This window comes from Paraburkholderia sp. RAU2J (assembly GCF_003634845.1).
GTDB classification, from domain to species: Bacteria; Pseudomonadota; Gammaproteobacteria; order Burkholderiales; family Burkholderiaceae; genus Paraburkholderia; species Paraburkholderia fynbosensis.
Genome location: NZ_RBXG01000002.1, coordinates 974,863 through 1,032,533, shown reverse-complemented (window position 1 = coordinate 1,032,533; position 57,671 = coordinate 974,863). Strand labels below are relative to the sequence as shown.

Genomic DNA, 57,671 nt, shown 5'->3' with positions numbered 1-57,671 from the left:
GACGCCCTGGTGCAACTGGCCAGCATCGCGGGGCTGTCGAGCGGAGTCGAAGCCAGCGTCGAGATTCCGGCGTTGGCGATCGAGCGGCTGCGCGAGGCGCTGGACAACCTGAGCGGCTACGACGAATCCTGGCTGCTCGCCCTCGAACCCAGCCGCGCGCTCTTCGATGAAATAGGCCGCCGGCATCGTTCGTTGCATTAGCGGAGGTTGCGCAGTGCCTGTAGATCCCGCGCTGTCGCTCGCTTCACTAGTACCGCGGTAAGAGCGCTGTGGGCACGCATAGGTGGGCAACACGCGCTGGTCGGTGCAATGGCTCGGTCTGGCCGCGGGTTACGCCTTGACCCAATCGCCGACAGCCGCGTTGGGAGCCTCGACCGAGTCTGACCCAGCGCCGTAAACGACAAAACGCCATCCCGCAAACCGGATGGCGTTTTTTATTGCTCGCCGCCTTATCGATCGGGCGGCGCCTTCATCAGCTTCGGCGCAACTTAGTTGCCGAAGTAGACCGAGTGACGGTCGGTGTTGCTCACCGGACGGCCGGCTTGCGAAGTGCCAGCCATCGGCGCGCCGTAGCCGCTGTTCGCAGCTTGAGCCGTACCGTTTTGTGCATCGACGCGCGCTTGCGCAGCCTGGATGCTTGCCGGGTAAGTGAAGTTGTCGTTCGCCGGGTTGTAGCCGGCCTTTTCGAGTTGCACCAGTTCAGCGCGAACCTGAGCGCGGGTCACCGGCTGATTCGATTGGGCGAACGATGCGACAGGAGCAACCAGAGCGGCGGCGACGACAACTGCAGAGATCAGGGTCTTCATGATTAAACCTCCATAACTTGTTGTGTAGTGCGCTTTGGGTTTGTTCTCCTGCAGCGCTTGAATACAAGTTTAGGAGGGCTGATACCTAGGGTAAATACCTAATTCAACGAAACTCTATTATCGTTTTTGCAATAGTGTTGAAATGAACAATCGTCATGCGAAATGGTTCAGCGAATTCCGGCAACAATATAATGTTGCCGGAATTCGAACAACGACGCGACCGCTGCCCCCCGACGACGGCGCGGCAGGTCGCGATTCGAACGATCAGCTCCAGTTCGCGTGGAAGCTGCCCGGCTTGTCGGTGCGCTCGAACGTATGCGCACCGAAGAAGTCGCGCTGCGCCTGCACGAGGTTCGCCGGCAGGCGTTCCGAGCGATAGGCGTCGAAGTACGCCACCGCCGACGCGAAAGCCGGCACCGGCACACCCGCATTGATAGCGGCCACCACGACCTCGCGCAACGCCGACTGATAGTTCTTCGCGATGTCGCGGAAGTACGGATCGAGCAGCAGATTCGCGATCGCTTTGTCCTTCGAATAGGCGTCCGTGATCTTCTGCAGGAAACGGGCACGGATGATGCAGCCGGCGCGGAAAATCTTCGCGATCGTGCCGAAATCGAGGTCCCACTTATACTCTTCCGATGCGGCGCGCAGTTGCGCGAAGCCCTGCGCGTACGAAATCACCTTGCTCAAGTACAGCGCGCGGCGCACCGCTTCGATGAACGCGTCGCGCTTGCCACCTTCGAGCGGCTTCGTCTGCGGCCCCTCCAGCACCTTGCTCGCGGCCACGCGCTGATCCTTCAGCGACGACAGCACGCGCGCGAACACGGCTTCGGTGATCAGCGGCAGCGGCGCGCCGAGGTCGAGCGCGTTCTGGCTGGTCCACTTGCCGGTGCCCTTCTGCGCGGCGCGGTCGAGAATCACGTCGACCAGATCCTTGCCGGTTTCCTCGTCCTTCTTGCTAAAGATCTTCGAGGTAATTTCGATCAGATAGCTGTCGAGCTCGCCCTGATTCCACTCGGTGTAGACCTTGCCCAGCTCTTCGTTCGACAAGCCGACGACCTGCTTGAGCACCGCATAACTTTCGGCAATCAGCTGCATGTCGCCGTATTCGATACCGTTGTGCACCATCTTCACGAAGTGGCCCGCGCCGTCCGGACCCATGTACGCGACGCACGGCTCGCCATCCGGCGCCTTCGCGGCGATCTCGGTGAGGATCGGGGCGACCAGGTCGTACGCTTCGCGCTGACCGCCCGGCATGATCGACGGGCCTTTCAGCGCGCCTTCCTCACCGCCGGACACGCCGGTGCCGATGAAATGCAGACCGGCTTTCGCGAGTTCCTGATTGCGGCGGATGGTATCGGTGAAATGCGTATTGCCGCCGTCGATCAGAATGTCGCCCTTGTCGAGCAGCGGCTTGAGTGAGGCAATGGTGGCGTCGGTGCCCTCGCCAGCCTTGACCATCAGCAGAATACGGCGCGGCTTTTCCAGCGACTCCACGAAGTCTTCCAGCGTGAAGGCCGGCACCAGCTTCTTGTCCGGATATTCGGCGATGAGTTCGTCGGTTTTCTCGCGGCTACGGTTGTACACCGACACCGCGTGGCCGCGGCTCTCGATGTTGAGCGCCAGATTGCGGCCCATGACCGCCAGCCCCACCACGCCGATTGCCTGTTTGCCCATGTGAATTCTCCAGAGTCCAAAAATGTCGTGAGGCCGCGCCGGAAGGAAGGTCGGCGCGGCGTCGAGGGTGAAAGGATAAAAGAAATGCGCACTTGCCGCTCGTTGGCGGGCGACAGGCGGTGTTTTCCACTGCATGCGGCCGGCCCCGCGCCGCTTCATGATTCGCTTCGTGGCAGCCCTTCATGACGCCTCGATGCGCGCCGCCACGTCGCGGAGACTCATGAAGCAGGCCGGTTTCCGCCCGCGAAATAACCGTTTGCCGGAGTCGCGCCATGGCCGAATCCGACGTTCGTCAGACCTGCGCCGCGCCCGGGCGTTTCCTGAACACCAGGCTGAAATTGTTGGCGGGCATCGCGATCGGCTCGTCGCACACGAGCCCCACCGACGCACCCAGCGCAATCACCGTTTCCATGTCGCGCACGCCCCACTCGGGGTCGCGGCTGCGCAATTGCTGATCGAACGCGTCGTTGCTCGGCGCCGTATGCGCACCCCCGCGTTTGTACGGACCATACAGATACAGTACACCGCCATCGACGAGACGACGGCTCGCGCCCGCGAACAACGCCTCGGCCGCGCTCCACGGCGAGATGTGAATCATGTTGATGCAGACCACCGCGTCGAGCGCAGCATCCACGCCCCAGTCCGGCTGGTGCACGTCCAGAGCGAGCGGCGCGCGCACGTTGCGCAGACCCTCGTGCGCGATCCACGCGGCAATCGACGCGCGCGCGTCGGCGTCGGCGTCGCTCGGCTGCCAGTCCAGCCCGGGTAGCGCGCCGGCGAAGCACATCGCGTGCTGGCCTGTGCCACTCGCGATTTCGAGCACGCGGCCGGTGGCCGGCAGCGCGTCGCGCAGCACGGCGAGGATCGGTTCGCGATTGCGCTCCGCGGAAGGCGAACGTTGCCGCAGCGCCGGGTGGGAATCAGTCATGATTGGCTTGTGTGTCAATAGAGGGTCGTGCGCACGCGTTCGGCGAACTCGCGGTCGTAGGTGGCGGCGTCGAAGCCGGCGCCGTTCAGGCGCCGATGAATCTCGCCCGCGCTCGGCAGCTGCGAGCGTTCGACGTGCCGCGCCGGGTCCCACAGTTGCGAACGCACGAGCGCCTTCGAGCAGTGAAAATATACCGAGTCGACGTCGATCAGCAGCACGGTGCGCGGCAGTTTACCTTCGACGGCGAAACTGGCCAGCCATTCGGGGTCGCTCGTAATCCGTCCGCGGCCATTCACGCGCAAACTTTCGCCGACGCCGGGGACGATGAACAGCAACGCCAGCCGCGGCTCGACGATGATATTGCGCAGACTGTCGAGGCGATTGTTGCCGATGCGGTCCGGCAACGCGAGCGTGCGTTCGTCGACGACCCGCACGAAGCCCGGCGCGTCGCCGCGCGGCGAACAGTCGAGGCCGTCCGGGCCGGCCGTGGCCAGCACGGCGAACGGCGCAACTTCGATGAACGCGCGATAGTCTTCATTGACGTACGCGATCTCCTTGCGCAGCGCGCGCTCGTGCGGCTGGCCGTAGAGGGCTTCGAGCTGTTCGATCGTGGTCAACATCTGCGTTTCCTTTCGAGTTGCGTTTGTCATTCGAGCAACACGCGCGCGGCAGAAGCGAAGCGGCTTGTGGGGGCATCCCATGCGTGAATCACCCTGCACGCCGCCGATCCTCGAACGCCCCGGCTCAATCCAGCGCCAGCCGGCCGGCCAACGCGCTCAGCGTATCCCCGCAAGGCGCGGCGAGCTTCAACGACAGCAACGGATCGGCGCGCGTGCGCCCCAGATTGATCGCGGCGATCGGCTTGCCCTGCCTTTGCGCCCACACGCAGAAGCGATAACCGGAATACACCATCAGCGACGAGCCGGCCACCAGCACCGCGTCCGCCGCATCGAGCGCATGCGAGGCCGCTTCGACGCGCTCCTTCGGCACGCTTTCGCCGAAGAACACCACGGCCGGCTTCAGCAGACCACCACAGTTCGGGCACGCCGGAATGCGGAAGCCGCCGAGATCGTGCCATTCGAGATGCGCGTCGCCATCGGCGGCGGTTTCGGCGGTCACGTCCAGCAGCGCGGGATTGTTCGCTTCCAGCGTCTGCTGGATCGACGCGCGCGCATGCTGCGTCCCGCAATCGAGACACGTCACGCCGTCGATGCCGCCATGCAGTTCGATCACCGCGCTGCTGCCCGCGCGCTGATGCAGGCCGTCGACATTCTGCGTCACCAGCGTCGGCACGCGGCCGGCCGCTTCGAGCCTGGCCAGCGCCGTATGCGCGGCGTTCGGCTGCGCCCGCGCGACCACCGGCCAGCCGACCATGCTGCGCGCCCAGTAGCGCTGACGCATCGCGAGCGTGCCGAGGAACTCCGGCAGCGTGATCGGCGGCGAGCGCTTCCAGTCGCCGTTGTCGTCGCGATAGCCGGGGATGCCCGAGTCGGTGCTGATGCCCGCGCCGGTCAGCACGAACAGGCGCGGATAACGCTGCATGAAGCGATGCAGGTCGTCGAGCGTGTGCGAGTCAGGCAAGGGTTCGAGAGACGCGGGCTGAAGATCGGTCATGACGGAGCACGGTGAAAGAGTGCGGCCTGGATGTGAAAGCTCGCATGCCGCTCAACGAGGCGGGCGCGGCCTGGTTGGCCGCGTCGGTGTCGCATGCCGCGCCTGCCACTCGGCGAGCGCGGTCCGATAGCACGCGAGCGCTTCGTCGTAGAGATCGAAAATACAGGGACTGCAGCCGCTATGACAACAGTCGTCGAGATCGGGCTGCGCAGGCGGCAACGGCTGCGGGTCGTCGTTGGGTGTGGCTCGGGGCACGGCGAATCGCGTTCCATGGAAGACAGGAAGCGCCCAGTATAAGTTGATCCCGCATAGCGCGCTGCCCCCGCGCGCGCACGCTCAGCCCCGGCCGACGAACGGCATCTTGCTCGCCATGATGGTCATGAACTGCACGTTCGCCGACAGCGGCAACTCAGCCATGTGCAGCACCGCGTCGGCGACGTGCCGCACGTCCATCAGCGGCTCGACGGCGATTTCGCCGTTGGCTTGCCGCACGCCGCGCGCCATCCGCGCGGCCATTTCGGTTTGCGCATTGCCGATGTCGATCTGCCCGCACACGATGTCGTACTGACGGCCATCGAGCGACACGGCTTTCGTGAGGCCGGTGATCGCGTGTTTGGTGGCCGTATAGCCCACGCTGTTCGGCCGCGGCGCATGCGCGGAAATCGAGCCGTTGTTGATGATGCGGCCGCCACGCGGGCTCTGCGTTTTCATCAGGCCGAAGGCGGCCCGCGTGCAGAGGAACACGCCGGTGAGATTGGTGTCGACGATGGAGCGCCATTCGTCGATATCGAGTTGATCGATATCGACGGGCGAGCCGTTGCGTCCCGCGTTGTTGAACAGCACGTCGAGCCGGCCGAAACGCTCGCGGATCTGATCGAACAGCGCCGCGACGCTGGCGGCATCCGTCACGTCGCAGGCGATGGCCAGCGCTTCGCCGTTCAGGTGTTGTGCTTCCCGCGCCACGGCATCGAGCGCCGCCTGGCGGCGCCCAGCCAGCACGACGTTATAACCGTGTTCGAGCAGCCTGAGCGCACATGCGCGTCCGATGCCGCTGCCTGCGCCAGTTACCAGCGCGATCTTTCTGACTTCTGTTTCCGTCACTGTGTGTCTCCTGTCGACCTCGATGCTCACAACCGCGCGCGCTCACGGCGGACACGCAAGCGCGCCTGCCCCGGCACCATACAGCAGCGGATTGCCAATCACAAACGCCCCACCATAGCCGCCTCGTCTTTCATCGTGCTTTCATTTGCAACCATTCCTGACACCCGCGCGCCACAACGCGCATCAATGGTATCTTTCGCGGCTACGCGTGATGCGCAGGATTCATGGCCTTCCCGGACGGAAGAAGGCAGACAGGAAGCACGCTTTGATGAACGAATTCTCCACGACGTCGCACGGCGCCCAGCCCGCGCCGCCGCGCCGCTGGCCGCTAACCGGCTATCCCGCGATGCTTACCGCGACCGCCGCATGGCACGTCATCGTGCTGGCCGGCTGGCTGCTGGCGCCCGCCGCGTGGCGCTGGTGGCTCACCGCGATCTTCGTGAACCACGCCATTTTCACGGTGACCGGCCTGCTGCCGCGCACTTCGCTGCTGGGTCCGAACTGGACGCGCCTGCCAGCCGGCGCGCGCAACGCGGACGCCATCGCGCTGACCATCGACGACGGCCCCGATCCCGTCGTCACACCGCAAGTGCTCGATCTGCTCGACACGTTCGGCGTGCGCGCCACGTTCTTCTGCATCGGCGCGAACGTGCAGCGCTATCCGGCGCTCGCCCGCGAGATCGTCGCGCGAGGCCATGCGCTCGAAAATCATTCGCAGGTACACGTGCACACCTTTTCCGTGACGTTGCCAGGCGCGCTCACGCGTGAGATCGACGCCGCGCAACGCACGCTCGAAGCGGTGTGCGGCGAGCGGCCGATGTTTTTCCGCGCCCCTGCGGGCTTGCGCAACATCTTTCTCGAACCCGTGCTGCGCCAGCTCGATTTGCGGCTGGCGGCATGGACGCGGCGCGGCTACGACACGCGCGAGCGCGATCCCGGCGTGGTCGCGCGACGGCTGCTCGACTCTCTCGCGGCGCGCGACATTCTGCTGCTGCACGACGGCAATGCCGCACTCACGAGCGAAGGCACGCCGCTGATTCTCGCGGTGCTTCCGAGGGTGATCGATGCGGCGCGGCAAAAACAGTTGCGCTTCGTTACGTTGAGAGAAGCGCGAATCGATGCGTGAAGCGGGCGGGTTGTGGAGCAACCCGCCCGCTTCACTCCCTTCACCCTCCAAAATCCGCCGCCATATCCTCATCCGTACGCGCCTGCAGTTCACCGCTGCGGCACGCCTTCAGAAACACGTCATAGTCGCGTTCCACCTGGTCCGCGTAGCTCATCGCGTAGTCGGTCAGCGCTTGCGCGAACTGATCGCCTCGGCCGATATACGCGCTCACCTCGATCGCCTGGCCGCTCGCCTTCGCATGCGCGCGCGCCATGATCCAGCCGCATAGTCGCGCATAGCCCTCCAGCAGATCGTTATCGAACAGGTCGAGATTCGCCGACAGCTTCATCTCGCGCAGTTGGCGAAAATAGAAATGCCGGCCGAGCGGACCCGTGGCCCAGCCCAGAAAGATGTCGCTCGTAGCCTGCAACATGCGCTGCCCCTGCACGACGCGCTCGCCCTCGTGCGCGAGCGGCCGTGACGTATGAAACCGCGCGATCGCCGACGGCCGCGCCTCTTTCATTTGCAGGAACAGCGGCCTGCCCATGTGATCGACCAGCAGCAGCGCGAGGCAACGCGTACCGACGCCGCCCACGCCCATTACCCTGAACACCATGTCCTGCACGGAGAAATGCTCCAGCAGCTCACGCCGGTCGTGCGGCATCGTCTTCAGGTACTCGCCCCACATGCGTTCGAGCAGCTTGCGCCAGTGGACGCCTCCGTACAGCTCGGTCTCTTCCTGCGTGAACAGCGTGTTCGTGCCGTGCACGTGAAAGAGCGCCGGTGGTGCGTCGCGAATCGTCCACTGATCGCCCGCGTGTAAAGCCATTTTTTCGAGCGCGCTTTCGTGTGTTCGCGCGGCCGCCTTTTCCATGCCGCGCCGTACGCTGCGCCGCCGCTCGGGTGACAGCGCGGTTTCCGCCATGCGGTCGAACGTAATGCGGTCGTACCAGAGTTCGAGCGCGCCCAATTGCGCGTACTGCGCCATACGATCGCGATACTCGCGCACGGCGCTCGTCACGAGGTTCTCGGCGGTGCCGCGGCTCAGCCGCATATGACGAGCGGCCACCACGAGACTCGCGCTCAGGCGTTTCAAGTCCCATTCGAACGGGCCGACCGACGCTTCGTCGAAGTCGTTCAGGTCGAATACAAGTTGCCGCTCGGGTGTGGCGAAGCCGCCGAAATTCATCAGATGGCCGTCGCCGCAGATCGGCATGGTCAGGCCGCTGTGGTGAACCTTGCTGAGATCGTGCGCCTGCAGCAGTGCGGCGCCGCGAAAAAACGCAAACGGCGATGCAGCCATGCGCCCATGGCGCAGCGACACGAGACTCCCGACCCGGCCTTCGCTGCTCTGCTTCAGCAGGTCGATCGGGTTGCGATGCAGTTCGCCTACCGTGCGATGGCTCGAACGTTTCGAATGCTCACGGGCGGCACGGCCACGGGCCTCCCGTTCAGCGATGGTGCTGGCTTTCATGCGCTTCTCCGTTTTGGGCGAGTCTTGACCGGCAGTTCCAGAGACTTCTTTGACTGGCACGACAAAGCAAAACATCAGGCGCGCGAGGCCTCGTCGAACGGAGCCCTTCGCGGGAAATCACCTTCGAACTTCGAACCGCGATCATAACGGCCTGCGCCGGTCATCGTGCGCCGCTCGAAAAAGGGCGACGATCATGGCGGCGCATGGAAGATCGCGTACGCCGATTTCGTCACCGCGATGATGGCGTTCTTCCTGCTGATGTGGCTGCTCGGCTCCACGTCGAAGTACGACAAGCAGGGTATCGAGGATTACTTCAACACACCGCTGTCGAGCCTGCTCGGCGGCAAGGAGGGCACGGCTGCGGCGCGGCCGAGCGTGGTGCAAGGCGGCGGCCGCGACATCGCCGATACGCGCCCCGCCGAGGGCAGAAAGAGTCAGACCGAACCGACCCCGCCGTCCGCCACGCCGAGCGTGACGCCGCCCGCCGATGCGGCCCGCTTGCAGCAGTTGCAGGCGAAGCTCACCGCGTTGATCGAGCAGAGCCCCGCATTGAAAGCACTCAAGGATCAGATCCGCATTTCGATCACGAACGAAGGGCTGCGCATCGAGATCGTCGATTCACAGAACCGGCCGATGTTCGCCTCCGGCAGTCCGAAGCTGCAGCCCTACGCCGTGACGATCCTCACGCAGATCGGCGCCGCTTTGAACGACGTCGACAACCGTATTTCGATTGCGGGCCATAGGGACGCGGTGCCGTACACGGCGGGGCCGGAAGGCTATTCGAACTGGGAGTTGTCGTCCGAACGCGCGAATGCCGCGCGCCGCGCGCTGGTGACGGGCGGCATGCATGGCGAGAAGCTGCTGCAGGTGCGCGGGCTCGCCGACGTATTGCCGCTCAATAGCTATGTCGCCGATGAGCCGACCAATCGGCGCATCAGTATTCTCGTGTTGAACAAGGCCGCGGAACTGGCGTTCTTCCACGATTGGGGGGCGAACCACGATCAACGAAACCTCGCCGGCGAGTTCCGCCATTCCTGACGTGGCCGGACACTTGCGGCCAATGAGCGGCTTACGTGGCACACCTTAAGATCTCGATATGGCGAAAGCGTCGGCAGCGCAGTGGCGCTTGACGTCCTTCGTCGAGACATCAGGCGCCGGTGCTTCACTGCGCAAGCTGCCAGCGCAAAACAGGATGCGTCGCGCCCACCGGCATCGCCCATACGCCGGTCGAACTGAAGTCATACGACACGAACGACGACGGCGTCGCCATCTGAGCGCTGGTCAGCCCGTTCGCAGCCGGAACTCCCGTGCCGTAGACGACGCCCACGGCCGCGTTCGTCGTGTCCTTGTTCCAGTACACGTCGTTCGCGATCGAGCCTGAGTTACTGCGCGCGATCCCGATCGGCTCGTAGAACGGCTGCGTGACCGCGCCCGTCGCGAACGACTGGCTGATCGTCCCCAGGTTGGTCACGACCAGCGCCGCGCCGCCGCACGGCGTGCCGACGGCGCCGCGGCAGTAGCCAAAGAGCGTCGTCGGACCAGTGGCATACGATTGGCTGATCGACCCGCTGTTGTAGCCGACGAGGCCGCCCGCGCCTGCATTGATATAACCAGACGACAGCATCGCCCCGGTGGCGTACGACTGGATGATCGCGCCGGAATTTGCGCCGGCAAGGCCTCCCAGCGTGCCGCCCGTGGTGGCGGTTACGCTGCTCGACGAGCGCAGCACGGTGCCGGAGTTGCCGCCGACGAGCCCGCCGGTGATCGTGAAATCGATACTCGAAGAATCGCTGCTCGCCAGCTTGCCCGATGTGTCGACGCGCACGACCGTCCCGTCGTTCATGCCCGCCAGAATCCCTACGTAACCGTACACGTTGGCGCCCAGTGTTCCGCTGCCGTTCACGCTCAGGTTGCGCACCACCGCACCGCTGCCGATCACGCCGAACAGGCCCATCAACTGCGGGTTGTTCGGGTCGCTGGGCAGCCATGGTTCTAGCGTCAGCGAACTGATTGCTTTCCCTTGCCCGTCGAACTGGCCGGAAAACGGCGTCCCGGCGTTGCCGATCGGGACATACGAGCCGTCGCTCGTCGAACTCGCGTCGATGTTCCTGCCAAGCGCGTAGTTTCCGGCGAGATCGCTGGCAACGTTCTTCAGGTCGGTCATCGAATTGACGAGGCTGTAGGCGGTGATTTGCGTAATGAGTCCGCTGTATGCAGGCGGTGTCCACGCTGCATTTGTCATTTGCGTGCCGGCGGTATAGGCGCCGTTCAGGTCGTAAAAGGCGCCGACGGCACCCGTGCTGGCCGACCAGTCGATGACGCCGTGGTTGGCGATGCCCCCGCCGTTGTCGATGCCTGAAGCGTCCGCGCGCAAGCTCAGGTTGCCCGCGCCTTGGTTCGCGATCGTCGCGCCCGTTGCGATGGAAACATTGCGGTAGGCCGCGAGCATGAGTGAAGCCGGACCGTGCCAGCGCATATCCGCGCCGACGTTCACGTCGCCGCTCGCGCCGTTGGCGCCCGTGGTGGTGACGTCGACCGAGGTGCCCGCGTTCAGGCTGCGCTGCAGCGAACGCGCGGCGGCGGCATCGATCGTGAAAGCCGGGGTGAAGAGATTCCATTTCCCCGCCTCGATCGCCACCTGGTTTCCGAATGCGAGCTTCGCCGCGTCCGTATCGACCGTTCCGCCGCTGCCGTCCGCGTTGGTTGCCGCGATCTTGCCGGACTGCCGGACGAGACCGCTGTCCGCGACGAGCCAGACGTGACCGTCGCGGGTGGCGGTCCCGCTCGCGCGAATGCGGGTGCCGCGGCCCGCGAGCGCGTAGACGTTCCCATCGGCGGCTTGCAGGCTGATCTGCGCGGCTTTGATACGCCCCTGATTGACGACGTCGCCCTGACTGCCCGTTTCCACGAACACCTGCATGCTGTTCGCCGAATCCTGCAGCAGCACCTGTTCGCCTGCGGCCATTTCCACCGTGCCCTTGGGCGCTTTGACGCTGCCGGCGTTGACGACTGTGCGTCGCGCGATGAGGAACACATCGCCGCCGCTGGAGCTGATTCTGCCCAGGTTGATCACGCTCGCATTCGACTTGCCCGACAGCGTCAACGCATTACCGCCATTCACGAAAGCGTCGTTGCACAGATCGAGCGTGGTCGCGACGAACCGTCCGCCCGTGCTGACGACACCCGACGGTCCCACGACGATCCCTTGCGGATTGATCAGATACACGCTGCCTGTCGCATTCAGGCTACCGAGAATCGCCGAAGGCGAGCCGGCCGTCACGCGATTGAGCGTCGCGCCGGAGCCGTTGTCGAACATGACGGTGTTGCGCTTGCCGATCGAGAAGCTGTTCCAGTCGATCACCCCGCGAGTCGAGCCGGGTTGCGTGACGAGCAATGCGGTGCCGTTGCCCGTCAACGTCCCAGCTCCAGCGACAAAATGGCCGCCTTGCGGCAGGACGCCAGCGGCGAGCGCACTCTGCGCGAAGGGCAATCCGGCGAGCGGGATACTGATGAGAAGCGCGATGCGCCGCATCGGCCGAATGGCAAACGGAGGTCTCATAGATCCTCCTTCCGCGTGAGGGCGGAACAGTCGCCATGACCCGCAAAGCCGACCGGGGTCGCGTGAATCGCGGCGTGCAGAGCATCAGAATAGCAGGCGCCGTCGCCACGGCCGCGACGTCGGCGGCGAAAATCTCATGGATTCGCGCCTTTTTGTAGGACATTTGCGACTGCGCCGCGAGTCGGCGAAAGCCGCAACGTATGGCTGGATTGCGCGCACGCGGCCCGCCGCCGCCTCGCAAATCAGCTGCCGATCGACACATACAGCAGCACCATGGGCGCTTTCGATCCGCCCGGCGTCGGCGCGCGCAGCGGCACGCCGTACGTGCAGCGAAAGTCGACGAACCGCGACCACTGGAAGCGCATGCCCGCGCCGACGCTGGAGAGCGTGCCGCTACTGGTTTCCGCAGGCTGATCGATGCGATTCCAGACGTGCCCGGCATCGAAAAAAACGAACGGCTGAACGACCGCGCTGCTCGTGCCGAACGGCAGTCCGGGCGCGCGCAATTCGGTCTGTACGTTCCAGCCGCGATCGCCGAGCGCGACGTACGGCGTGTACCCGCGCACGCTGGACTCGCCGCCGAGGCCCATTTCCTCGCTGGGCAACAGGGTGTTCGGCGTCCACTGGAATGCGCCGCTTGCGCTCAACGTGAAGCCGGCGCCGAGCGCGAACGTGCGCAGCGCCGCCAGTTGCAGATACATGTAGCGCGCGGTTGCGCCTTGCCGCGCGGCGTTGAACGCGGCGTCGCCGTTCTCGCTTGCCAGTGCGCCCGGACTGCCGACGAGTGTCGCGGATGCGTGCGCGCTTCCCGCGTCGGTTGGCTTGCTGATGTCGTAAGTCAACAGGAACTGATGGATGTGGGTGTTCGAGTTGAACACCTGAAAACCGCCGAATTCCAGATCGTTGTTGCTGCGCTTGAAGTCGTAGCCGAACTGGATCTGCTGCGCCATATCAATCGTGCCAGGCAAACGCCAATCGTAGCGCGCGCTCATCTGCGCGGAGATGCCGGTCTGTCCATAACTGTCGGGCAGTCGCGGCGTGCTTTGCGCGTAGACCCCGAACAGTTCGATGCTGTCGCCCCACGGCAGTGGTGCGACGTAGTTCAGCGCATGCGCCATGAAGCGCGCGCGGTTCGGGCGCCCTTCGATATCCGGATTGCCGCTGAAGAAATCGTTGCTGGCGGTGAACTGATACGCGATCTGCTGATCGAGTCCGAACAGGTTGCCATAGCCGATGCCCGCGAAGAAGCGATCGCGCCCGAGGTCGGGCACGCCGGCATTGTCGTAACCCGCGTTCACGCGCAGCGGCAGGCGGTCTTCGGTCTCCAGGATGACGTCGGTCGAGTTCGCCGCATCGCCGGGCGTGAAGACCGCGTCCACGCGCCGGTACGGGTTCGCGTTGAGCACGGCAAGCCCTGCCGACACCGCCGATTGCAGGATCGCCCCGCCGGGTTCGAGCGGCATTTCGCGCTCGAGCAGCGCATCGGAAAAGTAGCGGTTGCCGCGAGCGCGAACCTGGCCCAGCCGGAATTCGGCGACCGCGATATGCACGATGCCCGAGCTCACGTCCTGCTCGGGCACGTAGACGTCCACGAGCGGCTTGCCCGCCGCGCGATAGTGCTCGACAACCGCGCGGCGGATCTCGGCAAGACGTGCGAAGCTCAGCGGCCTGTCGAGGTCCGCGTCGAAGGTGTCGAGAAACGAGGCGTCGAGGACCGGCAGATCGATGGCTGCGATGCGCTGCGGCGCAGGCGACTGCGACTGCGACTGCGACTGCGCTGCCACATTGGTTCCAGCGGGCTCGAAGACCAGTCCTTCGAGCCTGCCAACGGCGATCTGCGCGGACTGCGCGCCGGCTTCCGGAGTCTGCTGGGGCGGCGCACTGCGCGGCGTCGGCGGGGCCGGCTGCGGCGCGAGATCCCGCCACGCCTGCGCCGACGCCGGCGAACACCGAACGGCGGCCGCGACGCCTAGCGCGATCAGCGTGAGATGCAGAGGCCCGAGCGCGCGTCGCGATACGCGCGCCGGTTCGGCGCCGGACGACCCCAGCCGGCTAGTGCGCAAGCTGCCAGCGCAGCACGGGGTGCGTCGCGCCGGTTGGCATCGCCCATACGCCGTTCGGGCCCATGTCGTAACCGGCGAAGCTCGCGGGGTCGCTCATCTGCGCGGTGGTGAGCCCGTTCGACGGCGGCAGTGTTCCGCCGCTCAGAGCCTGGCCCGTCGTTTCCTTGTTCCAGTACACGTCCGGCGCGAGCGTGCCGGAGCCGAACCCGATCACACCGTGCGTCGGCATCAGGCGTGTCTGAACCGCGCCGGTGGCGAACGACTGGCTGATCGTCCCATCGTTGATGCCAACCAGCCCGCCGCCGAAGCCCGTCGAATAGGTCGGACTGACGCTGCCCGTCGCATACGACTGCGTGATGGAGCCCAGGTTGTACCCTACGAGCCCGCCGTTCGCGTCAGAGCCCGATACGGAAGCACCGCTCCAGGAGCGTTCGATAGTGTTCTCGTTGCGTCCCACCAGGCCGCCGAACACGGTGCCTTCCTGGGTCGGCTCGGAGGCCACGCCCGTGGTGTGCGCCGCTGTGATCAAGCCCTGGTTGACGCCGGCCAGGATGCCGCTGCCGAGAACGCTCGTGCCGACCGACCCGTTCTCCACGCCCACATCGCGCAGCACGCCCGCCAGTCCGACCACGCCGAACAACCCAGCCGAGTAGTCGTGACCGAAATCGGCGATCTGGACGTTGGCGTTGAGCACGCTATGCCACATGCCGTCGAACTGGCCCGTGAACGGCGTCGTGTGGTTGCCGATCGGCGTGAGCGCCACGCCCGCGGCGTCGACGTCCTTGCCGAGCGCGTAGTTGCCCGCGAGATCCTGCGCAATGTTTCCAAGGTCGGTGACGTTGTTGATGAGCTTGTACGCGGTGATCTGTGTGATCTGGCCGCTGCCCGGCGCGCTGGTCCACGCCAGGTTGGCAAGCACCGTACCCGCGCTGTAGGTGCCGTTCATGTCGTAAAGCGCATCGACGATCCCGGTGCTGCGCGACCAGTCGATGACGCCGTGGTTGACCACTGCGCCGCCGTTATCGAGGCTCGCGGCATCGGCTCGCAAGGTCAGGTTGCCGCCGCCCCGATTGCCGATGGTCGCGCCCTGGCCGACCGTCAGCGTGCGATACGCGGCGAGCGTCAGCGACGCGCCTCCCTGCCAGGTGATCCCCGAATTCACGTTGAGTTCGCCGCTGTTGCCGTTTGCGCCCGTCGTTTGCACTCCGACTGACGTACCTCTGCCGAGGCTCGTGGAAAGGGCGCGCGCTGCGTTGTCGTCGACCGTGAAGCCCGCTGTCGACATGTTCCATTGCCCGGCCTTCACCAAGGTGCCGCCAGCGGGGAAGGTGACGGTGTCCGCACTCATGTCGACCGTGCCGCCGGCCGCCTCGATTGAGCCGCCGGGCCGTACCTCGCCATGTCCGGCGACCAGCCAGATGTGGCCGTCGCGCGTGGTGGTGCCGGTCGCACGAATGGCTTCGTGATTGCCGGCGAGCGCGTAGATGTTGCCGTCCATCGCTTGCAGGTTGACCTGAGCGGCCCGAATCACGCCGTTGTTCTGCAGCGTGCCGCCCGTGCCCGCCTGCACGAACACCTGCTTGCCCGACGCAGAATCCTGCAGCAACACCTGCTGCGCGACGGCCAGTTCGGCCGTGCCGTTCGGCGCGCTGACGGTGCCGCTATTGATCACCTCGCTGCGTGCGATGAGAAAGACGTCGCCGCCGCTGGACGCAATCTTGCCGAGATTGACGATGCCCGCATTGGCGTGTCCGGAGAACGTCAGCGGTCCGCCGGTCATGAAGGCGGCGCTGTCCACGTCGAGCGTCGAGGCGACAAAGCGTCCGTTGGTGGAGATCACGCCCTTCGGTCCGACAAGGACGCCTTGCGGATTGATCAGGTAGACGCTGCCGCTTGCGGTGAGCGTGCCGAGAATCGCCGACTGGGAGCCGCCCGTCACGCGATTGAGCGTGGCGCCCCCGGCGTTGGCGAATACGACATGGTTTTTGCCGCCGATCGAAAAACTGTCCCAGTTGATCACGCCGCGGCTGGAGGTCTGGTTGATCGTCAAGGTGGCACCGCTGCCGCCGATCGATCCGGTTCCGCAGGCGAAGTGCCCACCGGCCGGCAGCACGCCCGCCGCTCGCGCAGGCTGCGGTGTGACGCAGCACAGGACGGCGGCGGCAACGGGGAGCAACGCGGTGAGCGCGTTGCGGCGACGTACAGGTCCAGCATCTGATACCGGCGGAACATGGTTCATCAGGTCTCCTTGTCGCCTGTGGATCGTGTCGCTTGCCGCGCTGGACGTGCAAAGGGCGGGGTTTCAGCTTCCCGCTCGCGTGGGTCCAACCGGCTGCACGTCCACCGGATTATCTACGACGAATGGGGTCATCGTGGCCAGTGGTGCGATCCAGCAACGACGTTTTCGGCCTAAACATCTGCGGCATAGGACATGCATCGGCCTCCTTACGCGACCCTTGGGGAAAGCCCGCAGCCGTTGTGCGATCGCCGGCGTCGCGATTCGCGGGACGCTGCGCGGCATTTGCAGAGCCGATGTCGATGCAGGCCGTCATATCGCAGCAAGCATAAAGTTGTCCGCGGGATTGTCGATAGCACGATAGAGAGCGTGCCGCCCGCGCCGATCCGGCGCGCGGCAAAAAAAGCAGTCGCAAGAGACTGCTACGAAACAAGAGAGAGGGCCGATGACTGGTATCTATAACCCGCTGCTGGTCTGGCTGTCGCTGGTGGTGGCATTTCTCGCGTCCTATACGGCCGTGGAGCTGTCCGCTGGCCTGAATGCGCTCGCCAGCGCGAAACGGCGGCCGCTCTGGCTCGCTGGCGGCGCATTGTCGATGGGCCTCGGCATCTGGTCGATGCACTTCATCGGCATGCTCGCCTTCACGCTGCCGGTGGCGATCGGCTACGACCTCGGCATCACCGCCGCGTCGCTGATTCTCGCAATCGGCGTGTCGCTGATCGCGCTGGCCACCGCGAGCCGTGGCGCGCTGTCCCAGCGGCGCCTGTGCGCCGCCGGGACGATCATGGGCGCCGGCGTGGCCGCCATGCACTTCACCGGCATGCAGGCGATGCAGATGTCGCCGGCCATCGAATACACGCCGTGGCGAGTTGCGCTCTCGGTGGGCGTGGCGATTGCCGCGTCGATCACCGCGCTCTGGCTCGCGTTCACGCTGCGCACGTCGGGCGTGCAGAACCGCGTGGTCAAGCGGCTCGGCGCGGCCTTCACCATGGCGATCGCGATCACCGGCATGCATTATTTCGGCATGAGCGCGGCCAACTTCTCCGCCGGCAGCCTTTGCCTGTCCGGCGATAAGCTCGACGCGAACCGGCTCGCGCTGATCGTCAGCGCGACGTCGTTCATCGTGCTGGTCTGCACGCTCGCCTTGCTTGGCTTCCACACGGGCAGCCTGTCCGTGTCGCTGAAGCGCGCGAACCGGCAACTGCGCTATCTCGGGACGCACGACGCGCTGACGAATCTGCCGAACCGCCAGCAACTTTCGCTGCGCATCGCACGGGCGGTCGCCGGCTGCGCACGCGGTGAAGCATCGTTCGCCGTGCTCTTCATCGACCTCGACGGCTTCAAGGCGATCAACGACTCGCTCGGCCACGGCGTCGGCGACGACCTGTTGCAGGTGTGTGCCGAGCGTTTGCGCGAGGACTTGCGTCAGACGGACATGGTCGCGCGGCTCGGCGGGGACGAATTCGTGATCGTGGCCGAGGCGTCGTCCGCCGAGGCCACCGCCGCTGGCGTGCTGCGGCGGCTGAGCGAGGAGATCGTCGTCGACGGCTTGCCGCTGCGCGTGAGCGCGAGCATCGGCATCGCGCTCCATCCTCGCGACGGCGGCAATGCCGACGAACTGCTGCATTGCGCGGACGCCGCGATGTACGCCGCCAAACAAAGCGGGCGCAACACGTTCTGCGTGTTCGAGCCGCACATGAACCACACCGCGCTCAAGTCGCTGATCCTGCAACGCGACCTGCACCGGGCGTTGAGCGACGGTGAACTCAGCGTGTCGTTCCAGCCGAAGTTCCGCGTCGCATCACAATCGGTGACCGGTGTCGAAGCGCTGATCCGCTGGCGCCATCCCGAACTCGGCGAGATTGCTCCGCTCGAATTCATCCCGCTCGCGGAGCGCTCCGGCCTGATCGTCGACATTGGGGACTGGGTGCTGCGTGAGGTTTGCCGCAATATCGTGCTATGGGACGCGCAAGGGCTGCCTGCGATTTCCGTCGCCGTGAATCTCTCGCCGATCCAGTTCAACGTGCCGGACCTGGTGGCGCGCATCGATGCGCTGCTGGGCGCGGCCGGCGTCGATCCGTGCCGCCTGATGTTCGAGATCACGGAAACGGCGGCCATGCAGAACGTCGAGAAGGCGAGCCGTACGATCGAAACCTTGCAGTCACACGGCTACACCGTCGCTGTCGACGATTTTGGCACCGGCTATTCGAGCCTCGGCTATCTGCAGCGCTTCAGGTTCGACCAGATCAAGATCGACGGCTCGTTCATGCGCGACCTCGACGCCGGCGGCGAGCGCGGCGGCGCGTTGCTGTCGGCTGTCGTGGCGCTCGCGCGCGCGTTGCGGATCGAGGTCGTCGCGGAAGGTGTCGAGACGGAGTCGCAATTTCACGCGCTCAGCGAACTGGCCTGCGATCAGGTGCAAGGCTTCCTGTTGAGCCGGCCATTGCCCGCCTCGGAGTTTCTGACATTCCTGCGTGCTTCGGCGGACCGGATTGCCGCCGCCGGCAATGCCTGCGTCGCGCCGGCGGTATGAGGTGCGCGGCGCCTGGCAACGCAGCACCCCGTCAATTTTTTCCCGGTATTTTTTAGCGTGACTCCGAGCGATGCGGCCGCGCCGGGCGGGTTCTTCAACACCGCTGCAAAGCGTGTATAAAATCGCACGCATGCGCCCTATCCCTCATCAGCAGCGGGAGCCCGAGCTTCCGCTGCATACACCCAGCGTTTCGTCGGTGACGTTGGCCGCGGTGATCGCCGCGATCAGCTGGATCGCTCTCGTCGCGCAAGCCAACGTCACGATCGACCGCACGCTCGCCCGCGGGCTGACCGTGTTCGACGGCCTCGCCCGCATGAGCAGCTACCTCACCAATCTGACGGTGCTCGCGTGCGCGATCTGCTTCACCTGCGTGGCGTTGCGCAAGCATCGCGCGCCGCTCGTACGTTTTTTCCGGCAGCCCACTGTCGTGACGGCGGTGGTCGTGTACATGGTCTTCGTCGGGATTGCATATAACCTGCTGTTGCGCGGCTGGTGGTCGCCCGCGCCGCTCAGACGGCTGCTCACCGAATCGCTGCACAGTGTGCTGCCGATGCTCACCGCGCTCTACTGGGTGCTGTTCGTGCCGCGTTTTCATTTGCGGTGGCGCCACTGTCTGTTGTGGCTGATCTATCCGCTGACGTATCTGGGCGTCACGTTCTGGCGCGGCAGTCTGTCGGACTTCTATCCCTACCCTTTCATCAACGTCGACGAACTCGGCATCAGGCATGTGATGGTCAATGCCGCGCTGCTGTTCGGCGGCTTTCTGATGTTGATGGCGGTGTTCGTCGGCATCAATTCCCGGCGGCGACGCTGACCCTCATTCCCGCTGCCCCAATTTGTTTGCGGTGCGGGCGCGCTTTTTGCGCGCTGTTCGCTGGACGTAAGCTGCCTGCGGTGCGAGGCGGCCTACGCGACCCTTGTGTGTGACGTCGTTGCAATTGCAGCGCGCTCGCACGTAAATATGACAATGGGAGCACATTCGTATGGACACCAATTCAGCGGAAGGCGCAGTGAAGGAAGTCGCGGGCAAGGTTCAGGGCGCGGTCGGCGACGTGATCGGCGATGCCAGTACGGAACTGGCCGGCAAGGCTAAGGAACTCAGCGGCAAGGCGCAGCAACTTTGCGCGAGCACGACGAGTCTGGTGCGCGACACGACGGCCGAAAGCCCCTTTACCACCATTGCGGTGGTCGCGCTCGCCGGATTTGTCGCCGGTGCGATCTGGTCGCATGGCGCCGGGAATCGCGACTATCGCCGGTAGTCGGTAAGCACGGCTGGACTGGCGTGACGGCGATCTGCCTGTAAGGGGATCGCCTGATTCGTGTGGAGGCGCTGCTTTTGAATCGCCCCCTTTGAAGTGTATCTATGCGTCGCTTCTGGGAGTCGCGCGCGTTGGTCGCGAGCGTTGTCTTGCAGCCAGGTGCGTGGATTCGTGTGGCCCCTGAACTACCCGCCCTTCTTCTTGCGTCCGCTACCCATCTCCAGTTCCACCCAGGCCGGTGCGTGATCGCTTGCGTGCGGTTCGCCGCGCACCCAGCGGTCGACGCCCGCATCGCGCAAACGCGGAGCAAGATCCGCGCTCAACAACAGGTGGTCGATTCGCAAGCCCGAGTTGGTATCCCAATGACGGCGAAAATAATCCCAGAACGTGTAGACCCGTTCGTCGCCGAAGTGTGTGCGTAGCGCGTCGGTCCAGCCCTGCGCGAGCAGCCGCCGATAACGTTCGCGGCTCTCCGGTTGCAACAGCGCGTCCTTCAGCCATGAACGGGGGTTATAGATGTCCTCGTCGGTGGGCACGACGTTGAAGTCGCCCGCCAGCACCACCGGATGGCCGCTCTTGAACAGCTTCGCTGCATGCGTGATGAAGTGATCGAACCACGCGAGCTTGTAGTCGAACTTGGGGCCCGGTTGCGGATTGCCATTCGGCAGATACAGGCAAGCCACCAGCACGCCGCCAGCCGCCGCCTCCAGATAACGGCTGTGCGTGTCGTCCTCGAAGCCGGGCAGGCCGCGGCGGTTCTCGAGCGGCGCATCGCCCTTCGACAGAATCGCCACGCCGTTCCATGCGCTCTGTCCTTGCCAGATGGCACCGTAGCCCGCGTCGCGCAATTGCTCGACGGGAAACGCGCTGTCGACCGCCTTGAGTTCCTGCAGACACACGATGTCCGGCGCTTCACGCTCCAGCCATTGCAGCAGTGCAGGCAATCGCGAACGGATGCCGTTGATGTTGAACGTCGCAATTCGAAGCTTCGCCACGGTGTGTTCTCCCTGGGCCGGTCCTTCCCGTCACGCGCTTCGTTCTGCCGCGACGTCGCACCATTCGATCGCCCACGACCTCGCGCATGCAATGGCATCGGCTTCGTTGGCGAAGGAATCGATGTCGCCGGAATCATGCGACTGCACGTGCTCGCTTTTTTTCGGCACGCGCGTGATTTTCGCTCTCGCGTAGTAGGCGCCGTCTTCCGCATGGCGTGCGCGGCAGTCGATGTGGAAATGCCTGTAGTCGAACTGCATGAACTCTCCTGTCGACAGTCGCTGTGAATGAACTACCTCTGTTCAGCGGTAGCATCGGCTGTACCTGCACGGATGCAATAAGCGAAGCCGCGCGCAACGCCATCGCACCCGAAACATGCACCCTCAATTCGGCACGTTCACCGCCCCGCCCGCCGCCGTGATCGCGTTGCTTCCCGGGCTCACCGCAATCGCCGGCAAATTCGCCGCGCTCAGCGCGGGCGCTGCACCAGCCACGCCGCCACGCGGTATCGTGTGAATCACCTGCGATGGCGGCAGCGGCGTGCCGCTCTTCAGATGACTCCACATCAGATTGAGCGCTTGCAGATTGTAGTAATGCAGCGGCACGAAGCGCGTATCGAAACCGGCCACGCTGAGAAACGCGTCGAAGTGCTGAGCGTTCGTCACTTCGTAGAACGACAGCTTGCTCGCGCCGCCCTCGGTTAGCTGATTCATCCCGAAGTACGGCCGCGACGCGTGATTGATCGGCACCAGCGCATCCGCGCGGCCCTGCACGATAATCGTCGGCTTGCCGTGCAGATTCGCATTCACGCGAATGGCGTCGACACTGCCGCTCAGCGCGCCGCTGGTCCACAGAGCACGCAGACACGCGGCGCCCGCGTAGCTCGCATCGGCGGTCGCCAGCCGATGATCCGCCGCGCCGAATGCTCCCGCGTTATAGACGAGATTGATGCCATTGGTCGGCGGCACGCCGTTGCCGTTGCCGAACACCGTGAGCATCGGCGAGACCGCCGGCGTCACACCCGCTGCCCCAGCCGCGCTGGTCGTGCCGAAGCTGAAGTCGCAGAGGTTGTCGGCGACACTCGCGCGCGCGTACGCATTCGCATAGGTCACGGCGACGGCGGGCACGGCTTGCGAATCCCACATCGGCGCGTGCAGCAGATCCGAGTCGGTCTGGTAGCCGTTCTGGTGCAGCAGCGCGAGCGCGTTGACCGCCCGAGTCGTCACATCCGTTCCCGCGATGACACCAGCCACCGCGAGCGACGCACAGCGTGCGGTGCGGATCGCCGTGGTGGTCGTGGTCGGCAACGTGGTCAGATACGGCGCGCCGGCGGCGGCGGGCGCGAGCGCGGCGCACGGCTGCAACAGGTTGGCGAGCGTCATGTAGTCGGCAAGCGGCTTGCCGACTGCGCCGACCGGCACGCCGCCCTGCGCCACCGACACTTGCGTGCCAGCCCGCAAATTGATCTGCGGCTCGCCGACCACCACCGCGGTGATCAAGCCGGACGTGTCCTGCTCCGCTGCCGCGAGTGCCGCGGCGCCGCCATTGCTCACCGACGCCGCGATTGTCATGATGCTGCCGCTCGCATAACGCACCGTGCGTGTCGAGCCGTTCAGCGCGCCGTACGAATCGTTGAGCGCCCAGTATGCGAACTGGATCGCCTGCAAGGTGTTCTTGCCCCAGTCCTGCTCCGGATTCTGCTGCGAGTGCGCGTGCTTGAACGCGTAGCGATTCGGGAACGGCGTGTTGAACGACGCGAGCGCATTGCCGCTCAGGTTCGCGGTGAAGACACTCGCTTTGCCGGCGGCCGACGCATCCTGCAACGTGCCGTCGATCAGCGTGACGCGATTGGTCGACAGTTCGTGCGCGCCGTTGCCGCCGCCCTTGTCGGTGTACGCGACCGCGCAGCCGCGCTTGAGGCCCCACTCGCCGGCCGCGGAAATCGCGCCGTACACGCCGCGCGAACCCGACGACGTCGCCGTGACGATGCACGGCTGATCCGGATTGAAGCTCGCCGGAATCTGCACCAGCATGCTGACGTTCTGCGCGCCGCTGCCGTCGTCGGCGAAGGCAAGGTACTCCTTGCCCGCGATCTTGCCTTCGCCCAGCGTGTCGTTGCCGTTCAGGTCGACATTGGGTCCCCAGAAACGTCCATAGCCGCCGTTCGCGCTCATGTCGACGAGCGCGCGATAGTTCGACCAGATCGCCACACGCCGCAACTCGGCGGCCGTGGGTTGCGCGGAGTTCGCTATGGCCGGCGCGGTGGCCAGCGCGAGGCCGCTCTTGCCGAGACCCGCAGTAAGCAAATCGTCGGTGTTGCCGTCATAGGACTGGGTGGTCACCGCGCTTTTGATGAAGCCGGGCAGCACGTTGGCTGGCGGTGAAGGTGGAGCGTTGTCGTCATCGTCGCTATGGCAGGCAGTCAGCGCGATTGCCGCCATCATCACGACAGCCCAAGTACGCATAGGCGATGCAACGCGTGAAGCATTCAGCGAAGCCGGCCAGACTCTGATCGTTGAAGTCATCTTTGCTGTCTCCGTCATTTTCTAATACCGTTGTAGTTGCAACGGCACCGGAATTGCTGCGTCAGCTTCGTTGGAACGCGACGCTTCGGATACCGATGCATCGCTAGCCTGCATTGACCTTTCAATGGAGTCAACAGAACGTCATGTCCACGCATAACGAATGTCAGGATTCAGGCGCTTCAGACGCCACTCCACAGCAACCCGCACGCCGCCGCTTTCTGCAATCGGCCGCCGCTGCCGCGACGGTCGGCGCGGCGCCGCATCTGCGCGCACAAACCCAAACGCCGGCCGCGCCGCCGGCGCAACTCGACCAGGCCGTGCCGCCGCGCCCGGTCACGCTGACCGTCAACGGCCGCGCCTATACGCTGCAACTCGAACCGCGCGTAACCCTGCTCGACGCGCTGCGCGAATACGCGGACCTGATGGGCACGAAAAAAGGCTGTGACCGGGGTCAGTGCGGCGCCTGCACGGTGCTCGTCGAGGGCCGCCGCATCAATTCGTGTCTGACGCTCGCCGTGATGCACGAAGGCGAGAACATCACCACCGTGGAAGGACTCGCGGCCAACGGCGCATTGAGTCCGATGCAGCGCGCGTTCATCGAACACGATGCGTTCCAGTGCGGCTACTGTACACCGGGGCAGTTGTGTTCCGCGACGGCTCTGCTGAACGAATTTCGCAACGGCACCGCGAGCACCGTGACCGCCGATGTCCGCAGCCGTCCCGCCCAACTGTCCGACGAAGAAATCCGCGAGCGGATGAGCGGCAACCTCTGCCGCTGCGGCGCCTACGCGAACATCGTGGCTGCGGTGCGCGCAGTGCATGACGGCGGTGGTTCGACCGGCGCCGCCCAACCCGGCAACGCCTGACGGAGCGACCAGCATGGATGCGATCTCTTACGAACGCGCTGGCGACGTCGCCAGCGCAGTGCGCGCGGTTCAGCAACCGGGCGCGGTCTTCATCGGCGGCGGCACGAATCTGCTCGATCTGATGAAGGGCGGTGTCGCGAGACCGATGCGGCTCATCGATATCACGCACATCAGCGGACTCGATACGGTGACGACGCTGCCCGACGGCGGCATCCGCATCGGCGCACTGGTGCGCAACAGCGATGCGGCGAACCACGCGCTGGTGCGCGAGCAATACCCGTTGCTGTCGCAAGCGCTGCTCGCGGGCGCGTCGTCGCAGTTGCGCAATATGGCGACGGTCGGCGGCAATCTGCTGCAACGTACGCGCTGCGGCTACTTCTACGACACGGCCTTCACACAGTGCAACAAGCGCATGCCCGGCAGCGGCTGCGCGGCGCTCGGCGGCCACAATCGCACGCATGCGATTCTCGGCGCGAGTGCTCAATGCATCGCGGTGAATCCTTCGGATATGAGCGTGGCGCTGGCGGCGCTTGAAGCCGTCGTGCGCGTGAGCGGTCCCAACGGCGAACGCACTATCGCGTTCGCCGACTTCCACCGCCTGCCCGCCGACCGGCCCGACATCGATACCACGTTGCAGCCCGGCGAACTGATTACCGCGGTCGATCTACCGCCGCCGCTCTTCAGCGCACACTCCCATTATCTGAAAGTGCGTGACCGCGCCAGTTACGCATTCGCGCTGGTGTCGGTGGCCGCCGCCTTGCAAATGGACGGCGAGCGCGTGAGGACCGCGCGCATCGCGCTCGGCGGCGTCGCGCACAAACCGTGGCGCGCGAGCGTCGCCGAACAGATGCTCAACGCTCAGCCGCTCACGCAGGCGACGTTGAATAACGCCGCCGCCGCCGCGTTGAGGGACGCACGTCCGCAGCAAGACAACCGTTTCAAGGTGCGGCTCGCGCAACGCGCGATCGTGCGCGCAGTCAACCAGGCCGCCGGCCGCGCGGGAGGTGTCGCATGAAGCTGATCGGTCAGCCGGTCGACCGCGTCGACGGTCTGCTCAAAGTCACCGGCGAAGCACGCTATGCCGCCGACTTCCCCGAAGCGCGTCTCGCGCATGCGGTGCTCGTCACCAGCACGATTGCAAGCGGCACGATCGCGTCGATCGACGCAAGCCGCGCGCAGGCGCTGCCCGGCGTGCTACTCGTGATGACGTATCAGAACGCGCCGCGTCTGCCGAACGGCGGCAGGCCCGCGCTCGCGCCGCCCGCTGGCAGGCGGCTGTCGCTGCTGCAGGACAACCAGGTTCACTACAGCAACGAGCCGGTCGCGGTGGTGGTCGCCGACACGCTCGAACATGCGACCGACGCCGCGCATCAATTGCGCATCGTCTATCAGGCGAGTGCCGCGAGCGTGGACTTCGCGCAGGCCAAACCGAACGCGCACGCGCCGGACAAACCGCAAGGCCGCCAAACCGACACGCAACGCGGCAGCTTCGAAGACGGCATGCAAAGCGGCGCGGTCCATGTGACTGCGACGTACACCACGCCCATCGAGCATCACAATCCGATGGAGCCGCACGCCACGATGGCGCGCTGGGACGGACCGCAACTCACGCTGTACGATTCGACGCAAGGCGTGAGCAGCGCGGCGCAAGCGGTGGCCAAGGTATTCGGCATCGCGCCCGGCGACGTACGTGTGATCTCGCCGTTCATCGGCGGCGGCTTTGGCTGCAAGGGCTCGTCGTGGTCGCATGTGTCGTTGTGCGCGATGGCTGCGAAACAGACGGGGCGTCCGGTGCGCCTCGTGCTCGAACGGCCGCAGATGTTCGGGCCGGTCGGCGCGCGTCCGCGCACCGAGCAGCACTTCACGATCGCCGCGCGGCACGACGGCACGCTCACCGCCATGCGTCACGACAGCTTCTCCAACACCTCGACGATCGAAGACTGGACCGAGACCTGCTGCATGGTCACGCGGATGCTGTACGCGGTGCCCAACCAGGTGACAACGCATCGCATCGTGCCGCTCAATCTCGGCACGCCGACCTTCATGCGCGCGCCAGGCGAAACCACGGGTTCGTTCGCGCTCGAATCGGCGATGGACGAACTCGCGGCCGCATTGAAAATGGACCCGCTGGCGCTGCGTATCAAGAATTACGCGCAGGCCGATCCCCAGGACAACAAGCCGTGGTCGGGCAAGTCGTTGCGCGAGTGCTATCAGATCGGCGCGGAGAAATTCGGCTGGTCGCGCAGAAGCGCCGCGCCACGCTCGATGCGCGCGGGCCGCACGCTGATCGGCATGGGCATGGCGACCGCGACCTATCCGGCCAACCGCAGCGAAGCGGCGGCCATCGCAAGGATTCTGCCGGACGGCACGGCGATGGTCGCGTCCGGCACGCAGGACATCGGCACCGGCACTTACACGGTGATGACCCAGGTGGCCGCCGACACGCTCGGCTTCACGCCGGAGAACATCCACTTCGCGCTCGGCGATTCGACGCTGCCGCGCGCGCCCGTGTCGGGCGGCTCGCAGTCGGCGGCGAGCGTGGCGCCCGCTGTGCGCGAAGCGGCCAGTCAGGCGCGCAGCCAGTTGATCGCGCTGGCGCTGGCCGACCCGGCTTCGCCGGTGCACGGTATCGCGCTCGACGACATCACCGTGGATAACGGCTGGGTGGTAAGCCGTTCGCAGCCGGGCAAACGCGATCCGGCCGCGGCCATCATCGCGCGCTCGGGCGGCAAGCCGATCGAGGCGACCTCGGCGGTCAAGCCCGGCGACGAGAAGCAGAAGTACTCGTTTCACTCGTTCGGCGCGGTGTTCGTCGAGGTACATGTCGACGCAGAACTCGGGACGATTCGCGTGCCGCGGGTGGTCGCGGTGTACGACGTGGGCCGCGTGCTCAATCACAAGACTGCGCACAGCCAGATGATCGGCGGCATCGTGTGGGGCATCGGCGCGGCGCTGCAGGAAGAGTCCACGGTGGACACGCGCTTTGGACGCTTCACCAATGCGAATCTCGCGGAGTACCACGTGCCGGTGAATGCGGATATCGGCGCGCTCGATATCACGTTCATCGATCGGCCCGATCCGTATATCAACTCGCTCGGCGTGCGCGGGATCGGCGAGATCGGCATTACGGGCGTGCCGGCGGCAATCGCGAACGCGGTGTATCACGCGACCGGGGTGCGGGTGCGGGATTTGCCGCTCACATTGGACAAGGTGATGGGGATGGGCTGATTGTTTGCGAGCGGCAGCGGGGGGCGCCGGTTGGTTGTGACGGGCGGGCATGCGCCTCGGTTTGAGTTTCGCCGATGCGCGGGGTGAGCCGCGCTCGTCAATCGTCCCTTCGCGCGACGACAATCGCGCCGCACCAAATAACGCGGCGCCGCGCTTCACGTCCGCCTGCAAGCGGCGCGGCCAGGCGCCATGCATCCACATTGGCGCTTGCCTGCGACCGCGTTGCATCGCACAATCGGCCTCATTCTCTCCACCGGTGCCCGTCCATGGCCTACGCCTCGCTCGCCACTGGCGTGTTGCTCGCCGCCGGCTTCGGTTCGCGCTTCGATCCGGACGGCCTGCACAACAAACTCCTTGCCCGGATGCCCGATGGCACGCCGGTCGCTCACGAAGCCGCGCATCGGCTGCTACACGTCGTGACGCGGGTGCTGGCCGTGGTGCGGCCGGGTTCGGACGCCCTCGCGCGCCTCTTGAACGACGCCGGCTGCGACGTGGTATTCGCGTCCGACGCCGAACGCGGCATGGGCGCGAGCCTCGCCGCCGGCATCGAAGCGAGCGACGACGCCGAGGGCTGGATCGTCGCGCTCGCGGACATGCCGCGCATCGCCACCTCGACGATCGAGACCGTGGCAATCATGCTCGACAAGGGCGCATCCTTGGTCGCGCCGTTTTATCAGGGACAGCGCGGGCATCCGGTCGGCTTCGGCATCGAGCATCGCGAGGCGCTGCTGGCGCTCGACGGCGACACCGGCGCGAAATCCTTGCTGATGTCGCAGCGTGTGACGAAGGTGGAGGTCGACGACCCGGGGATTTTGCGGGATGTGGACACGCCGGAGGATTTGCGCAACGTCTAGCGGTGAATGGGCGGCGCGCAGGTGCCGCTAGCGGTGCGGGCTTGATCCCGGCGCGGGGTTGGGCGCATACTGTATATTCATACAGTATCTTGTCCGCATGGGCTGCCGCTTCTCGTCGCGCGCCCACGGCGCGTCCGCATGAAGCGCATTCCGATCGAACCGTCTTTTGCCGCATGGCGCCGCGCGGCGCGGGAACTGCTGCGTCAGGGTATCGAGCCGGGGTCGATCGAGTGGGTCGAGGTTGAAGGCGAGATGGCCGGAGAAGTCGAGTCGGAGGCTGGGCGAGATGCGCGGCTTCCCGGTGTGGCGAGTAGGGCGGATGCAGCGAGTTGCGTGGAATCTGCCGGGTCCACCCGCCAGACAACCGCAGATACCGCCGCCCCCGACGGCCTGACCACCGCCCCTGCCCTCACGGCTCCCGCCATCCCCCGCGACCTCCTCGCCCAATTGCAGACGGCGTCCTGCTTCCGCGGGCCGGATCGCTGGTCTCTGCTTTATCGCGTGCTGTGGCGCTGGACGCGCGGCGAGCGCCACGTCGTCGATCCGGCTGACCCCGACGGCGCGCAACTCGCGCTGCGCGTGCAGTCGATCGAACACGAAACCGAAGAGTTGCTGAGCTTCACGCGGTTCAGACGGCGTGACCCCTCCATGGGCTTGCCCGAGTTCGTCGGCTGGTACGAGCCGCAGCACGATCTGCTAAAACGCGCCGCCGCACGGTTCGCCCGACCCATGGGCGACTCCACGTGGATGCTGGCCACCCCGCACGGCGCGGTGTTCTGGAACGGCATGCTGTTGCGTATCGACCGGTCCGCAATGGAAGAAAGCCAGCCGGCCGCGCACGCTGTGCCGCCCGACGTCATGGCAGGCGAAGCCGCCACCAGCGAGCCCACCGAAGCCCTCTGGCTCGCCTACTACGCGAGCGTCGTGAATGCGCTGCCGACGCCGGCGCGGCTCTCCTACTGGCGCGCGCCGCCCGCCGGTCCGCCGCTGCCCGCGCACCTCGCGCGCGTGCGCAGCCGTCTCGGCGCGCAAGCCACCGCGGTCACGGTGCCGGAGACTCCGCCGCTCGAGTATTCAGCGCTTACGCCGCCCCTGCGTGAGACGGTTGGCCCGCTCGCCGCGTGCCGGCGTTGCGCGCTGTGGCGCAACGCGAAGCAGCCCGTCGCGGGTGCCGGGCCGGCTCACGCGACGATCATGGCCGTCGGCGAACAGCCCGGCGAACATGAAAATCAGCACGGCGAACCCTTTACCGGACCCGCCGGCCAACTGCTGGACGCGGTGCTCGCGCGCGCCGGTCTCGACCGCACAGCGCTGTATCTGACCTATGCCGTCAAACACTACAAGTGGGAAACGTTCGACCAGCAGCGAGTCCACCGCACCCCGGAGCGCCGCGAGGTCGAGGCTTGCCAGCACTGGCTGGAACAGGAACTGACGCGCGTCGCGCCGCGCGTGATCGTGACGCTTGGCGCGACCGCGCTGAAAGCGCTGACCGGCGCGCACGTCAATCTGTCCGAATATGTCGGGCAGACGATTGCCCATCGCGGACGCCTGATCGTGCCGACGTGGCATCCGGCATATGCGCTGAGAACGGCAGACACTCGCTTGCGCGCGGACATCGTGGAGAACATCGTGGCGGCATTCAGCCGGGCAGCGGCGCTGGCGGTGGAGGGCGGGTAGTTGTCCGAGCATGCCGGATGCTTGGCGCCTTATCCACCGACCCACCGACGAAGATCCGTCGCCCACCCAAAGCAACGGTGAGCAAATTCAGGAGCCATACTGGGCAACCGGTGAGCCTCTACGGGAGCCCGCGAAACACAGCCCGCTCAGCCAGCCAAATCCAGGCACACCGCTTGCGGCCCCACAACCGCCGCGCAAGCCGCATCGATTCCGCCTAAGCTGATGTGAGCCCATGTTTTCCCGCGCGGACCGGCCTTGAGAGCTGTGGCTCACGCGTTAGCCGGCCGCCCGCGCCCAACCCTACCGCCCCAATGAGCGAAACCAGCCCACGCCTGTTCATCGTCTCGCCCCATTTCGACGACGCCGTCTTCAGCTGCGGCGCATTGCTCGCCGCTCACCCCGACGCCTCGGTTTGCACGGTATTCGCTGCGCCGCCGGAGCACGAGATGCATACCGAATGGGATCAGAAGTCGGGTTTTGCGAATGCCTCCGAAGCCATGCACGAGCGCACGCTGGAGGACAACCGCGCGCTCGAGGTGCTCGACGCGATTCCGCTGCGCATGCCGTTTCGCGACAGCCAGTATGCCGACTCGCCGTCGATCAGCCGGATGGCCGCGATGCTCGAAGAAATCATTTATCGCAGCACCGCGAATACGCTGCTGATGCCGCTCGGCCTCTATCACGACGATCACGTGCGGGTCTTCGAAGCCTGCTGCGAAATCCTGCCGCGGCTGTCGCATCTGGTCTGGTTCGGCTACGAGGAAGCGATTCACCGGCGCACGCCCGGCGTCGTGCAGGCGCGCCTCGCCGATCTCGCGCAGCGCGGCATCGTGGCGACGCCGGCGCTTCCGAGCGCGGCGCATACGATCGACGTCCAGCGCCGCGCGCAACTCAAACGCGAGGCGGTCAATGCGTACGCCAGCCAGTTGCGCGCATTCGGCGCCGGCAATTACGACGACGTCTTCGCCACCGAGCGTTACTGGCAGCTCAGCGTGGGCCGTCGCGCGAGAAAGTGACAACAGTGAGACGCGCGGCGCGCAGCAAAAACGCCTACGCTTGAAGAGGATTGCCGGCATCGGTCCGATGCGCGGATTGTCCGAAGCGCCGGAACCGCATGCGTTTCAACTACAGGGTGATGCGATGAGCTACGACATGCATACCAGTCCGATTCCCGACCCCAATGCCGATCCGAACCGCGACCCGGAAGCCGACCCGCTGGTGCCGCCGTCGCCCGGTCATCACGTGGAGGAGCCGCAGCGGCCCGACGGGCCGCCTGACAAGGATCCGGTGTGACCGGAGCAGCGCATGGCAGCGCAGCGCGCGGTGCGGTGCAAAGCCGCCGCGCGCTGCGATGCGGCACCTGAATCAACGCGTCAGTTCGGTGAAGCCCTGCAGCAAACGGTCGATGTCGGCGGCGTGGATATTGCCCATCGTCGAAATGCGGAACAGTTCGGCCGACAAGCCGCCTTGCCCCGCATAGATGACGAAGCCGCGCGCCTTCAGCGTGTCGTGCAATTGCGGATACGCGACGCCATCCGGCAACCGGTACGCGCGCAGCACCACGGACGATTGCTCCGCCGGCAACACGCTGCCGATGCCCTGCTCGGCGAGCCCCGCCCGCGCCCGTTCGGCAAGCGCCGCATAACGCGCGTGACGTGCGCGCCAGCCGCCTTCGTCGGCGAGTTCGCGCAGCGCTTCGACGAGCGCGTAGTACGCGTGAACCGACGGCGTGAACGGCGTGTTGCGCTGGTCCTGCAAACGCGCGAGCCGCCCGAGATCGAGGTAGTACGTGCGGCTCGCCCCCTGCGCGAGCGCCGCGCGCCGCACCAGCACGAACGACGCGCCCGGCACCCCGTGCAGACACTTGTTCGCGGTGGCCGCGACCGCGTCGAGACTAGCATCGGCGAAATCGATCGCTTCGGCGCCGAAGCTGCTCACGCCGTCCACCAGCAGACGCAAACCGCGCGCGCGGCACAGCGCGCCGAGCGACGCGAGGTCGTTCAGACGGCCCGTGGTCGTTTCGTGATGAATGACCGCGACGTGCGTGAACGCCTTGTCCGCATCGAGGCGTTCGGCGATCTTCGCGAGATCCGGCGCGTGCATCCAGTCGTGCTTCAGCGATTCATGCGCGATGCCGTATTGCGTGGCGATCTGCGAAATGCGCTCGCCGTACACGCCGTTTTCCACCACCAGCAGCTTGCCGTTTTGCGGCACCAGCGCGGCGGTCATGCTTTCGACGGCAGCCGTGCCGGAGCCGGTCATCAACACCGCCTGCCATTCGCTCGCATCGAGACCGTACAGATCGACGAGCCGCGTGCGGGCCTCTTCCTGCAAGTCGAAAAACTCGCTTTCGCGATGGCACAGATCCGTCTGCAACAGGCTATGGCGGACACGTTCGGTGAGCGTCACCGGGCCGGGATTGAGCAGCAGCATGGGCGCTCCTTTTACTGTGATTTCAAACGGCGCCGATGTGGCGCATCAGGCGCGTCTTCACATCGGGCGGGGTGATGGTGGGACGCGGCAGGCCGTCCGGCGTGCCGCGGCGAATCGCGAGGCGCACGAAGCGCGGGCCGTCGAGCGGCGGCGCGTCGAACACCCGGTCGAGCACCGCTGCGTCGTCGCTTTCCACCGCCGACGCATAACCGCACGCCGCGGCCACGCCCGCGAACGACACTTGCGACGACACCGTCGCCTGGCCGCCGGTCGAGTCGTGCGCGCCGTTGTCGAGCAGCACGTGCGTGAGATTGCCCGGACCGTAAGCGCCGAGCGTCGCGAACGCGCCCATGCGCATCAGCGCGGCGCCGTCGCCGTCGAGCGCGACCACGTGCAGATCGGGACGCGCGAGCGCGAGCCCGAGCGCGAACGGCGTCACGCAGCCCATCGAGCCGACCATGTACAACTGGTTCGGCCGGTCGTCGATCGCATAGAGTTCGCGGCCGCAAAATCCGGTCGACGCGAGTACGACCGTCGATTCGAGTGGCGTGTGCGCAATGACCTTCTGCAACGCGTCGTGACGCGAAGCCAGTTCGCCCGCCGCGACGCCATGGAACTGCGAGCGCGGCACCACCGGCGCACGGCGCGCACTAGCGCCGCCGTCTTTCAGCTCGTACGGCGCCACGCTGCCCTTCTGCATCACGAGCGCATACGGGCGGCCGGTTTCATCCATGTGCGCGATCGCGCGATCCAGCGCCGGGCCGATCGCGTCGGCCTCGGTCGGGAAGGTCTCCCAGGGAATCTCCATCGTGTCGAGCATCGCGGGCGTGACCGGACCCATCAGCGCGTGCTGCGGTTCGTCGGCGACACCTGGCTGGCCGCGCCACGTGACGATCAGCAATTGCGGCAGACGGAAGGTCCACGTGAGCGAAGTCAAGGGGCTCACGGCGTTGCCGAGCCCTGAGTTCTGCATCATCGTGATGCCGCGCCGGCCGTTCTTCGCACCCAGCGTGACGCCCGCGATCAGCGCGACCGCATCGCCTTCGTTGGCCGCCGACAGGTAATGCAACGACTCGTCCTGCAACACGTAGTTGATGAACGGCGTCAGATACGAGCACGGCACCCCTGCGTACCAGTCGAAGCCGCGATCGCGTGCCGCCTCGACGAACTGTGCTGCTTCGATCATTGCGCGGCTCCGTTCGTGGCGCGCTTCGCCGCACTTTGCCCAGGGTTGCCGGCCGCCGCCGCGAACGGCGCTTGCGCATGCGCGAAGTCGCCCGCGCGGCGGAAGTCGTCGAGATCGTTCACGCCGCGCCAGTGGCCGTGTACGTATTGCACCTCGATCGATTCACCCGCTTCGATCAGCGCGTTGAGCAGCGCGGGCATGTCGAGCGAAGCGAAATCGGCGCGTGCCTGCAACTCGCTCATCACCGCCAGCAGACGCTCGCGGCCTGCGTCGCGCACGTTCAGCAGACCGACCCAGCGGCCATGCGGCGCTTGCGCGGCAATCTCCGCCGATGCGTTCTGTCCGCTCGACACATGGCGCAGCACGACCTTGTTCCCGAACAGGCCGCGATCGTCGGCCGCCGAGCACCACGCGAAATCGCGCACGCTTGCGTTTTCCGTATCGGTCAGCGACGAATCCACCACCACGCTGAACGCGGCTTCGCTTTCCACGAGGTCGCGCAGGATGTCGCTGCGGAACAGCAGATCGCCGTACGAGACGACCGTGTCGCCGCTCAGCTTGTCGAGCGCGCACGCGAGCGACGCGAGTTCGCCAGTTTGCGCATGCTGTTCGTTGACGACGAGCTTGATGCCCGCCGTCTCGATCGCATCGGCGCGATAACCGCCGACCACGGTGATGTCGTTGACGCCCTGCTTCTTGAACGCGTCGACGAGCCAGCGCAGCAGCGGCTTGCCCGCGATCGGCAGCATGACTTTCGGCCGGTCTTCGGTGACGGCTTCGAGGCCCTTGCCGCGGCTCGCGGCGAGCACGACGGCGGCGCCGGCCGCGCGGCCGCCCGACAGATAGCGGTCTTCGGCTTCGGAATATTCGTCGGCGTCCTGCAAACGGAAAATTTCGTTGACGGCGGCAATGCTGTCTTCGACGTTCACGAGCGTCTGGCTCGAATGAATTTCCTTCGCGACGGCCTGCATCGCCGAGGTCGCCGAGCGGATCAGATGATTCGCCCAGATCACGGTGCTGATGCCCGCTTCGCGGAACACTTCGGTCGGCGTGCTGTAGTACTTCGTCGGCACGATCACGAGCGGACCGCGCCCGGCCCATTCGCGCGCGAACTCGAGAATTTCATCGGGACGCGAGAGCTTGCTGTGAATCAGGATCGCATCCGCGCCGGCTTGCCGGTACGCTTCCGCGCGACGCAGCGCCTCGTCCATGCCCCAGCCCGCGATCAGCGCTTCGACGCGCGCGACGATCGAGAAATTTTCGTCGGACTGCGAGTCCTTGCCGGCTTTGATCTTGCCGCAGAATTCGTCCATGTCGGCGAGCGGCTGCGCTTCGCCGTTGATGAAGCTGTTGGTCTTCGGGAATTGCTTGTCTTCGATACAGACGCCGGCGATGCCGCGCTGTTCGAGCTTGCGCACGAGGCGGCGCACGTTGTTGAAGTTGCCGTAGCCGGTGTCGCCGTCGAGCAGGATCGGCAGGTCGCTCGCGTCGGCCATGAATTCGAGGGTGTCGACAACCTGCGTCCAGCTTGCTTCGTTGTTGTCGCGCACGCCGTATTGCGCGGAAATCGCAAGACCCGAACCCCAGATCGCCTTGAAGCCGGCTTCACGGACGATGCGCGCGGACAGGCCGTTATGGGCCTCCATCATGAATTCGAGTTCGTTGCTAAGAAGCATCTGGCGCAGACGTGCGCTGCGGGATACGGAGACGAAGGCGGGTTGGCGGGCGTTCATTTTTTACTCCTGATAGCGGGCTTATTGGTGCTCTTTTTGCCCGGCTGGCGACTGGAAAATGGCGACTATAGCGGAATTTTTATTTATTCGTCTCTTCGAAGACAGCGGGTTTTCCTGCGTTGGGGCTAAGTGGAGAAATGTGTCGTTTTTTGCATTTGCCACAATATTGCAGCGCGTTTTGGATTTCATTGGCGATTTGTGGCGGTTTGACGCATTCGCATGCTGGGCATGGGATTGGCGCAGGCCGGCCTGTTCCGTGCCGTTCCTGCGTCATTAATAGCCATAGCGAGCCGTCTTTTAATGTCGTCATCATCGACAGGCGGCGATTAATCTTCATAACCGCGTTCGCAAATCGTCATTCGCATTAAGCATGCTTGAATAAATAACGCCGGAAATTGGAGAAATACAGATTAAAACGGCCGTGGATCGCGCATTCAGAACTGCCGGCCGAGCAAGGCAGACGGCTTATAAATCAGACGAATAACGTCATAAAACAACGGGTTTCCCCTGCCTGCGGAGCACACCGTGTTGCGCCGTAAACACCGTTAGCGACGAGCGAATCGCTACAAGCAAATTCAACTCCGCCCGACCACCTGCAAAAGCCACACTCATTGCTATGACTCTGAACAAAAAACTGGCGTCGATGATCGCCGTGCTGTGGATCGGCCTGATCCTCATCGGCGGCTTCGGCGCATGGCAGAACCGCGCGTCGATGATCTCGGACCGCCGCGATCAATTGACCGCGCTGATCGATCAGGGCAACCACATCGTCGCCCATTACTACGCGCTAGCCCAGCAGCACACCCTTTCCGAACCCGACGCCAAAAAGCAGGCGCTCGAGATGCTGGCGGCCATGCGTTATGGCAAGGACGGCTACATCTCCGTCAACGATTCGCAGCCGGTCATGCTGATGCATCCGTTCAAACAGCAACTGGTCGGCAAGAACCTCGCGCAGTTCGCCGACCCGGCGGGCAACCACCTGTTCGTCGCGATCGTCAACGCGGGTAATCACGATGGCGGTGGCTTCGTCGACTATCTGTGGGCCAAGCCCGGCAGCGAGCAGCCGGTCGCCAAAACGAGCTACTCGATGCATTTCGCGCCGTGGGACTGGTATCTCGTCACCGGCATGTACATGGACGAGGTGCAGAGCGCGTTCTACGCGAATCTGCTGCGCTGGCTCGCGATCACCGTGACGTTGGGCGCCGTTGCCACGGCCGTCATGCTGCTGGTGTTGCGCAGCATCCGCCGCTCGCTCGGCGGCGATCTCGAAGTGGCCGTCGAACATGCGCAACTGATGGCGCAAGGCAATCTCGCCACGCGCGTACCGGTCGGCCCGCACGACAACGGCAGCCTGCTGCATGCGCTGCAAACCATGCAGGCCGGTCTCGTCGATACGGTGTCGCGCGTGCGTCTGGGCACCGAGAACATCAACATCGGCGCGACAGAAATAGCCGCCGGCAATACCGACCTCTCGCAACGTACCGAGGAACAGGCCGCTGCGCTCGTCCAAACGGCGTCGAGCATGGATCAGATGACTGTCAACGTGAAGCAGAACGCGGACAGCGCAATGCAGGCCGCGCAGCTCGCGGGCCAGGCGGCGGACGTGGCCACGCGCGGTAGCCGCGTGGTCGACGACGTGGTCCGGACGATGGGCGAGATCACCGCCAGCTCGCGGCAGATTGGCGACATCATTGGGGTGATCGACGGCATCGCGTTTCAGACTAATATCCTTGCGCTCAACGCGGCCGTCGAAGCGGCTCGCGCGGGCGAACAGGGACGCGGCTTCGCGGTGGTCGCCGCCGAAGTGCGCAGCCTCGCGCAGCGCTCGGCGACGGCGGCCAAGGAGATCAAGGCGCTGATCGAAACCTCGACGAATACGGTCGAAACCGGCGCGTCGCAAGTCGCCAACGCGGGCTCGACGATGGGCGAGATCGTGCACTCGGTGCGTCGCGTGAACGAAATTCTCGAGGAGATCAGCCATGCTTCGCGCGAACAGAGCGCGGGCATCGAGCAGGTCAATCGCGCGGTCGGCGAGATGGATCAGGTCACGCAACAGAACGCGGCGCTCGTCGAGCAGGCCGCGGCCGCGGCTCATTCGCTGAAGGATCAGGTGGGGGTGCTGCGCGAGGCGATTTCCAGCTTCGCGTTGCCGGGTTGAGGGGTTGGGGTTGGCGAGCGTGACCCGTTTGGCGCTCGCCACGTGCATATGGCAAAGCATCATCAGGAATTTATAAAAAAGAAGGCGCTCGACAGGCGGAGAGCGCCCCTTTAACACGCCGCGTCGGAGTCGACGCATCAACCGAACGAGCCAGCCGCGCGGATTTTTCAAATCCACGCGGTTTTTTTATGGCCGTACGAGCGGTCGTCTCGCGTAGCGCATTGCGTCGCGTTGTGCCAACGCCTACCGCGCTCGAAAATGCGACCCGCTTAAGCCGAATGGGGCATCACCGAATTCGGCATAACTCGCTTTCAGATTAACGACACGCTTACGATAATCGCCGTTTTACAACGCGTGCCCCACGGCGCCCATCGCCGACGAAGCGGCTCCCGAACGCGCTCCGTCAAGGTTCGCCATTATCCTGTTGCGCCATCCTCCACGTGCTCTCAATCGCCGCCGAAGCCATGTCCGGCGTGCTGATAGGCATGCGCCGCGGTTGGAGCGCTTCGCTCTGCGCCCCGTCGGCACCGTCGCGACGCTCAGCGGCGGCACGACGCCCGACGTCCTGCCCGATCACTCTCCACTTGCGTGGGCCTCGCATACAGATTACGTTCTCATTACAATCGAAGCAGTCGTGGTCACGGCAGGCGTGCCGCATCGCGCGGGGACCGGCGTCGATCCTGATGCTGCCCGCAGGCTTCGCGATACGCATGCCGGCCGAGCACCTCCATTGGCATCTCAAAGTGTTGAACGCCGCCGATTCGGCCGGCGCAAGCTAATCGCGTTCTCGAGTTCATTATCCGCAACCCATGATCCAGAAGAAAAAATCGCAGTCGCATGATCCCTACGCGCCCGTCGCGAAGAACCCATTGCTGGCCACGCGCCTGCCCGCCTGGCGCTCGAAGTTCATCGTCCTGCTGGTGTTCGGCGCGTTCGCGGCGCTGGCGGCCCGCGCATTGTGGGTGCAGGTGGTGAACCGGGATTTCTATATCGACCAGGGACAAAAGCGCTATCAGCGCACCATCGAACTCGACGCGACGCGCGGACGGATCGTCGATCGCAATGGCTCGATGCTCGCCGTGAGCCTCGCCACGTACGAGATCTGGGCGACCCCCAGGCAGGTCGATGAAACTGCCGCCGTGCCGCTGGCGAAGCTGCTCGACCTGCCGCTCGCGGAATTGCGCCGGCGTCTGAACGGCGACAAGAGCTTCGTCCTGCTCAAGCGCCAGGTGGATGCCGACACCGCCGCGCAACTGTCCCGCCTGGGCCTCGCCGGCATCACGCAGATTGCCGATTCGAAGCGCTTTTATCCCGAAGGCGAATCGGCAGCGCACGTGGTCGGCTTCACGGACATCGAGGACAACGGCCAGGAAGGCGTCGAGCTGGCCGCCAACGAGCACCTGCTCGGCGTGCCCGGCCAGCGCGAAGTGATCCGCGACCGGCTCGGCCGCGTGGTGTCCGAGACCCGGCCGCTGGTGCCGGCGCGCAACGGCGAGACCATCCATCTGACGATCGACCGGCGCATCCAGCAACTCGCCTACGGGCAACTGAAGGAAGCGATTGCGAAGCATCACGCGGAAGCCGGCAGCGTCGTGGTGCTCGACGCGCGCAACGGCGAGATTCTCGCGCTCGCCAACTACCCGAGCTTCGATCCGAACGACCGCGCCCGCCTGACCGGCCGGCAACTGCGCAACCGCGCGGTGGTCGACACCTTCGAACCCGGATCGACGATCAAGCCGCTGGTCGTCGCCCTGTCGATCGACGAGGGCAAGGTGCGGCCGCAAAGCATGATCGACACGGCCCCCGGCTGGTACAAGATCGGCCCGGCCGTGATTCACGACACTTCGAATCACGGCGTGATGACGGTCTCCGAAGCGGTGCAGAAGTCGAGCAATATCGCGCTCGCCAAGCTCGCGCTGAATCTGCCGGCGGAGACGATCTGGACCAAGTATCAGCAATACGGGCTCGGCCTGAGACCCGAGCTGACCTTTCCGGGCGTGGCGTCCGGCAAGGTTCGCCCGTACAAACGCTGGCGTCCGATCGAACAGGCGACCATGGCGTACGGGTACGGGCTGTCCGCCTCGCTGCTGCAGATGGCGCAGATCTACACCGCGTATGCGGGCGACGGCACGATGCAACGCGTCAGTCTGTTGCGCAACGGCACGCATGCCGCCGCGCCCTCCGTGGACGCCGACCTCGCCGTGACGAAGCCGGCCACCGCGCGGGCGATCCGCGCGATGCTGGAGATGGCCACCGGCGAAGGCGGCACGGGACGGGCGGCGGCGGTGGCCGGCTACCGGATCGGCGGCAAGACCGGCACGGCCCGCAAACAGGTCGGCGCGACGTATGCGAAGAACCGCTATCGCGCGCTGTTCGTCGGCATGGCGCCGATGAGCGATCCGAGGCTGATCGTCGCTGTCATGATCGACGACCCGGCGGGCAAGGCGTTCTATGGCGGAACGGTGGCTGGGCCGGTGTTCAGCGAAGTGACCGGCGGCGCATTGCAGTTGCTGGGCGTGCCGCCGGATGCGCCGGGCGTTTGACGCCTCGGCCGCATCGCCCATGCTTTCTGCTGCATCGCTCGGCCGACCTCATATCAATTCGCGGCTATTGGCACGGCAATACACGCGTCGCACCGGAGGATCTGGCATACGGTGCGACGTTGCGCATGGATCGCGACGGCAGCGCGCCATCAAAAGAACAATCTGCGCGATGTGAACATGGTTTGGGACCTCTGGTCGCGCAATCCGGAAGCGCTGCATCAAGTCACGATCTTGATGAGCGACCACGGCATTCCGAAGAACTACCGGCAGATGCACGGCTTCGGTTCGAATACGTTCTCGCTGATCAACGCGTAGAACGAGCGCTTCTACGTGAAGTTCCACTTCAAGTCGAAGGAGCGTGTCGAAAACTATACGAATGCCGAGGCCAGCGAACTCGTTGGCCGGGACCGCGAAAACGCACAGCGCGATCTGTTCGAACAGATCGAAAAGAAGAACTTCCCGCAATGGCACTCTTGCGTCCAGATCATGCGGAGGCCGAAGCGTATGCGTGCCAGGAAAATCCGTTTGACATCGTCAAGGTGTGGTGCACAAGGACTATCCGCTGATCGACGCCGGCGCGCTCGAATTGAATAGTAATCCGTAGAATTATTTTGCGGACGTCGAGCTGGCCGCGTTCACGCCGGCCAATATCGTGCCGGGCATCGGCTTCTCGCGGGATCGTCTGTTGCAGGGGCGCCTCTTCTCGTACGGCGATACGCATCGCTATCGCCTCGGCATCAACCACCATCAGATTCCGGTGAACGCACCGCGCACGCCGAACCTGAACACCATCACCGCGACGGCGGCATGCGCACGGACGGCAATCTCGGCGGCACACCGAACGATGAGCCGAACCACTTCGGCGCATTCCCGCAGGACGCGTCGGTAAACGAACCGCTGATGTGATGTGCGCGCGTCACGTGAATGCTTTTTCACGGCTCTTTCTTTATCGATTCACGTGGGCTGCACGCGGTTTTTTCACACGCAGAGCGTGAGACGTTGTGCGCCGCACCCTGAGGGCGAATGACCCGCAAACTCAGTGTTTCGCCTGATCGCCGCCCAGCTTGCCCAGCGCCTCGATGCGATTGCGGCCATTGCGTTTGGCCTGATACATCGCACGATCGGCTTCCTCGATCATTTCGCGCCCGAGCGAAACGGCCTCGGCCGCCGTCCCGCCGACCCTGCGCGCCGCCACGCCAATCGACACGGTCAATGCGATGCGCTGCCCATGATCGTCCTGCAGATCCAGCCGTTCGACCGCCAGCCGCACGCGCTCGGCGACGGCGAGCGCATCGGCCCGGTCACCTTGCAGCAGCGCGGCGAACTCTTCGCCGCCATAACGCGCGACGGTATCGCCCAGCCGCACCTGCTGCCGCACACACGCCGCCACCACCGCCAACGCGCGGTCGCCGGTCTGATGGCCGTAGATGTCGTTGATGCGTTTGAAACTGTCGATATCGATGAAAAGACATGCCACCGGCACGCCATAACGGACTGCGCGCATCAGTTCCTCACGCAGCCGCTCGTCGAAATAGCGGCGATTGGCGAGGCCGGTCAGCGAGTCGGTCATGCCGAGCTGCTTGAGTCGCTCGCGATGCGCGACGTTGTCGAGACTCGCCGTCACGATGCTCGCGAAGCGCTCCAGAATGTCCGTGGCCATGCCGTCGCCGAAACGCGCGGGGTCGTCGCTGCCGAGGCATAGATAACCGCTGACGGTGTCGCCCGCGGCAAGCGGCAGCATGATCGCGCTCGCCGGCGGTGGTGCGGCGCCGAAGAACGCGTGGCGCACCGTGTCGCTCAGCTCACCCGGCTTGCCGAGCCACGGCCGGCCTTCCTCGCACAAGTCTCGCGCAGCGAGCCCGCCTTCGCGCGAGGTCTTCAGATTCGCGTGATCGAGCGCGCGCAACGCGACGGGCTCGATCAGGTCGAGCAGCATCGGCGCGCGGGCATCGAGCCATAGCGTCACACTCGCTAGCGAGAATTCCTGCGGCAAATGGCTGAACAGGGTGTCGAGAAATGCGGCGAAGTCCTGCGCGCCGATCAACCGCAACTCGACATTCTGGAAGCGGCGCAACGTGCGCTCGTTGTTTTGCACGGTATCCACTAGCGAGCGAAGGCGGTCGGAGAGCGGCGTTTGGGCGAGATTCGTCACGTTATCAGGATGCGAGCCCGAAGGCGAAGCGGGGATAGCGGCCCCAACTGCTCTAATAACGGCCGATCCGGCGAGGTCTTGAGGGTGAGATCACGGCGCGGGCGCCGATGCGCCTCTTAAGTTTCGCTTAATTCTTCCCTGCAACCATGCGCACACCATCCCCTGTTAAGCCGCCAGAATATCGGCGGTCCTTTTTTTTAAGGGTGTCGACGACGCGCCAAAAGACGGGCTGCATGCCCGCGCAGAAGGAGTCAAACCATGGTTGAAAAGACAGTATTCGAGCATTTGCGCGCCATGCCGGGCATTGAATGGGTCAGCCAGATCCACACCTGCAAAGTCTCCGACCCGTTGCAGCCGCCTTGGGGACGTTCGTACCGCCTCGTCGAATGGACCATGAAGCACACGCCCGAATCGAGCCGCCGGGTCGTGCCCGCCGAAAGTACACCGCTCGAAATCGCTCAGGCCGTCGTCTCACACGTTCCCGGCCGTCGCTTCTGCCAGCAAGGCAACGAATAGGCGCTGTCGCGCTCCCTCCCTCATTGCGCTGTACCCGTCGAATCGCAGTACTCCAGCGCGTCGTCCAGCCTGTCGTTGCCCCAGAACATTTCATCGCCGACGAAAAACGTCGGGGCGCCGAATATCCCCTTGGCCGCGGCCGTTTCGGTCTGTTCGCGCAGGCGCAGTTTGTTGGCATCGCTTTGCGAGTCGGCGATGATCTGCTGAGCTGGCAAGCCGAGTTCGTCGAGTGCTTCGCTCACTACCTCTGCTGAGCCGATGTCGCGGTCGTCGGCGAAATTCAGTTGCATGATCTTGCGGCAGTAGGCAGCCATCCATTGCCGATCCGCGCCCAGTAGCGCCACGCGCATCGCCAGCAGCGCCGCGCGCGGGAACGTGCCTGGCCGCATGAACGGGATACCGTATTTACGGCATTGCCGCTCCATGTCGTTCCAGACGTATGCACCCTTCTCCTTCTGCAGCACGAATGGCGAGTTGGTGAAGCCCAAGTCGCGAAACACGGGCCCCAGCAAGAACGGCCGCCAACGAATCCGCACACCATGCGCGGCTGCCAGCGCCTCGATGCGCATGACGCTCAGGTAACTGTAATTGCTGCCGAAGTCGAACCAGAACTCGATCTCCGGGGCGAAGGAAGTTGTCGAAGAAGACGCAGCGTCATTCATGTTGCCTCCGGTATCAAGCATGCCCACTCATTGCCGCCGACGGACTACGCCCTTGCAATGCTTAACAGTCGCGAGTGACGGTTCTGCCTATGACGAACCTCCCCGCACATACCACACGTTGACGGTCCGTAATGAAATATCCGTACGACATGCTCACCGCCGCCTGTCTCTTCATCATCGCCGTGTCGTGGTCGATTTTGCTCGCGTTGGGCTGGCCTCACTAAAACCACTCGCAAGAGTTGGGGCGAAGCCGCCGCTGCACGCCGTGTGGCGTCGAAAAAGGCGAGTTATACTGTACATATATACAGTATTTTTTGTCTGAGCAATGCGTCTTCCACCTTTCGAACCTCCCACGCTCGCGGAGTTGCGCACCTGGTGGCGCACGCGCGACGAGCGGGCCGTCCAACGGCTGATCCTCGAGATTCAGCGGCAACGGCTCACGCTGCTGGAGTTGCGCGACCTGATCGATAGCGGCGTTCAGCAGGCGCGCGCCACGGATCGCACGTTGGTCGAACGCGGCGAACCGCTGATGACGCTACGCATCAGAGTCGCGCAGGAAGTGCTGCGGGTCGGCGACATCGACGATACGCGGCAAGTAAGCCGCGCCGAACGGGACAAGGTCGCCGTTCGCACGCAAAGCCAGATGGAATATGCGCGCGAAGGCCGTCTGCGAAGGCAGCGCCGCAACATCTAGCCCAAACGCCCTTCATACACGACGAAACTAAACAGACGCGCGGATCGTTCAGCGCGTCTGCGCAGCCACGCGCAGGCCGAGCGAAATGAACAGCACACCGATGATCTTGTTCTGCCAGCGTGCCAGCCACGTCAACCGCTTGACGAATTTGCCCAGCGGCCGAATGGTCAACACGATCAGCGTTGTATACAGCGCGCTCATGCCGACGAAGATCAGTCCCAGCGTGGTGAACTGGAGAAAGGTGGAACCGTGTTCGGGGCGCACGAACTGTGGCAGAAACGCGAGAAAAAACAGCGCGGTCTTGGGATTCAATACTTCGGCGGGAATTGCCTGAAAGAACGCTTTCGATCCCGATACCGGGGCGACCACCGGCAAATGCGCGCTCGCCTGCTTCTCGCGCAGCGCACGAATGCCCAGATAGACGAGATAGGCCGCGCCGACATATTTCACTGCATTGAACGCGAGGGCGGAAGTCATCAGCAATGCGGAGAGGCCGACCGCAGCGCCCAGCGTGTGAATGAAATCGCCGGCCGCGATACCGAGACCGGTGAGTATGCCTGCCTTGCGCCCGCCATGCACGGTGCGCGTCAACACCAGCAGCACCGCCGGGCCCGGAATGAGGAAGAGCCCGAGCACGACTGCAACGAAAGTCCCCAGCGTGGATAGGTCAAGCATATCGTCTCCTTGTCGACGCGCTGGACTCAACGAACTGGCACGCGTTCAGCAGGCAATTGTAGGCGAATGCGTGCATTCGATCTTTTGCGGCGCGCACGTGCTGCGTCGCGGCCAAGCCAAAGGTCCTCATGGGTAATACGCCGGCGATCCGTTACCATGGCGAGCACCGAGCTGCGTGCGGCTCGCACCTGTTCATCCACTGAAGTCTTTGCCTTGCCCACCTATACCTTACCTGCAGCGCTGAGCGCGGAACTCGAGATTCGCAAGAGCCGATTCATTGCCTATGCAATACCGGTTGCCGACCGCGATGCCGCAATGGCCGAGCTAGGGCGGCTGCGCCACGAACATCCTGCCGCGACGCATGTGTGCTGGGCGTTGCTGGCCGGCGGCCAGTCCGGCATGTCCGACGACGGCGAACCGTCCGGGACCGCGGGAAGGCCGATTCTCGAAGTACTGCGGCATCACGATCTGGACGGCGTACTGGCGGCCGTCGTGCGCTATTACGGCGGCGTGAAACTCGGCGCCGGCGGTCTTGTGCGCGCCTACACCGATGCAATCGCGTCCGCCCTGCTGGATGCGCCTCGAATCGAGAGGATTGCTCAGGTTTCGTTGATCGTCGAAGTGAGTTATGCCGATGAAGCCAAAGTTCGCCGATGGATCGAAGCCGAGGAATATACGCTTGTAGATAGCGCATATGGCATGCTGGTGAAGATGACGATCCGGTTACCCGTCAATAAGCTCGAAGAGGCTCAGCGAGTGCTGACGGATATGACCCAAGGAAAAGCGGGTTTCTTTTGATAGTCCAGCGGGCCTGCTCTCCTTCGAAAACGCAAACAGGAAAACAGGATTGCACGGTACGTAAACGGTAAAAAATATGGCAACGCTTTAATGACGCGGTGTCTATTGAAAAAACGGCTCTGTATGATGAACAAATTCGTGCCAATACGACAGGGAGCGTGAACCGTGTCACCCAGAAGCGCTCAGACGTCGGCTCACTGTTACCATGCTGTTCTCTACCGGGATGTCTCCATTAAAAAGGGCAACGCCTCTGACCTCGACCGCCGCTTTTTCCTGCACAGCGCCTGAATTGCCGCGACGGAGCCCGTCTCTGCCGCGCCTGGCCAGTGCCACGGGTTCAACATTGAGCACGACCCTGCTCAAGGGTTGCGGCATCATTGCGCTGCCGTTGATGCTATCGGCGTGCTCATGGTCGTGGTTCGGCCTGAATAGCAGTGCGCCGCGCGCGGCCGCGCATTCCACCGGATCGCTCAGCGTCGCCCCTGCCCGCGAGTTCGCCTACGTGCCCGCTCGCAGCGGACGCGTTTCGCCGAACCGCATCGAGAACACTGCAATGACCGGCATCGTGCTCAAGGACGACATTAACGAAACCGTGCGCAACGGCGTGGCGAACAGTTTGCAAGTCGCGGGGTTTCGTCTCAACGATCGCAAGCGGGTGCTGAGTGGCAGCATCGAGATGTTCACCGTCGACGATGCTCGCTCGCCGGCGTTCTGGACGCTGAAGATGCGCTACGTGGTCACCGACGCCGCTACCCGTCAAATCGTGTTCGCGACCGTCAAGACGGTCAAACAGAAGTCGCCGAAATTCACCAGTAGTACGGTCGCGATCGAAGATACCGTAAAGCTGAGCGTCGACTCGTTGATTAGCGATCCCGGATTTGTCAAAGCGGTGAATTAAACGCGTCGGTGCGGGGCGCGGGCGAGTTTCGCTACAATTTCATGAACCACGGGTCGCGCGCCGGCCCCGGCGGCCACGATGGCCATCCCGCCGCGCGATTCCCCGCAATCTCCCGTTCATCGCGCGAGCCATCATGTCCATCACCGCCTGGCTGTTCTTCTTGCCCGCCTGCTTCGCTATCAACCTCGCGCCCGGGCCCAACAATCTGTTGTCGATCAATGTAGCGGCGCGTCATGGATTCCTGAAGGCGTTCGTCGGCGGCACCGGCCGGCTGGTTGCATTCGCGATGATGCTGGTACTCGCCGCAACCGGTCTTGCAGTGGTGCTGCACGCGTCGGAGTGGTTCTTTCTTGCGATCAAACTGGCTGGCGCAGGGTATCTGATCTGGCTTGCCATTCAACTGTGGCGCAGCGATGCGCCCACCATCGATACGTCGCAACCGCAGGATGCGTCGCTCGGTCGAATTGCATGGCGTGAGTTTCTCGTCGCGGCCGGCAATCCGAAGGCGATTCTGGTCTTCATGGCGTTTCTGCCGCAGTTCGTCGATGTTGCAAGGCCGATCGTGCCGCAGTTCGCGGTGCTCGGCGCGAGTTTTCTGGTGCTCGAATGGGTAGCGATTGCGCTCTATTCGTGGGCCGGGATGTATCTCGGGAAATGGTTGGTGCGGGCACGGGTCAGGCGATGGTTTAATCGCTTTTGCGGCGGGTTTCTGGCGGCGATCGGGGTGAGTTTTTTGCTGGTGAGAAGAGCGTGAAGCGTGAATATGAACCATGCACGCCCGGCTCTGTCATGCTGCACGGTAGAACGTCGCCACCGCACGAAAGCCTGCGCCCGGCAAACTCGCCAATGTTGCACCGACCGCGTCGTCCTTCCATAACCGATACCTAATGCATCGGTCCAGAAACTTTAACTATCTGCATTCGTCGCACCCCCTTATCCTCGAACAGTGACCCGTTGGCTACGCTACGGGCGATCGACTTCTCATAGTCACTGGAGCGGCATCATGAAGATCTGCATCTTTGGAGCGGGGGCGATTGGCGGCCTGATGGGCGTGCAACTCGCACGCGCAGGCGCGGACGTGAGTTTCATCGCGCGCGGGGCGCATCTGGCGGCCATGCGCGAGCATGGCGCGCGTCTGATCATGGACGGCGAGACATTCAGCGCACCGGTTCGCTGTACGTCCGACCCACGCGAACTCGGCGTGCAAGACTTCGTGATCGTCACGCTAAAGGCGCATTCGTTGCCTGGCGTGGTCGACTCCATGCAGCCTCTGCTCGGCAAACACACGGCGATCGTCACCGGCGTCAATGGCATTCCGTATTGGTACTTCTATCAGCACGGCGGACGCTTCGCCGGCACGCGCCTCGCAAGCGTCGACCCGGACGGCGCTCAATGGACGAAGCTCGGCCCCGAACGGGCGATCGGTTGTGTGCTGTATCCCGCTGCGGAGATCGTCGAACCGGGCGTGATCAAACATGTGTACGGCAAGAAATTCCCGATCGGCGAGCCGAGCGGTGAGCGCACGCCGCGCATTCAGCAACTGCACGACATCATGCAGGCGGCGGGTTTCGAAGCACCGATTCGCGACAACATCCGCGACGAAATCTGGCTCAAGCTGTGGGGCAATCTGTGCTTCAATCCGATCAGCGCATTGACGCACGCCACGCTCGACGTGCTCACCAGCGACCCGGGCACACGCGCGGTATCCCGCACAATGATGCTCGAAGCCAAGCGGATTGCCGATCAGTTCGGCGTGCACTTTCGCGTCGATGTGGAAAAGCGGATCGACGGTGCGGGCGCGGTCGGCGCGCATAAGACGTCGACGCTGGTCGATCTGGAGAATCGCCGTCCGATGGAAATCGATCCATTGTTGACGGTCGTGCAGGAGATGGGACGTCTCGTCGCCGAACCCACGCCTACTATCGACGTGGTGCTGGCACTGATCAAACTGCGCGAGCGCATGGCATTGCAGGGCAACTAATCGAACGTCGCGGTCTTTTCAGCTCTTCCTGTTGCCGCCGCAATGAAAGAAGGATCGAACGCACCAGGCGTTCGATCCTTCTTTTTTTACTTCTCTGGAACGCTATTGATCGATCGCCAGCCACACCGCCTTCGGCTCGGTGAAGTTCTCGATCGCGACGTCGCCGTGTTCGCGGCCGAAGCCTGAATCGCCGGACCCGCCCCACGGCAGCCGCACGTCGGTATAGCCATAGGTATTGATCCACACGGTGCCCGCTTTCAGGTCCCGCGCCACCCGATGCACCCGGCCAATGTCTGCGCTCCATACACCGGCCGCGAGGCTATACGCCGTACCATTGGCGATCCTGAGCGCATCGGCCTCGTCGTTGAAACGAATCACGCTAGCTACCGGCCCGAAAATCTCCTCCTGCGAAATGCGCATTTCGTGCTCGACGTTGGCGAACACCGTCGGTTCGACGAAGAAACCGCGCTCGCCGATTCTCGCGCCGCCCGTCACGAGCGACGCACCTTCGGCCTGCCCCGCGTCGACGTAGCCCAACACGGTCTTCATCTGCGCGGCGGAGATGAGCGGACCCATCGACGTTTCGCGCGCCGACGGATCACCGACCTTGATCGACTTCGCACGCGCGCTGAGACGCTCGACCACTTCGTCGTACACGTCGCGATGCGCGAGAATGCGCGAGCCCGCCGAACACACCTGACCGGTATTGAAGAAAATCCCCGATGCTGCGGCGCGCACCGCATTGTCGAGATTTGCATCGGGGAAAATCAGATTCGCCGACTTGCCGCCGAGTTCGAGCGTGACGCGTTTGAAATTGCCGGCCGCGCCTTGCAGAATGCCGCGCCCGACCGACGGCGAGCCCGTGAAGGTCACCTTGTCGACACCCGGGTGCGCCACCAGCGCATCGCCGACCACCCGTCCTTTGCCGGTGACGATATTGAGCACACCCGGCGGCACGCCCGCTTCGAGCGCGAGCTCGCCGATGCGCAACGCGGTGAGCGGCGTGATCTCCGCGGGCTTGACGATCAGCGTGCAACCACACGCGAGCGCCGGCGCAATCTTCCACATGCCGATCATCAGCGGGAAATTCCACGGCACGATCGCGGCGACCACGCCGACCGGCTCGCGCAACGTGTACGTCAACGCATCGGGCCGCGTCGGCACCACCTGGCCGTTGATCTTGTCGCACCAGCCTGCGTAATATTCGAGCGTATCAATCGCAGCCGGGATGTCCTGGCGCATCACCGAGGCAATCGGCTTGCCGGCGTCGAGACTCTCGAGCGCGGCGATCTCGTCGAGGTTGGCGCGCATCAGGCCGGCGAGACGCATCAGAATGCGGCCACGCTCGGCCGCACGAATCGAATTCCACACTTTCAGCGCAGCGCGCGCGGCGTGCACCGCCGCATCCACATCGGCGGCGCTGCCCTGCGCCACCCGCGCAATGGGCTCTTCGGTGGCCGGATTGATGTCGACGGAATACTCGCCTGTACCCGGCGGTAAACGCTTGCCGTCGATTAGCAAATCATGGCGCCTGAGGTCGGTTTCAGTTTCCATCATGAAGCTCCTTGAATGGATAGTGTCGTGCGGCTGATCGCTGCCGGATCGTTGGGGAAGAAATGCCGGCGATCGCGACTGTGACGCTAGGGCTCGTGCAAAACGGCGCGGCGCGGCGCAGACACCGGCCCTGCGACCGCTTGCGAAGCGGATGATGATGCCGCGCCGCCGTGTGCGTCGATAGACTCCAGCGCGGCGAACCGCGTCCAAGCCGCCGCGGCATTAGGTCGTAAAGAGCGGTTCCGGCGATGCACCAGGAAGGTAGTCACGCTCACCTCGGGCACCAGGGGCCGGCTCACCAGCGATACCGTCGGCGCCGGCCAATGGGCGTCGACAGGCAACACGCCGACGCCGAGGCCCAGTTCGACCATGCGCGACACGGCCGCCACATGGCCGAGTTCCTGCAGCGGGCGCCCCTTCAATTCATGCGCGCTGAAGGCGCGTTCAAGCGCCGCGCGCACGCCCGTGTCCGCATTCAGCGTGATGAGCGAGCACTGCTGCAATGCGCGCCATGCAACGCTGTCATGCCGGGCCAATGGATGAGTGGGAGGAATCACCGCATGCAGCGGCGTCCTGAAGATCGCCTGCGCATGCAGCAATTCATTGTCGAACGGCTGGGCCAACGACACGAGGCCGAAGTCCACTTCGCCTTGCTCCACACTCGCGAGCACAGCACTTTGCGCCTGATCCCTGACGGATACGATCAACTCGGGGAACGCCGATGCGCAACGTGCAAGCGCCTGCGCGACGCAACTCGACGACAACACCGGATTGCTTGCCAGCACCACGACACCGGTGTGTCCGTCGTACGCGGCGCGCTCTTCGAGCAAGGTCAGATCGATCTCGTCGAGCAGCCGGCCAATCCGACGTTCGAGACTCGCGCCCGCATTGGTCAGTTCAACCTGGCGTGTGGTGCGATCGAACAGTTTCAATTCAACGGCATCTTCAAGCTCACGCACACAGCGGCTCACCGCCGATTGCGTCAGATCGAACTCGCGCGCCGCGCGCGTGAAACTCCGCTCACGCGCGACGGCAACGAACACCTTGAGCTGCTGCAACGAAACGTTCATGACGTCTGCGCCGGGTGCGGGCAGTTCATGCTATTCCCCGCTCTGTTCGGGCCAGTGGCTCAGACGCGAAGCATTGCCGTTGCCCGCGACCGCCAGCTCGCCTTGAGGCTCGTCGTGCGACTCGATCCAGCGCGAGCGCATCGGTGCAAGGATGAATTTCGCCGAGATGCCCGCCGCGATCGTAATGACCGCGGAAACGATAAAGACGAGATTCCAGCCGCCCGCTGCCGCCAGTATCGATGCGATCGGCACGAGCAAAGACGCCGTGCCCTTCGCGGTGTACAGGGTACCCGCATTCGCCGTCGCGTACTTGCTGCCGAAAGTATCGGCGCAGATTGCCGGAAAGATCGAGAAGATTTCACCCCAGAACAGGAAGATCAGTCCGGCGAAAACCATGAACGCATACGGATTGGTGCCGAAGCGCATCAAGCCGAGCAGCGCGAGGCCCTCGCCGATGAAGATCACGAACATCGTATTTTCGCGGCCGATCTTGTCGGAGATGAAACCGCACAACGGACGTGTCAAGCCATTGAGGATGTTGTCGATCGAAAGCGTGGCGGTGAGCAGCGGCAACGTCAGTCCGAGGAACGACATGGGAATGCGGGCGAGCCCCCAGTCTCTCGCAATCGGGCCGATTTGCGCCGTCGCCATCAGCCCGCCTGCGGCAACCGCCACGAACGACACATAGATCACCCAGAACACCGGCGTCTTGATCATCTGGCGCGACGTGAAGTCGGCCTTCGACACGGCGAACCTGCTCTTGCGCATCCCTTGCTGACGCAGCACCGGCCGGACCAACAGCATCGCGAGCAAGAAAATGCTGACGCCTTGCAAAATGCCGAAGAAGAAGAACGTGTGCTCGAAACCCGAGCGCGTAATCATGTTGGCAATCGGAATCACCGTAATCGCCGCGCCCGCGCCGAAGCCCGCTGCCGTCAGACCCGCTGCGAGACCACGTCGGTCGGGAAACCATTTCAGCGCATTGCCGACACACGTGCCGTACACGCCGCCCGCGCCGATGCCGCCAATCACCGCGGAAGCGTACAGAACGCCCAATGTCGTCGCATACGAATTCATGACCCACGACAAGCCCGCGCATAGGGCACCCACCGCGACCACCGGCCGTGGCCCGAATTTGTCGACCAGCAAACCTTCGAGCGGCACGAGCCACGTTTCGGTCAAAATGAAAATCGTGAAGGCAAGCTGAATGGACGCTTCGCCCCAATGATGCCTGGCGTTCATCGGCGCGACGAACAACGTCCATGCGTATTGCAGATTAGCCACCAGCGCCATGCATGCGATGCCGATCACGAGCTGCCACCAACGATTCCCTAAAAACCTGCGGGTCGTTGTTTCCTCGGTGATATTGTCCATGAGCCTTGTCTCCGCTATTTGTCTGGTGCAGCGGGCCGACGCCCCGAAGGACAGTGCCTTCGGAGGACGCGCCTCGCTGTATGCGTCCCACCTTATGGTTAGAACCCGAAAGGCCTTGCTTTTCGGGGAGATTTAATATTTGCCTCACTAATCTACTTCTTTAAAAACACCCGATTTGATTCGTCGCATTTTTCGAAACTTCTTTATTCCGATCAATTAACCGCCAACCGCAGGCATTGACCGGCTGCTTCGTCCGCCACGCCTGACATCCAAGCGTTAACCCGAACGCTGCGGCGACAATTTCGCTTTCTTATACAGAGTGATGCTAGGGTCATTGCTGAATTACTAATAATTAAAGTTTGTTATTATGTTGATTCACATTTGCTTATACATCGGCCATGACGATGCGCAATGCGACTCTACGGCAATTGAAGGTCTTCGAAACAGTGGCGCGCCACCTGAGCTTCTCGCGCGCCGCGGAGGAATTGCATCTGACGCAACCCGCCGTCTCCACCCAGGTCCGGCAGCTCGAAGAACATGCGGGACTGCCGTTGTTCGAACAGCTCGGTAAAAAGATCTATCTGACGCCGGCCGGCACCGAAATGCTTCACTACAGCCGCGCGATCATCCAGCAGTTTCACGAAGTCGACGAAGCGATGTCCCAGCTCAAAGGCGTCTCCGGCGGCAAGCTGAATGTCGCGGTGATTAGCGCGGGCGACTACTTCTTTCCGCGCGTGCTCGCCGAATTCACACGCCGCTATTCCGGCGTCGTTCTCAATCTGGCGGTGCACAATCGCCAAGAACTGCTGCATCAACTCGCGACCAACCAGACCGATCTCGCCGTCATGGTGCGCCCGCCGCACGAGACCGACGCGACCAACGAGCCGTTTGCACCGCACCCCTATGTCATCGTGGCGGCGCCCACCCATCCGCTCGCGAACAAACGCAACATCCGGATGAGTCAGCTCGCGAACGAAGCCTTCATCGTGCGCGAGCGCGGTTCGGACACGTGGAATTCGATGGAGGAAGGTTTTGCGGGACGCCTCTCCAATCTGAAGATTGCCATGGAGATCAAGAGCACCGAGACGATCAAGCAGGCAGTGATCGCCGGCATGGGCATCGCGTTCCTCTCCGCGCATACGATCAGCCTCGAATTGCAACTCGGTCATCTGGTCGTGCTCGATGTCGAAAGCTTTCCGGTCATGCTCAACTGGTACGTCGTGCACCGGAAGAACAAGCGCCTGCCGCCGGTGGCCGTCGCCTTCAAACGCTTCCTGATGGAGGAAGGCGCGAACCTGATCGAGAAGATCACGCGCGTCAAGGAATTGAGCGTGTATAAGCAGTAGGCTATGGACACCCAATAAAACTTTAACTATTTCAAATTGACCGGTACTTCTATGCTGCAAGCGAGCTCTCTCACTTGTCAGCCCAGGAGGCCGATCATGAACCACGCTCCGGTTGAGTCTCATACCAGCAGCACGCGCGCCGTCCGTCTTTCCACGGACGCTTCTGACGACGCCCATCTGAGCGCATACAACGCCGCGTTCAGCGACCTCGGTCTGCGATTCCGCTGGGATCATGCGACGCTCGATCTGCTGAGGGAATTCAACGGCGAAGCGGCGCGCATCACTGCGTACATCGAGCGCTATCACGGTCATCTTCACCGCGCCTACGATGCCGACTTTCTCGCGCAAATGATCCTGCACAAGAAGGACCGGTACTACAGCGAGTTCGCGGCCGCCAGCGCTTGAAGACGCAGGCGGGATCATGGTCCCGCCGTGCACCGCGTCTGCGATTCGATGAGTTCGCGCATTCATGCAGTGGCTCATCTTCAATGGCGTGCCGTGAAATGACTCGGACGATGGCGAATGCACTCGCGTTGACGTCTGTTCGCGCGCCCGCTGTGATGCCGGCTTGCGCGGCGCCGATACGCCGCCGTACGGATCGTGCCCGGCGCCATGTCACGCAGTGCCCACGCCTGTTCTTCTCCGCCATGCCACTCGATGCGCGCGAGCAGCCCTCCCTTGCCCGTGTCCACACCGTCGCAACGTGCGGCGAAAGCGTGCGCGTGCACCGCGCGCCCTGCGCCGTGGCCGGCGCAATACTCGCGGCTGATCTCGCGGCTGATCATCAGATGCGCGCCCATGGCGCACGCCAGCGCGCTCATTTCAAGCAGCGCAGCGAGTCCGAACGGCTGCGCCTGCTCGGTCGCGAACCCGTAACCGAGCCATCCGCAAAGGACCATCGCGATCAGATTGACGATGCGGTGGCCCGGACGCGCGATCGTACTCAACTGCAATGCGCCGCGTAATTTGCAGAACGCAATCGCGGAAGTCGCGAAGATCAGTGCGCCCATGAATACTGCTGCATAGAGTTCGATACGCTCGGCGCTTTCCCGCGCATCCGTCGATAAATAGCGCACGATGCCGCCCGACATGACAGCGAGTCCCATACCGCTGCCCAGGAGCGCGACGAGACGCGGCCGTCGCGTCAGATCGCAACCGCGTACGAGCCACGCTCCGAGCACGGCGCCCAGCAGCGCGGCGTCGACCACCGCGCCGCTCGCTCCCATTCCCGCAGCGAACAGTCCTGTGAACACGGCTGCCAACGCGGCCGCATGCCAATATGGCCGGCGCGTCGCCCGCATTTCGAGCTGTCGTTGCCCGACCGCGGCAAGCGCAACCGTCAACACAGAGATCAGCGCCGCACCAAGAGCGGCGGCCAGCGAGAAGCACACGCTCATCCATGCGGTACTGTCAGACGCCTGCAGCATGCGTACTCCTTCGAGTTGCGATGCAAAAACGCTGGACCGATGATTCAGCTCACCGTCAAACCACGCCCGCCGCAACGTCCGGCGGTACCGGTGCGACCCGCTCCGCATGCGCGGCGCTCAACGTATTGCTGAGCGTGCCGATTCCGTCGATCGTAATCGACACGGTCGCGCCATCCTTGATCGATCCGACGCCGACTGACGTACCGCACGCGATCACATCGCCGGGTTCGAGCGTGAGATCCTGCGAGATCAGACTCACCTGCTGCTCGGGCGAGAAAACCATATCGGCAAGCGGATAGTTCTGCCGTTCGACGTCGTCGAGTTTCGTCACGAGATGCGCCTGCTGCCACGCGAATCCGGAGACGATCGCCGGCCCGATACAACAGAACGTATCGAAGCCTTTCGCGCGGCACCATTGCGGAAAATGCGGATTCTCGTTCAGCAGATCCGCTGCGGTCACGTCATTGACGAGCGTGTAGCCGAAGATTGCGTCGGCGGCCTCCTCCACACTGGCGTCGCGGCAACGCCGGCCGATCACGATGCCCAGCTCGCCTTCGTAGGCGATCTTGCCGGCGTAACTTAGGGGCCGCCGGATCGGCTCACCCGCCCCGATCACCGAAGCCGCCGGTTTCAGCAGAAAAAGCGGATGCGTGGGCACGGGTTTGTCGAGCTTCGCCGCCAGCGCGTGAAAGTTGTTCCATAGCGCGATGACCTTGCCGGGCGCGCACGGCGCGAGCGGCGTCAGCGCGCGCGTTGACAATACCGCGCCGGTCGGCACCGGTTGCTCGAGACTTTCGTACTCGTGCAGATAACCACCTTCGACACGGCCGAACACGATGCCGCCGTCGTTCGACATGAACCGCATCCACGTATCCATACCTCGCTCCTTGAGCGTTCCGGGACAAGCCTGGGTTGACTGACTTCGACTCCCGCGCCTTCAGATCGCGCCGGCCGTGCGCAACGCGCTGATCTGCTCCGGCGAATAGCCGAGTTCGGCCATCACCTCGTCGGTATGTTCGCCCAGCAGTGGCGAACGTTTGACCTCGGTCGGACTGTCGGACAGCTTGATAGGATTGCCAACGGTCAGATACTTGCCGCGCGTCGGATGATCCACTTCGACAATCGTGCCGGTTTTGCGCAACGACGGCTCCTCGGCGATTTCCTTCATCGACAGGATCGGCCCGCACGGGATGTCGTATTCGTTGAGGATCTGCATGGCCTCGAATTTCGTCTTGGTCATGGTCCAGCGCTCGATCTCGGCAAAGATCTCTTTCAGGTGCGGCAGACGCGCCGCAGGCGTCGCATAGTCCGGATGGGTCGCCCACTCTTCCTTGCCGATCACGTTGCAGATCTTCGCCCACACCGGCGCTTGCGTGATGAAGTAGATGTACGCATTCGGGTCCGTTTCCCAGCCCTTGCACTTCAGAATCCAGCCCGGCTGACCGCCACCCGACGCATTGCCCGCACGCGGCACCGCTTCCCCGAACGACCCGTTCGGATATTGCGGATACTCTTTCATGACGCCGGTGCGATCGAGCCGCTGCTGATCGCGCAGCTTCACGCGGCACAGGTTGAGTACACCGTCCTGCATCGCGGCGAGCACGCGCTGACCGCGACCGGTTTGAGTGCGCTGATACAACGCCGTGACGATACCGAGCGCCAGATGCAAACCCGTACCGCTGTCGCCGATCTGCGCGCCGGTCACGACCGGCGGCCCGTCGTCGAAGCCGGTGGTCGACGCCGCACCGCCCGCACACTGCGCGACGTTCTCGTAGACCTTGCAGTCCTCATACGGTCCAGGACCGAAGCCCTTTACCGACGCGACGATCATGCGCGGATTCAGTTCCTGGATCCGCTCCCACGTGAAGCCCATGCGATCCAGCGCGCCCGGCGCGAAGTTCTCGACCAGCACGTCGCATTTCTGGATCAGCGCTTCGAGCACCAGTTTGCCTTCAGGGTTCTTCGTATCGATC

48 protein-coding genes and 2 pseudogenes (2 of these 50 only partly in view) are annotated in these 57,671 nt (G+C 64.2%); 24 read left to right on the top strand and 26 right to left on the bottom strand.

Translation table 11 applies throughout. The features are described from left to right. On the top strand, positions 1–201 hold the 3' portion of the coding sequence (locus tag B0G69_RS22095; protein WP_035555954.1) for a hypothetical protein. It extends 120 nt beyond the left edge of the window; only the last 201 of its 321 coding nucleotides appear in the window; its start codon lies beyond the left edge, outside the window; its stop codon occupies positions 199–201. A gap of 287 nt (positions 202–488) precedes the next feature. On the opposite strand, the gene B0G69_RS22090 is transcribed toward B0G69_RS22095, so the two are convergent. The 7 genes from B0G69_RS22090 to B0G69_RS22060 form a co-directional block, all read right to left on the bottom strand. After that, positions 489–806: a DUF4148 domain-containing protein gene (locus B0G69_RS22090; protein ID WP_121321017.1), complete on the bottom strand. Its 318-nt coding sequence runs from the start codon at positions 804–806 to the stop codon at positions 489–491. A 264-nt stretch (positions 807–1,070) separates the two neighbouring features. After that, on the bottom strand, positions 1,071–2,483 hold the full coding sequence (gndA, locus tag B0G69_RS22085; RefSeq protein ID WP_121321015.1) for an NADP-dependent phosphogluconate dehydrogenase: 1,413 nt from the start codon (positions 2,481–2,483) through the stop codon (positions 1,071–1,073). A 292-nt stretch (positions 2,484–2,775) separates the two neighbouring features. Continuing rightward, the gene (locus tag B0G69_RS22080) at positions 2,776–3,411 is read right to left on the bottom strand and encodes a DUF938 domain-containing protein (RefSeq protein WP_121321013.1); all 636 of its coding nucleotides are present in this window, start codon (positions 3,409–3,411) and stop codon (positions 2,776–2,778) included. A 14-nt stretch (positions 3,412–3,425) separates the two neighbouring features. Then, a complete protein-coding gene (locus B0G69_RS22075; RefSeq protein ID WP_121321012.1) occupies positions 3,426–4,031 on the bottom strand; it encodes a pyridoxamine 5'-phosphate oxidase family protein in 606 nt (201 codons plus the stop codon). A 124-nt stretch (positions 4,032–4,155) separates the two neighbouring features. Then, a complete protein-coding gene (locus B0G69_RS22070) occupies positions 4,156–5,025 on the bottom strand; it encodes an NAD-dependent protein deacetylase (protein WP_121321010.1) in 870 nt (289 codons plus the stop codon). 51 nt (positions 5,026–5,076) lie between these two features. Next, positions 5,077–5,280, bottom strand: a complete 204-nt coding sequence (locus B0G69_RS22065; RefSeq protein ID WP_121321008.1) for an oxidoreductase-like domain-containing protein — start codon at positions 5,278–5,280, stop codon at positions 5,077–5,079. 81 nt (positions 5,281–5,361) lie between these two features. Continuing rightward, on the bottom strand, positions 5,362–6,126 hold the full coding sequence (locus B0G69_RS22060) for an SDR family oxidoreductase (RefSeq protein ID WP_121321006.1): 765 nt from the start codon (positions 6,124–6,126) through the stop codon (positions 5,362–5,364). A 268-nt stretch (positions 6,127–6,394) separates the two neighbouring features. Between B0G69_RS22060 and B0G69_RS22055 the strand changes: the two genes are divergently transcribed. Continuing rightward, positions 6,395–7,252 carry a polysaccharide deacetylase family protein gene (locus tag B0G69_RS22055; RefSeq protein WP_121321004.1) on the top strand — a complete coding sequence of 286 codons (858 nt, stop codon included), beginning with the start codon at positions 6,395–6,397 and terminating at the stop codon, positions 7,250–7,252. 40 nt (positions 7,253–7,292) lie between these two features. On the opposite strand, the gene B0G69_RS22050 is transcribed toward B0G69_RS22055, so the two are convergent. Further along, on the bottom strand, positions 7,293–8,705 hold the full coding sequence (locus tag B0G69_RS22050) for a DUF2252 domain-containing protein (protein WP_121321002.1): 1,413 nt from the start codon (positions 8,703–8,705) through the stop codon (positions 7,293–7,295). A gap of 162 nt (positions 8,706–8,867) precedes the next feature. On the opposite strand from B0G69_RS22050, the pseudogene motB reads away from it, so the two are divergent. Next, positions 8,868–9,792: pseudogene (gene motB, locus B0G69_RS22045) on the top strand (flagellar motor protein MotB). Positions 9,793–9,867: 75 nt separating this feature from the next. Here the strand turns inward: motB and B0G69_RS22040 are convergent. The 3 genes from B0G69_RS22040 to B0G69_RS22030 form a co-directional block, all read right to left on the bottom strand. Continuing rightward, positions 9,868–12,264 carry a filamentous hemagglutinin N-terminal domain-containing protein gene (locus B0G69_RS22040; RefSeq protein ID WP_121321000.1) on the bottom strand — a complete coding sequence of 799 codons (2,397 nt, stop codon included), beginning with the start codon at positions 12,262–12,264 and terminating at the stop codon, positions 9,868–9,870. A 242-nt stretch (positions 12,265–12,506) separates the two neighbouring features. After that, positions 12,507–14,246, bottom strand: coding sequence for a ShlB/FhaC/HecB family hemolysin secretion/activation protein (locus B0G69_RS22035; RefSeq protein ID WP_121323814.1), 1,740 nt, complete (start codon positions 14,244–14,246; stop codon positions 12,507–12,509). A 70-nt stretch (positions 14,247–14,316) separates the two neighbouring features. Beyond that, on the bottom strand, positions 14,317–16,566 hold the full coding sequence (locus tag B0G69_RS22030) for a filamentous hemagglutinin N-terminal domain-containing protein (protein WP_121320998.1): 2,250 nt from the start codon (positions 16,564–16,566) through the stop codon (positions 14,317–14,319). 442 nt (positions 16,567–17,008) lie between these two features. Between B0G69_RS22030 and B0G69_RS22025 the strand changes: the two genes are divergently transcribed. The 3 genes from B0G69_RS22025 to B0G69_RS22015 all read left to right on the top strand — a co-directional run bounded on the left by B0G69_RS22025 (position 17,009) and on the right by B0G69_RS22015 (position 20,355). Continuing rightward, positions 17,009–19,096: an EAL domain-containing protein gene (locus tag B0G69_RS22025; RefSeq protein WP_121320996.1), complete on the top strand. Its 2,088-nt coding sequence runs from the start codon at positions 17,009–17,011 to the stop codon at positions 19,094–19,096. A 130-nt stretch (positions 19,097–19,226) separates the two neighbouring features. Further along, positions 19,227–19,910: a Pr6Pr family membrane protein gene (locus B0G69_RS22020; protein WP_121323813.1), complete on the top strand. Its 684-nt coding sequence runs from the start codon at positions 19,227–19,229 to the stop codon at positions 19,908–19,910. A gap of 169 nt (positions 19,911–20,079) precedes the next feature. Continuing rightward, on the top strand, positions 20,080–20,355 hold the full coding sequence (locus tag B0G69_RS22015) for a CsbD family protein (protein ID WP_121320994.1): 276 nt from the start codon (positions 20,080–20,082) through the stop codon (positions 20,353–20,355). Between the two features lie 185 nt (positions 20,356–20,540). On the opposite strand, the gene B0G69_RS22010 is transcribed toward B0G69_RS22015, so the two are convergent. The 3 genes from B0G69_RS22010 to B0G69_RS22000 all read right to left on the bottom strand — a co-directional run bounded on the left by B0G69_RS22010 (position 20,541) and on the right by B0G69_RS22000 (position 23,813). After that, positions 20,541–21,350 carry an exodeoxyribonuclease III gene (locus B0G69_RS22010; protein ID WP_121320992.1) on the bottom strand — a complete coding sequence of 270 codons (810 nt, stop codon included), beginning with the start codon at positions 21,348–21,350 and terminating at the stop codon, positions 20,541–20,543. Positions 21,351–21,380: 30 nt separating this feature from the next. Continuing rightward, positions 21,381–21,608: a hypothetical protein gene (locus B0G69_RS22005; RefSeq protein WP_121320990.1), complete on the bottom strand. Its 228-nt coding sequence runs from the start codon at positions 21,606–21,608 to the stop codon at positions 21,381–21,383. Positions 21,609–21,731: 123 nt separating this feature from the next. Continuing rightward, positions 21,732–23,813: a D-(-)-3-hydroxybutyrate oligomer hydrolase gene (locus tag B0G69_RS22000; RefSeq protein ID WP_241991430.1), complete on the bottom strand. Its 2,082-nt coding sequence runs from the start codon at positions 23,811–23,813 to the stop codon at positions 21,732–21,734. Between the two features lie 203 nt (positions 23,814–24,016). On the opposite strand from B0G69_RS22000, the gene B0G69_RS21995 reads away from it, so the two are divergent. The 7 genes from B0G69_RS21995 (at position 24,017) to B0G69_RS21965 (ending at position 31,791) form a co-directional block, all read left to right on the top strand. Then, positions 24,017–24,739: a 2Fe-2S iron-sulfur cluster-binding protein gene (locus B0G69_RS21995; protein ID WP_121320986.1), complete on the top strand. Its 723-nt coding sequence runs from the start codon at positions 24,017–24,019 to the stop codon at positions 24,737–24,739. A 13-nt stretch (positions 24,740–24,752) separates the two neighbouring features. Further along, positions 24,753–25,754 carry a xanthine dehydrogenase family protein subunit M gene (locus B0G69_RS21990; RefSeq protein ID WP_121320984.1) on the top strand — a complete coding sequence of 334 codons (1,002 nt, stop codon included), beginning with the start codon at positions 24,753–24,755 and terminating at the stop codon, positions 25,752–25,754. Further along, positions 25,751–27,967: a xanthine dehydrogenase family protein molybdopterin-binding subunit gene (locus tag B0G69_RS21985; RefSeq protein WP_121320982.1), complete on the top strand. Its 2,217-nt coding sequence runs from the start codon at positions 25,751–25,753 to the stop codon at positions 27,965–27,967. Before B0G69_RS21990 ends, B0G69_RS21985 begins: the two co-directional genes overlap by 4 nt. Before the next feature lie 266 nt (positions 27,968–28,233). Further along, the gene (locus B0G69_RS21980) at positions 28,234–28,821 is read left to right on the top strand and encodes a nucleotidyltransferase family protein (RefSeq protein ID WP_121320980.1); all 588 of its coding nucleotides are present in this window, start codon (positions 28,234–28,236) and stop codon (positions 28,819–28,821) included. A gap of 138 nt (positions 28,822–28,959) precedes the next feature. Next, positions 28,960–30,498, top strand: coding sequence for a UdgX family uracil-DNA binding protein (locus B0G69_RS21975; protein ID WP_121320978.1), 1,539 nt, complete (start codon positions 28,960–28,962; stop codon positions 30,496–30,498). Between the two features lie 311 nt (positions 30,499–30,809). Further along, positions 30,810–31,514, top strand: a complete 705-nt coding sequence (locus B0G69_RS21970) for a PIG-L family deacetylase (RefSeq protein WP_121320976.1) — start codon at positions 30,810–30,812, stop codon at positions 31,512–31,514. A 40-nt stretch (positions 31,515–31,554) separates the two neighbouring features. After that, positions 31,555–31,791 carry a hypothetical protein gene (locus B0G69_RS21965; protein WP_147440755.1) on the top strand — a complete coding sequence of 79 codons (237 nt, stop codon included), beginning with the start codon at positions 31,555–31,557 and terminating at the stop codon, positions 31,789–31,791. A gap of 72 nt (positions 31,792–31,863) precedes the next feature. Here the strand turns inward: B0G69_RS21965 and B0G69_RS21960 are convergent, their stop codons facing one another. The 3 genes from B0G69_RS21960 to aepX are packed head-to-tail and all read right to left on the bottom strand — an operon-like array spanning position 31,864 to position 35,850. Beyond that, on the bottom strand, positions 31,864–32,931 hold the full coding sequence (locus tag B0G69_RS21960) for a 2-aminoethylphosphonate aminotransferase (RefSeq protein WP_121320972.1): 1,068 nt from the start codon (positions 32,929–32,931) through the stop codon (positions 31,864–31,866). 22 nt (positions 32,932–32,953) lie between these two features. Beyond that, on the bottom strand, positions 32,954–34,117 hold the full coding sequence (gene aepY, locus B0G69_RS21955; RefSeq protein ID WP_121320970.1) for a phosphonopyruvate decarboxylase: 1,164 nt from the start codon (positions 34,115–34,117) through the stop codon (positions 32,954–32,956). Next, on the bottom strand, positions 34,114–35,850 hold the full coding sequence (aepX, locus tag B0G69_RS21950; protein ID WP_121320968.1) for a phosphoenolpyruvate mutase: 1,737 nt from the start codon (positions 35,848–35,850) through the stop codon (positions 34,114–34,116). Before aepX ends, aepY begins: the two co-directional genes overlap by 4 nt. 616 nt (positions 35,851–36,466) lie before the next feature. On the opposite strand from aepX, the gene B0G69_RS21945 reads away from it, so the two are divergent. The 3 genes and pseudogenes from B0G69_RS21945 to B0G69_RS21930 all read left to right on the top strand — a co-directional run. Next, the gene (locus tag B0G69_RS21945) at positions 36,467–38,008 is read left to right on the top strand and encodes a methyl-accepting chemotaxis protein (RefSeq protein WP_121320966.1); all 1,542 of its coding nucleotides are present in this window, start codon (positions 36,467–36,469) and stop codon (positions 38,006–38,008) included. Between the two features lie 809 nt (positions 38,009–38,817). Continuing rightward, complete coding sequence (locus B0G69_RS21935) at positions 38,818–40,551, top strand: penicillin-binding protein 2 (protein WP_121320962.1); 1,734 nt, start codon at positions 38,818–38,820, stop codon at positions 40,549–40,551. 153 nt (positions 40,552–40,704) lie between these two features. Then, positions 40,705–41,427: pseudogene (locus B0G69_RS21930) on the top strand (catalase); the annotation flags it as partial. 160 nt (positions 41,428–41,587) lie between these two features. Here the strand turns inward: B0G69_RS21930 and B0G69_RS21925 are convergent. After that, positions 41,588–42,703, bottom strand: coding sequence for a GGDEF domain-containing protein (locus B0G69_RS21925; protein ID WP_121320960.1), 1,116 nt, complete (start codon positions 42,701–42,703; stop codon positions 41,588–41,590). A 258-nt stretch (positions 42,704–42,961) separates the two neighbouring features. Here B0G69_RS21925 and B0G69_RS21920 point away from each other — a divergent pair, with 258 nt between their 5' ends. Continuing rightward, positions 42,962–43,219: a DUF2866 domain-containing protein gene (locus B0G69_RS21920; protein WP_121320958.1), complete on the top strand. Its 258-nt coding sequence runs from the start codon at positions 42,962–42,964 to the stop codon at positions 43,217–43,219. A gap of 20 nt (positions 43,220–43,239) precedes the next feature. On the opposite strand, the gene B0G69_RS21915 is transcribed toward B0G69_RS21920, so the two are convergent. After that, on the bottom strand, positions 43,240–43,881 hold the full coding sequence (locus tag B0G69_RS21915; RefSeq protein ID WP_121323812.1) for a 2-hydroxychromene-2-carboxylate isomerase: 642 nt from the start codon (positions 43,879–43,881) through the stop codon (positions 43,240–43,242). A gap of 325 nt (positions 43,882–44,206) precedes the next feature. Between B0G69_RS21915 and B0G69_RS21910 the strand changes: the two genes are divergently transcribed. After that, complete coding sequence (locus tag B0G69_RS21910; RefSeq protein WP_121320956.1) at positions 44,207–44,575, top strand: hypothetical protein; 369 nt, start codon at positions 44,207–44,209, stop codon at positions 44,573–44,575. Between the two features lie 48 nt (positions 44,576–44,623). Here the strand turns inward: B0G69_RS21910 and B0G69_RS21905 are convergent, their stop codons facing one another. Then, the gene (locus tag B0G69_RS21905) at positions 44,624–45,250 is read right to left on the bottom strand and encodes a LysE family translocator (protein WP_121320954.1); all 627 of its coding nucleotides are present in this window, start codon (positions 45,248–45,250) and stop codon (positions 44,624–44,626) included. A 156-nt stretch (positions 45,251–45,406) separates the two neighbouring features. On the opposite strand from B0G69_RS21905, the gene B0G69_RS21900 reads away from it, so the two are divergent. The 4 genes from B0G69_RS21900 (at position 45,407) to B0G69_RS21885 (ending at position 48,927) form a co-directional block, all read left to right on the top strand. Beyond that, entirely contained in the window at positions 45,407–46,048 is a 642-nt protein-coding gene (locus B0G69_RS21900) for a YigZ family protein (RefSeq protein WP_121320952.1), read from the top strand. A gap of 355 nt (positions 46,049–46,403) precedes the next feature. Continuing rightward, positions 46,404–46,946 carry a hypothetical protein gene (locus B0G69_RS21895; RefSeq protein ID WP_121323811.1) on the top strand — a complete coding sequence of 181 codons (543 nt, stop codon included), beginning with the start codon at positions 46,404–46,406 and terminating at the stop codon, positions 46,944–46,946. A gap of 133 nt (positions 46,947–47,079) precedes the next feature. Then, complete coding sequence (locus tag B0G69_RS21890; RefSeq protein ID WP_121320950.1) at positions 47,080–47,700, top strand: LysE family translocator; 621 nt, start codon at positions 47,080–47,082, stop codon at positions 47,698–47,700. A 249-nt stretch (positions 47,701–47,949) separates the two neighbouring features. Then, positions 47,950–48,927: a 2-dehydropantoate 2-reductase gene (locus B0G69_RS21885; RefSeq protein ID WP_121320948.1), complete on the top strand. Its 978-nt coding sequence runs from the start codon at positions 47,950–47,952 to the stop codon at positions 48,925–48,927. Between the two features lie 102 nt (positions 48,928–49,029). Here the strand turns inward: B0G69_RS21885 and B0G69_RS21880 are convergent, their stop codons facing one another. From B0G69_RS21880 to oxlT, 3 genes are all read right to left on the bottom strand, one after another. Beyond that, on the bottom strand, positions 49,030–50,481 hold the full coding sequence (locus B0G69_RS21880; protein ID WP_121320946.1) for an aldehyde dehydrogenase family protein: 1,452 nt from the start codon (positions 50,479–50,481) through the stop codon (positions 49,030–49,032). 86 nt (positions 50,482–50,567) lie between these two features. Continuing rightward, positions 50,568–51,551, bottom strand: coding sequence for a LysR family transcriptional regulator (locus B0G69_RS21875; protein ID WP_121320944.1), 984 nt, complete (start codon positions 51,549–51,551; stop codon positions 50,568–50,570). 30 nt (positions 51,552–51,581) lie between these two features. Beyond that, entirely contained in the window at positions 51,582–52,925 is a 1,344-nt protein-coding gene (gene oxlT, locus B0G69_RS21870) for an oxalate/formate MFS antiporter (protein WP_121320942.1), read from the bottom strand. Positions 52,926–53,323: 398 nt separating this feature from the next. Between oxlT and B0G69_RS21865 the strand changes: the two genes are divergently transcribed. Next, positions 53,324–54,271, top strand: a complete 948-nt coding sequence (locus B0G69_RS21865) for a LysR family transcriptional regulator (protein WP_121320941.1) — start codon at positions 53,324–53,326, stop codon at positions 54,269–54,271. Positions 54,272–54,367: 96 nt separating this feature from the next. Further along, positions 54,368–54,676 (top strand): hypothetical protein, encoded by a 309-nt coding sequence (locus B0G69_RS21860; RefSeq protein WP_121320939.1) that lies wholly within the window; start codon positions 54,368–54,370, stop codon positions 54,674–54,676. A gap of 80 nt (positions 54,677–54,756) precedes the next feature. Here B0G69_RS21860 and B0G69_RS21855 read toward each other — a convergent pair whose 3' ends face one another. The 3 genes in view from B0G69_RS21855 to frc are tightly spaced (at most 60 nt apart) and all read right to left on the bottom strand, a layout consistent with a single transcriptional unit that may run on beyond the window. Next, the gene (locus B0G69_RS21855; RefSeq protein ID WP_121320937.1) at positions 54,757–55,698 is read right to left on the bottom strand and encodes an NAD(P)(+) transhydrogenase (Re/Si-specific) subunit beta; all 942 of its coding nucleotides are present in this window, start codon (positions 55,696–55,698) and stop codon (positions 54,757–54,759) included. Between the two features lie 55 nt (positions 55,699–55,753). After that, complete coding sequence (locus tag B0G69_RS21850; RefSeq protein ID WP_121320935.1) at positions 55,754–56,575, bottom strand: fumarylacetoacetate hydrolase family protein; 822 nt, start codon at positions 56,573–56,575, stop codon at positions 55,754–55,756. 60 nt (positions 56,576–56,635) lie between these two features. Further along, on the bottom strand, positions 56,636–57,671 hold the 3' portion of the coding sequence (frc, locus tag B0G69_RS21845) for a formyl-CoA transferase (protein ID WP_121320933.1). 212 nt of this gene lie beyond the right edge of the window; the window shows 1,036 of its 1,248 coding nt (coding positions 213–1,248); the start codon falls outside the window, past its right edge; the stop codon is at positions 56,636–56,638.

Coding starts and splice junctions, on each gene's coding strand:
- B0G69_RS21890 (WP_121320950.1), top strand. CDS start 47,080: ATGTCCATCACCGCCTGGCTGTTCTTCTTGCCCGCCTGCTTCGCTATC.
- B0G69_RS21905 (WP_121320954.1), bottom strand. CDS start 45,250: ATGCTTGACCTATCCACGCTGGGGACTTTCGTTGCAGTCGTGCTCGGG.
- B0G69_RS21865 (WP_121320941.1), top strand. CDS start 53,324: ATGACGATGCGCAATGCGACTCTACGGCAATTGAAGGTCTTCGAAACA.
- B0G69_RS21900 (WP_121320952.1), top strand. CDS start 45,407: ATGGCGAGCACCGAGCTGCGTGCGGCTCGCACCTGTTCATCCACTGAA.
- B0G69_RS21910 (WP_121320956.1), top strand. CDS start 44,207: ATGCGTCTTCCACCTTTCGAACCTCCCACGCTCGCGGAGTTGCGCACC.
- B0G69_RS21860 (WP_121320939.1), top strand. CDS start 54,368: ATGAACCACGCTCCGGTTGAGTCTCATACCAGCAGCACGCGCGCCGTC.
- B0G69_RS22055 (WP_121321004.1), top strand. CDS start 6,395: ATGAACGAATTCTCCACGACGTCGCACGGCGCCCAGCCCGCGCCGCCG.
- B0G69_RS21970 (WP_121320976.1), top strand. CDS start 30,810: ATGAGCGAAACCAGCCCACGCCTGTTCATCGTCTCGCCCCATTTCGAC.
- B0G69_RS21855 (WP_121320937.1), bottom strand. CDS start 55,698: ATGCTGCAGGCGTCTGACAGTACCGCATGGATGAGCGTGTGCTTCTCG.
- B0G69_RS21875 (WP_121320944.1), bottom strand. CDS start 51,551: ATGAACGTTTCGTTGCAGCAGCTCAAGGTGTTCGTTGCCGTCGCGCGT.
- B0G69_RS21975 (WP_121320978.1), top strand. CDS start 28,960: ATGAAGCGCATTCCGATCGAACCGTCTTTTGCCGCATGGCGCCGCGCG.
- B0G69_RS21945 (WP_121320966.1), top strand. CDS start 36,467: ATGACTCTGAACAAAAAACTGGCGTCGATGATCGCCGTGCTGTGGATC.
- B0G69_RS21850 (WP_121320935.1), bottom strand. CDS start 56,575: ATGGATACGTGGATGCGGTTCATGTCGAACGACGGCGGCATCGTGTTC.
- B0G69_RS22000 (WP_241991430.1), bottom strand. CDS start 23,813: ATGCGTACTTGGGCTGTCGTGATGATGGCGGCAATCGCGCTGACTGCC.
- B0G69_RS22070 (WP_121321010.1), bottom strand. CDS start 5,025: ATGACCGATCTTCAGCCCGCGTCTCTCGAACCCTTGCCTGACTCGCAC.
- B0G69_RS22050 (WP_121321002.1), bottom strand. CDS start 8,705: ATGAAAGCCAGCACCATCGCTGAACGGGAGGCCCGTGGCCGTGCCGCC.
- B0G69_RS21885 (WP_121320948.1), top strand. CDS start 47,950: ATGAAGATCTGCATCTTTGGAGCGGGGGCGATTGGCGGCCTGATGGGC.
- B0G69_RS21920 (WP_121320958.1), top strand. CDS start 42,962: ATGGTTGAAAAGACAGTATTCGAGCATTTGCGCGCCATGCCGGGCATT.
- B0G69_RS21990 (WP_121320984.1), top strand. CDS start 24,753: ATGGATGCGATCTCTTACGAACGCGCTGGCGACGTCGCCAGCGCAGTG.
- B0G69_RS21915 (WP_121323812.1), bottom strand. CDS start 43,881: ATGAATGACGCTGCGTCTTCTTCGACAACTTCCTTCGCCCCGGAGATC.
- B0G69_RS21980 (WP_121320980.1), top strand. CDS start 28,234: ATGGCCTACGCCTCGCTCGCCACTGGCGTGTTGCTCGCCGCCGGCTTC.
- B0G69_RS21985 (WP_121320982.1), top strand. CDS start 25,751: ATGAAGCTGATCGGTCAGCCGGTCGACCGCGTCGACGGTCTGCTCAAA.
- B0G69_RS22040 (WP_121321000.1), bottom strand. CDS start 12,264: ATGAGACCTCCGTTTGCCATTCGGCCGATGCGGCGCATCGCGCTTCTC.
- B0G69_RS21935 (WP_121320962.1), top strand. CDS start 38,818: ATGATCCAGAAGAAAAAATCGCAGTCGCATGATCCCTACGCGCCCGTC.
- gndA (WP_121321015.1), bottom strand. CDS start 2,483: ATGGGCAAACAGGCAATCGGCGTGGTGGGGCTGGCGGTCATGGGCCGC.
- aepX (WP_121320968.1), bottom strand. CDS start 35,850: ATGAACGCCCGCCAACCCGCCTTCGTCTCCGTATCCCGCAGCGCACGT.
- B0G69_RS22005 (WP_121320990.1), bottom strand. CDS start 21,608: ATGCAGTTCGACTACAGGCATTTCCACATCGACTGCCGCGCACGCCAT.
- oxlT (WP_121320942.1), bottom strand. CDS start 52,925: ATGGACAATATCACCGAGGAAACAACGACCCGCAGGTTTTTAGGGAAT.
- B0G69_RS21880 (WP_121320946.1), bottom strand. CDS start 50,481: ATGGAAACTGAAACCGACCTCAGGCGCCATGATTTGCTAATCGACGGC.
- B0G69_RS22015 (WP_121320994.1), top strand. CDS start 20,080: ATGGACACCAATTCAGCGGAAGGCGCAGTGAAGGAAGTCGCGGGCAAG.
- B0G69_RS22090 (WP_121321017.1), bottom strand. CDS start 806: ATGAAGACCCTGATCTCTGCAGTTGTCGTCGCCGCCGCTCTGGTTGCT.
- B0G69_RS21960 (WP_121320972.1), bottom strand. CDS start 32,931: ATGCTGCTGCTCAATCCCGGCCCGGTGACGCTCACCGAACGTGTCCGC.
- B0G69_RS22020 (WP_121323813.1), top strand. CDS start 19,227: ATGCGCCCTATCCCTCATCAGCAGCGGGAGCCCGAGCTTCCGCTGCAT.
- B0G69_RS21995 (WP_121320986.1), top strand. CDS start 24,017: ATGTCCACGCATAACGAATGTCAGGATTCAGGCGCTTCAGACGCCACT.
- B0G69_RS22075 (WP_121321012.1), bottom strand. CDS start 4,031: ATGTTGACCACGATCGAACAGCTCGAAGCCCTCTACGGCCAGCCGCAC.
- B0G69_RS22025 (WP_121320996.1), top strand. CDS start 17,009: ATGACTGGTATCTATAACCCGCTGCTGGTCTGGCTGTCGCTGGTGGTG.
- B0G69_RS22080 (WP_121321013.1), bottom strand. CDS start 3,411: ATGACTGATTCCCACCCGGCGCTGCGGCAACGTTCGCCTTCCGCGGAG.
- B0G69_RS22030 (WP_121320998.1), bottom strand. CDS start 16,566: ATGAACCATGTTCCGCCGGTATCAGATGCTGGACCTGTACGTCGCCGC.
- aepY (WP_121320970.1), bottom strand. CDS start 34,117: ATGATCGAAGCAGCACAGTTCGTCGAGGCGGCACGCGATCGCGGCTTC.